This window comes from Acinetobacter rudis, assembly GCF_031157835.1.
GTDB lineage: Bacteria > Pseudomonadota > Gammaproteobacteria > Pseudomonadales > Moraxellaceae > Acinetobacter > Acinetobacter rudis_A.
In genome coordinates this window covers 1-57,671 of record NZ_JAVIDR010000022.1, presented here as the reverse complement: position 1 = coordinate 57,671, position 57,671 = coordinate 1, and the positions used below count along the sequence as shown (strand labels likewise).

The 57,671-nt window shown below is 37.9% G+C and carries 51 protein-coding genes and 1 tRNA gene (1 of these 52 running past the window's edge); 34 read left to right on the top strand and 18 right to left on the bottom strand.

Annotated elements, in window-relative coordinates; all coding sequences use genetic code 11:
• Nucleotides 1–224, top strand: the 3' portion of a protein-coding gene (gene trxC / locus RFH42_RS14790) for a thioredoxin TrxC (protein WP_308976564.1). 214 nt of this gene lie to the left of the window's left edge; only the last 224 of its 438 coding nucleotides appear in the window; its start codon lies beyond the left edge, outside the window; it ends in the stop codon at nt 222–224.
• A 19-nt stretch (nt 225–243) separates the two neighbouring features.
• On the top strand, nt 244–648 hold the full coding sequence (locus RFH42_RS14785; RefSeq protein ID WP_374990782.1) for an acyl-CoA thioesterase: 405 nt from the start codon (nt 244–246) through the stop codon (nt 646–648).
• Between the two features lie 51 nt (nt 649–699).
• Here the strand turns inward: RFH42_RS14785 and RFH42_RS14780 are convergent, their stop codons facing one another.
• Nucleotides 700–1,194 (bottom strand): DUF4442 domain-containing protein, encoded by a 495-nt coding sequence (locus RFH42_RS14780; RefSeq protein WP_308976561.1) that lies wholly within the window; start codon nt 1,192–1,194, stop codon nt 700–702.
• Nucleotides 1,195–1,230: 36 nt separating this feature from the next.
• Nucleotides 1,231–1,719 (bottom strand): YajQ family cyclic di-GMP-binding protein, encoded by a 489-nt coding sequence (locus tag RFH42_RS14775; protein WP_308976559.1) that lies wholly within the window; start codon nt 1,717–1,719, stop codon nt 1,231–1,233.
• Nucleotides 1,720–1,811: 92 nt separating this feature from the next.
• On the opposite strand from RFH42_RS14775, the gene RFH42_RS14770 reads away from it, so the two are divergent.
• Complete coding sequence (locus RFH42_RS14770; protein WP_308976557.1) at nt 1,812–2,126, top strand: rhodanese-like domain-containing protein; 315 nt, start codon at nt 1,812–1,814, stop codon at nt 2,124–2,126.
• A 190-nt stretch (nt 2,127–2,316) separates the two neighbouring features.
• Here the strand turns inward: RFH42_RS14770 and queA are convergent, their stop codons facing one another.
• Nucleotides 2,317–3,348 (bottom strand): tRNA preQ1(34) S-adenosylmethionine ribosyltransferase-isomerase QueA, encoded by a 1,032-nt coding sequence (gene queA / locus RFH42_RS14765; protein ID WP_308976556.1) that lies wholly within the window; start codon nt 3,346–3,348, stop codon nt 2,317–2,319.
• Nucleotides 3,349–3,531: 183 nt separating this feature from the next.
• Here queA and RFH42_RS14760 point away from each other — a divergent pair.
• Nucleotides 3,532–3,618: transfer RNA gene (locus RFH42_RS14760), tRNA-Leu, on the top strand.
• 87 nt (nt 3,619–3,705) lie between these two features.
• On the opposite strand, the gene RFH42_RS14755 is transcribed toward RFH42_RS14760, so the two are convergent.
• On the bottom strand, nt 3,706–4,500 hold the full coding sequence (locus tag RFH42_RS14755; protein ID WP_308976553.1) for an aminoglycoside adenylyltransferase domain-containing protein: 795 nt from the start codon (nt 4,498–4,500) through the stop codon (nt 3,706–3,708).
• Between the two features lie 144 nt (nt 4,501–4,644).
• On the opposite strand from RFH42_RS14755, the gene RFH42_RS14750 reads away from it, so the two are divergent.
• On the top strand, nt 4,645–5,106 hold the full coding sequence (locus RFH42_RS14750; protein ID WP_308976552.1) for a hypothetical protein: 462 nt from the start codon (nt 4,645–4,647) through the stop codon (nt 5,104–5,106).
• Nucleotides 5,107–5,155: 49 nt separating this feature from the next.
• Here the strand turns inward: RFH42_RS14750 and RFH42_RS14745 are convergent, their stop codons facing one another.
• Nucleotides 5,156–7,393 carry an NADP-dependent isocitrate dehydrogenase gene (locus RFH42_RS14745; RefSeq protein WP_308976551.1) on the bottom strand — a complete coding sequence of 746 codons (2,238 nt, stop codon included), beginning with the start codon at nt 7,391–7,393 and terminating at the stop codon, nt 5,156–5,158.
• Nucleotides 7,394–7,914: 521 nt separating this feature from the next.
• The gene (paaZ, locus tag RFH42_RS14740; RefSeq protein ID WP_308976550.1) at nt 7,915–10,029 is read right to left on the bottom strand and encodes a phenylacetic acid degradation bifunctional protein PaaZ; all 2,115 of its coding nucleotides are present in this window, start codon (nt 10,027–10,029) and stop codon (nt 7,915–7,917) included.
• 266 nt (nt 10,030–10,295) lie between these two features.
• On the opposite strand from paaZ, the gene paaA reads away from it, so the two are divergent.
• From paaA to RFH42_RS14675, 13 genes are all read left to right on the top strand, one after another.
• Nucleotides 10,296–11,231 (top strand): 1,2-phenylacetyl-CoA epoxidase subunit PaaA, encoded by a 936-nt coding sequence (gene paaA, locus RFH42_RS14735; RefSeq protein WP_308976549.1) that lies wholly within the window; start codon nt 10,296–10,298, stop codon nt 11,229–11,231.
• Nucleotides 11,232–11,261: 30 nt separating this feature from the next.
• Nucleotides 11,262–11,552 (top strand): 1,2-phenylacetyl-CoA epoxidase subunit PaaB, encoded by a 291-nt coding sequence (gene paaB, locus RFH42_RS14730; RefSeq protein WP_308976548.1) that lies wholly within the window; start codon nt 11,262–11,264, stop codon nt 11,550–11,552.
• Between the two features lie 15 nt (nt 11,553–11,567).
• Nucleotides 11,568–12,323 carry a 1,2-phenylacetyl-CoA epoxidase subunit PaaC gene (paaC, locus tag RFH42_RS14725; protein WP_308976546.1) on the top strand — a complete coding sequence of 252 codons (756 nt, stop codon included), beginning with the start codon at nt 11,568–11,570 and terminating at the stop codon, nt 12,321–12,323.
• Nucleotides 12,324–12,340: 17 nt separating this feature from the next.
• Entirely contained in the window at nt 12,341–12,841 is a 501-nt protein-coding gene (gene paaD, locus RFH42_RS14720) for a 1,2-phenylacetyl-CoA epoxidase subunit PaaD (protein WP_308976545.1), read from the top strand.
• Nucleotides 12,842–12,864: 23 nt separating this feature from the next.
• Nucleotides 12,865–13,926 carry a 1,2-phenylacetyl-CoA epoxidase subunit PaaE gene (paaE, locus tag RFH42_RS14715; protein WP_308976544.1) on the top strand — a complete coding sequence of 354 codons (1,062 nt, stop codon included), beginning with the start codon at nt 12,865–12,867 and terminating at the stop codon, nt 13,924–13,926.
• 11 nt (nt 13,927–13,937) lie between these two features.
• On the top strand, nt 13,938–14,711 hold the full coding sequence (locus RFH42_RS14710; protein ID WP_308976543.1) for an enoyl-CoA hydratase-related protein: 774 nt from the start codon (nt 13,938–13,940) through the stop codon (nt 14,709–14,711).
• Nucleotides 14,711–15,502 carry a 2-(1,2-epoxy-1,2-dihydrophenyl)acetyl-CoA isomerase PaaG gene (gene paaG / locus RFH42_RS14705; protein WP_308976541.1) on the top strand — a complete coding sequence of 264 codons (792 nt, stop codon included), beginning with the start codon at nt 14,711–14,713 and terminating at the stop codon, nt 15,500–15,502. The genes RFH42_RS14710 and paaG overlap by 1 nt, the downstream gene beginning before the upstream one ends.
• A 15-nt stretch (nt 15,503–15,517) precedes the next feature.
• A complete protein-coding gene (locus RFH42_RS14700; protein ID WP_308976570.1) occupies nt 15,518–17,032 on the top strand; it encodes a 3-hydroxyacyl-CoA dehydrogenase in 1,515 nt (504 codons plus the stop codon).
• 21 nt (nt 17,033–17,053) lie between these two features.
• Entirely contained in the window at nt 17,054–18,265 is a 1,212-nt protein-coding gene (gene pcaF, locus RFH42_RS14695; protein WP_308976540.1) for a 3-oxoadipyl-CoA thiolase, read from the top strand.
• Between the two features lie 70 nt (nt 18,266–18,335).
• Nucleotides 18,336–19,625 carry a phenylacetate--CoA ligase PaaK gene (gene paaK / locus RFH42_RS14690; protein ID WP_308976569.1) on the top strand — a complete coding sequence of 430 codons (1,290 nt, stop codon included), beginning with the start codon at nt 18,336–18,338 and terminating at the stop codon, nt 19,623–19,625.
• A 47-nt stretch (nt 19,626–19,672) separates the two neighbouring features.
• Nucleotides 19,673–20,623 (top strand): PaaX family transcriptional regulator, encoded by a 951-nt coding sequence (locus RFH42_RS14685; protein ID WP_308976538.1) that lies wholly within the window; start codon nt 19,673–19,675, stop codon nt 20,621–20,623.
• 2 nt (nt 20,624–20,625) lie between these two features.
• Nucleotides 20,626–21,228, top strand: coding sequence for a gamma carbonic anhydrase family protein (locus RFH42_RS14680; protein WP_308976537.1), 603 nt, complete (start codon nt 20,626–20,628; stop codon nt 21,226–21,228).
• A gap of 97 nt (nt 21,229–21,325) precedes the next feature.
• Nucleotides 21,326–22,120, top strand: coding sequence for a thioesterase family protein (locus RFH42_RS14675; protein WP_308976536.1), 795 nt, complete (start codon nt 21,326–21,328; stop codon nt 22,118–22,120).
• Nucleotides 22,121–22,170: 50 nt separating this feature from the next.
• Here RFH42_RS14675 and RFH42_RS14670 read toward each other — a convergent pair whose 3' ends face one another.
• The gene (locus tag RFH42_RS14670) at nt 22,171–23,544 is read right to left on the bottom strand and encodes an MFS transporter (protein ID WP_308976534.1); all 1,374 of its coding nucleotides are present in this window, start codon (nt 23,542–23,544) and stop codon (nt 22,171–22,173) included.
• Nucleotides 23,545–23,935: 391 nt separating this feature from the next.
• On the opposite strand from RFH42_RS14670, the gene RFH42_RS14665 reads away from it, so the two are divergent.
• The 8 genes from RFH42_RS14665 (at nt 23,936) to RFH42_RS14630 (ending at nt 35,460) form a co-directional block, all read left to right on the top strand.
• Complete coding sequence (locus RFH42_RS14665) at nt 23,936–24,235, top strand: DUF1330 domain-containing protein (protein WP_308976533.1); 300 nt, start codon at nt 23,936–23,938, stop codon at nt 24,233–24,235.
• A 107-nt stretch (nt 24,236–24,342) separates the two neighbouring features.
• Complete coding sequence (locus tag RFH42_RS14660) at nt 24,343–25,032, top strand: response regulator transcription factor (RefSeq protein WP_308976531.1); 690 nt, start codon at nt 24,343–24,345, stop codon at nt 25,030–25,032.
• 122 nt (nt 25,033–25,154) lie between these two features.
• Nucleotides 25,155–27,446, top strand: coding sequence for a primary-amine oxidase (tynA, locus tag RFH42_RS14655; protein ID WP_308976530.1), 2,292 nt, complete (start codon nt 25,155–25,157; stop codon nt 27,444–27,446).
• Between the two features lie 82 nt (nt 27,447–27,528).
• The gene (locus RFH42_RS14650; RefSeq protein ID WP_308976528.1) at nt 27,529–28,938 is read left to right on the top strand and encodes an aldehyde dehydrogenase family protein; all 1,410 of its coding nucleotides are present in this window, start codon (nt 27,529–27,531) and stop codon (nt 28,936–28,938) included.
• A gap of 231 nt (nt 28,939–29,169) precedes the next feature.
• A complete protein-coding gene (gene glnE, locus RFH42_RS14645; RefSeq protein ID WP_308976527.1) occupies nt 29,170–31,920 on the top strand; it encodes a bifunctional [glutamate--ammonia ligase]-adenylyl-L-tyrosine phosphorylase/[glutamate--ammonia-ligase] adenylyltransferase in 2,751 nt (916 codons plus the stop codon).
• A gap of 25 nt (nt 31,921–31,945) precedes the next feature.
• Nucleotides 31,946–32,872 (top strand): branched-chain amino acid transaminase, encoded by a 927-nt coding sequence (locus RFH42_RS14640; RefSeq protein WP_308976526.1) that lies wholly within the window; start codon nt 31,946–31,948, stop codon nt 32,870–32,872.
• A 100-nt stretch (nt 32,873–32,972) separates the two neighbouring features.
• A complete protein-coding gene (locus tag RFH42_RS14635; protein ID WP_308976525.1) occupies nt 32,973–33,863 on the top strand; it encodes a mitochondrial fission ELM1 family protein in 891 nt (296 codons plus the stop codon).
• Between the two features lie 127 nt (nt 33,864–33,990).
• A complete protein-coding gene (locus tag RFH42_RS14630; protein ID WP_308976523.1) occupies nt 33,991–35,460 on the top strand; it encodes a sulfatase-like hydrolase/transferase in 1,470 nt (489 codons plus the stop codon).
• A 91-nt stretch (nt 35,461–35,551) separates the two neighbouring features.
• On the opposite strand, the gene RFH42_RS14625 is transcribed toward RFH42_RS14630, so the two are convergent.
• Nucleotides 35,552–37,156, bottom strand: coding sequence for a sulfatase-like hydrolase/transferase (locus RFH42_RS14625; protein WP_308976521.1), 1,605 nt, complete (start codon nt 37,154–37,156; stop codon nt 35,552–35,554).
• A 227-nt stretch (nt 37,157–37,383) separates the two neighbouring features.
• Between RFH42_RS14625 and RFH42_RS14620 the strand changes: the two genes are divergently transcribed.
• The 4 genes from RFH42_RS14620 to RFH42_RS14605 are packed head-to-tail and all read left to right on the top strand — an operon-like array spanning nt 37,384 to nt 41,281.
• Nucleotides 37,384–38,193, top strand: a complete 810-nt coding sequence (locus RFH42_RS14620; protein WP_308976568.1) for a polysaccharide deacetylase family protein — start codon at nt 37,384–37,386, stop codon at nt 38,191–38,193.
• Between the two features lies 1 nt (nt 38,194).
• Nucleotides 38,195–39,187, top strand: coding sequence for a glycosyltransferase (locus RFH42_RS14615; protein WP_308976519.1), 993 nt, complete (start codon nt 38,195–38,197; stop codon nt 39,185–39,187).
• Nucleotides 39,180–40,208, top strand: a complete 1,029-nt coding sequence (locus tag RFH42_RS14610) for an ELM1/GtrOC1 family putative glycosyltransferase (protein WP_308976518.1) — start codon at nt 39,180–39,182, stop codon at nt 40,206–40,208. Before RFH42_RS14615 ends, RFH42_RS14610 begins: the two co-directional genes overlap by 8 nt.
• Nucleotides 40,205–41,281, top strand: a complete 1,077-nt coding sequence (locus tag RFH42_RS14605) for a glycosyltransferase family 4 protein (RefSeq protein ID WP_308976517.1) — start codon at nt 40,205–40,207, stop codon at nt 41,279–41,281. Before RFH42_RS14610 ends, RFH42_RS14605 begins: the two co-directional genes overlap by 4 nt.
• A 104-nt stretch (nt 41,282–41,385) precedes the next feature.
• On the opposite strand, the gene RFH42_RS14600 is transcribed toward RFH42_RS14605, so the two are convergent.
• The 4 genes from RFH42_RS14600 to RFH42_RS14585 form a co-directional block, all read right to left on the bottom strand.
• On the bottom strand, nt 41,386–42,228 hold the full coding sequence (locus RFH42_RS14600; RefSeq protein ID WP_308976515.1) for a glycosyltransferase family 25 protein: 843 nt from the start codon (nt 42,226–42,228) through the stop codon (nt 41,386–41,388).
• Entirely contained in the window at nt 42,221–43,270 is a 1,050-nt protein-coding gene (locus RFH42_RS14595) for a glycosyltransferase (RefSeq protein WP_308976513.1), read from the bottom strand. The genes RFH42_RS14600 and RFH42_RS14595 overlap by 8 nt, the downstream gene beginning before the upstream one ends.
• A gap of 481 nt (nt 43,271–43,751) precedes the next feature.
• Nucleotides 43,752–44,648 carry a glucosamine inositolphosphorylceramide transferase family protein gene (locus RFH42_RS14590; RefSeq protein ID WP_308976511.1) on the bottom strand — a complete coding sequence of 299 codons (897 nt, stop codon included), beginning with the start codon at nt 44,646–44,648 and terminating at the stop codon, nt 43,752–43,754.
• 90 nt (nt 44,649–44,738) lie between these two features.
• A complete protein-coding gene (locus RFH42_RS14585) occupies nt 44,739–45,896 on the bottom strand; it encodes a glycosyltransferase family 61 protein (RefSeq protein WP_308976510.1) in 1,158 nt (385 codons plus the stop codon).
• A gap of 481 nt (nt 45,897–46,377) precedes the next feature.
• Here RFH42_RS14585 and RFH42_RS14580 point away from each other — a divergent pair, with 481 nt between their 5' ends.
• Entirely contained in the window at nt 46,378–47,151 is a 774-nt protein-coding gene (locus RFH42_RS14580) for a glycosyltransferase family 25 protein (protein WP_308976508.1), read from the top strand.
• Nucleotides 47,152–47,163: 12 nt separating this feature from the next.
• Here RFH42_RS14580 and RFH42_RS14575 read toward each other — a convergent pair whose 3' ends face one another.
• The 4 genes from RFH42_RS14575 to RFH42_RS14560 all read right to left on the bottom strand — a co-directional run bounded on the left by RFH42_RS14575 (nt 47,164) and on the right by RFH42_RS14560 (nt 51,100).
• Nucleotides 47,164–47,946, bottom strand: a complete 783-nt coding sequence (locus RFH42_RS14575; RefSeq protein ID WP_308976507.1) for a glycosyltransferase family 25 protein — start codon at nt 47,944–47,946, stop codon at nt 47,164–47,166.
• A 25-nt stretch (nt 47,947–47,971) separates the two neighbouring features.
• Nucleotides 47,972–48,193 (bottom strand): hypothetical protein, encoded by a 222-nt coding sequence (locus RFH42_RS14570; protein ID WP_308976505.1) that lies wholly within the window; start codon nt 48,191–48,193, stop codon nt 47,972–47,974.
• A 145-nt stretch (nt 48,194–48,338) separates the two neighbouring features.
• Complete coding sequence (aspS, locus tag RFH42_RS14565; protein ID WP_308976504.1) at nt 48,339–50,117, bottom strand: aspartate--tRNA ligase; 1,779 nt, start codon at nt 50,115–50,117, stop codon at nt 48,339–48,341.
• Nucleotides 50,118–50,305: 188 nt separating this feature from the next.
• A complete protein-coding gene (locus tag RFH42_RS14560) occupies nt 50,306–51,100 on the bottom strand; it encodes a DUF4184 family protein (RefSeq protein ID WP_308976502.1) in 795 nt (264 codons plus the stop codon).
• Nucleotides 51,101–51,256: 156 nt separating this feature from the next.
• On the opposite strand from RFH42_RS14560, the gene RFH42_RS14555 reads away from it, so the two are divergent.
• The 3 genes from RFH42_RS14555 to RFH42_RS14545 all read left to right on the top strand — a co-directional run bounded on the left by RFH42_RS14555 (nt 51,257) and on the right by RFH42_RS14545 (nt 56,283).
• Nucleotides 51,257–52,570, top strand: a complete 1,314-nt coding sequence (locus RFH42_RS14555) for an O-antigen ligase family protein (RefSeq protein WP_308976501.1) — start codon at nt 51,257–51,259, stop codon at nt 52,568–52,570.
• A gap of 97 nt (nt 52,571–52,667) precedes the next feature.
• Nucleotides 52,668–54,743, top strand: a complete 2,076-nt coding sequence (gene znuD, locus RFH42_RS14550) for a zinc piracy TonB-dependent receptor ZnuD (RefSeq protein WP_308976499.1) — start codon at nt 52,668–52,670, stop codon at nt 54,741–54,743.
• Between the two features lie 79 nt (nt 54,744–54,822).
• On the top strand, nt 54,823–56,283 hold the full coding sequence (locus RFH42_RS14545; protein ID WP_308976498.1) for a phospholipase D family protein: 1,461 nt from the start codon (nt 54,823–54,825) through the stop codon (nt 56,281–56,283).
• Between the two features lie 121 nt (nt 56,284–56,404).
• Here RFH42_RS14545 and RFH42_RS14540 read toward each other — a convergent pair whose 3' ends face one another.
• Entirely contained in the window at nt 56,405–56,851 is a 447-nt protein-coding gene (locus tag RFH42_RS14540; protein ID WP_308976497.1) for a hypothetical protein, read from the bottom strand.
• 76 nt (nt 56,852–56,927) lie between these two features.
• On the bottom strand, nt 56,928–57,422 hold the full coding sequence (locus RFH42_RS14535) for a phosphate-starvation-inducible protein PsiE (protein ID WP_308976496.1): 495 nt from the start codon (nt 57,420–57,422) through the stop codon (nt 56,928–56,930).
• Nucleotides 57,423–57,671 lie beyond the last annotated feature (249 nt).

Here is a 57,671-nt window from a genome sequence, read left to right as displayed (position 1 = left end):
CACCGCATTTTGAGGCAGTGGCAAAGGGTTATCCTAATGTAATTTTTGCCAAAATTGATACTGAGAACAATCCTCGCCTCAGTCAGGCTTTTAATATTCGTAGTATTCCAACTTTAGTTCTTATGAACAAAACAACCGAGGTTGCTCGTGTCAGTGGCGCTTTGCGATCTCAACAGTTAAAACAATGGCTAGATCAACAGCTAGCAGCAAACACGTGGAGTTAATGTGTCAGATTCTCATCTAATGCCAGAAGGAACTTTATCGCTTCAAACCATCGCTATGCCAGCAGACACCAACTGGAGTGGTGATGTTTTTGGTGGATGGATTGTGTCGCAAATGGATTTGGCAGGAGCAATTCACGCAGAGCGTTTTAGTCAAGGACGCTGTGCAACGATTTCGATTAATCAGATGAATTTTTTAGTTCCAGTTAAAGTCGGAAATGTGGTGAGTTGTTATACAAAAATTTTGCATGTGGGGAATACCTCAATTCAGATGCAAATTGAAGTATGGGAAAGTCATGATCGCTCACGCGCCCCAATTCAAGTCACAGAAGGGGTGTTTACTTTTGTTGCTGTAGATAGTAATGGTTCGAAACGCCCAATACCTGCTGAGGTTAAGCAGCAATTTTTAGAAGCACAAGCTGTCTAAATGAAAAACCCCAAAAATTATTTTTGGGGTTTTTGTTTTAATGAGTAGAGATTATTTTTTACGCTTTGGTAACCAAGCCCAAAGCATTTGACATTGAATGGGTTCATTACCAGCATCGTCTATAACGGTAACCGGTATGAGAAGTTCACCTTTTTCATTGTCTAAAATAAATTGTTGCTGCTCTGAACTTAAGTTTGCTGTGGCGGTGAGTCCACCATTGGCAACCTTTAAGTAATCAACATGTAAGGATTTAATTAATAAGATTCGTTCATCGGGAACATGTAACCCAGTCAAAAAGCCTGTTGCAGTTTCTGCTAAAAGTGCCATAGCCGCAGCATGTACGCCTTTAATATGGTTTTGCATATTACGCTGATTTTCAATGCGAACTTTAACATGATCTGCATCTACTTCTAGATAGCGAATGTTGGCGGTACCGACCATTGGAACAACTCGACCAAAAGCTTTACTCCACAGCGTGCTGCGAATACCTTTTGGGAATTTTGAGGTTGCTTTAACCAATTTGGACAAACGATTGGACTGTGTCATAGAGATGATTCCCATCAATGAGCGAAATCTAAGTGATTAATCTTTAAAGTTGTTGAATTGTAGGGGAACACCAAACTGTTGCTCTTTCAAAAATGCCATGATTTGTTGCAAAGTATCACGCTTTTTATCTGTGACTCGAATTTTATCACCCTGAATAGAAGACTGCACTTTAACACCGCTTTCTTTAATGGCTTTATTAATTTTTTTTGCAGTATCTGAGTCAAGACCATCTTTAAGTTTGATGACTTGTACTACATTTTTGCCCGAGGCAGTCATTTTTTGTGGATCAAGAGCTTGAATATCTACTTTACGTTTAAAAAAGTGGTTTTCAAGCATGCTATAGACTTGTTCACATTGGAAATCGCTTTCGGTACTGATTTTGATTTCTTTAGCTTTTTCATTAAGTTCAATAGAAACATCTTGACCACGGAAATCAAAACGGGTCGCAATCTCTTTTTGTGTGTTTTGAACGGCATGATTTACTTCAAAAACTTCTAATTCAGATACAATATCGAAAGATGGCATGGTTTAGACCTTTACAAATGGAAAGAATATCTGAGATGCTAAGGGCGGTTTCTTCTTTTGCCAAGTGTTTGTTTACATCAAAGGAGTATGTAATGATCCGTAAACAAGAAATTACCACATTTGAGTTCCCAGAAAATGCTGTTATTTGGGATGTTCGTGATGTAAAAGCTTTTTCTGAAGGACATATTCAGGGGGCTGTTAATCAGCCGATTGATCATCTTGATGAGGAATGTCTAACTCAAGTGTCATCGGATCAGACGATTTATATTTTATGTGGTGGTGGTAGTAAAGCACCACGCGCAGCTGAAAAATTAGAAAGTTTGGATAGTTCAAGAGATTATGTTGTATTAATGGGGGGGACTCGTGCTGCCCGTGATGCAGGCTTAACTCTGATTGAAGGTGCTTAGGTATTTCTACCCTTCCAAACAAATGAAGCGAACAGGTTGTTCGCTTCATGTTAAATAAGAAAATAAACAAGAATAAAAGCCAATTAGACCAGATTACAATGAAACTTCATTTTTAAGTACTGAGCTTTGATAAACAATTCACTTAATCAATAATGTGCATTTTGCTCTAAATAGCCGTTTACTGCGTATTTTAGGCTCGATCAACCAACATGGCATCACCATAGCTAAAGAAACGATATCGTTGCTCTACGGCGTGCTTATAAGCATTGAGCACATGGTTTTGACTGGTAAGTGCAGAAACTAACATGAGTAAAGTAGATTCAGGCAAGTGAAAGTTGGTAATTAGGCGGTCAACCACACAAAATTGATAACCAGGATAGATAAAGATTTGTGTATCACCAGTCCATGCGCCAATTTTGCCATGACAGGCTTGAGCCGCACTTTCAAGCGCACGGGTGGCTGTGGTGCCTACAGCAATGATTTTGTTACCACGATTTTGCGCTGCTTTAATTTTTTCCACTGTATCTTCAGTAACTTCACACCATTCACTATGCATGATGTGGTTTTCAATATCTGTAGTACGTACAGGAAGGAATGTGCCAGCACCAACATGTAAAGTGACAAATGCTGTTTCTACACCTTTTTCAGCAAGTGCTTGTAGTAAGGCTTGGTCAAAGTGCAAACTTGCAGTGGGAGCTGCAACACTGGCTAGTTTTTCTGGATTATTAAAAACAGTTTGATAGCGAACAGTATCAATTTCTTCAGCTTCACGATTAAAGTAGGGTGGAATGGGTAACTGCCCATATTGATCGAGTACCTGTAAAATAGGCTGCGAAAACTCAACAATAAATAAATTTTCATGACGACCCATTACGGTAACTGGTACTTGGTCTGGGCCAATAAATAATTCTGCGCCTGCTTTAGGTGAGTTACTTGCTTTAATATGGCAATGGGCTGTTGTTTGATTAAAAATACGTTCAACCAGTAGTTCAACGGAGCCACCTGTAGCACGCTTCCCCTTAAGACGAGCTTTCATGACCTTAGTGTCGTTGAGGATGAGCAGATCGCCTGCTGTAAATTGCTCCAAAATGTCTACAAAATGTAAATCCTGATACGTACCATCAGCAGCTAAATGGAGTAAACGTGAAGCGCTACGATTGTCTAGAGGATAACGAGCAATTAATTCATCAGGGAGATCGAAACGAAAATCAGAGAGTTGCATGAGCAGGAAGGAACATCAATAAAATAAGTGCCAGTATAAGCTTTTTTATGTATTTTCGCCTATTTTGCTGCTTTGTTAAACAAAGAAAAATTTTTTGCTTTAAAAATATTCAATTGTAAAAACTTGTCGTTGACAAGGAAATAATTTCCGCTATCATACGCTACATAACGAAGCACACACCTTCCCGAGGTGGTGAAATTGGTAGACGCGGCGGACTCAAAATCCGCTGTCAGAGATGACGTGTCGGTTCGAGTCCGACCCTCGGGACCATATTAAGAATCATGAGATTCTGTAAACAACCCCAAGCATATTAAGTCTTGGGGTTTTTTATTGCCTAAATTTTAAGTTTGGAAAAAATTATACGCCCTCAAACAGTAGGGGATGTATATGCTGTTGTAGAGCAATGACAATTTTCTCTAGTTCAGGATGTAGCTTAGACCAGTTTTGTTCATCTCCTTGTGCTGTGTATTCATTGATCATGAGCTGTAACAAGGCTTGATTGTCTTGATCTAAAAACTGTAAACACCACATTGCAGCAATATCTTTAGCGGCAATGGTTTTTTTGTTGAGTGTATAGGCTATACGGCATAGTGCTAAGATTTGATTGCGCTCATCTTGATCATCTTTCCAGTGTGCAATGATATGCGGATAGATATCTCGTATAGCATCTTTGATCTGTTTATGATTGATACTGGGAAGCCAAAGGTTGAGATTTGGCCCAAGAATAGCGACATGGTGTAATTGCGCTTGTTTAAGTAAGATACTGAGGTCTGGGTCGTATTGACTACTTAATTGTGCGCCATTAAGTAGCTCATCTCTTAACCATTCTCCATATTGAAGTTGATATTGGTAAGGTGGATGAAGTGTGGTGATACTTTCTTTGTCGAGTATCGTAACTTCTAAAGCGCGAGCTGAAGCGTGACCGATTGGAACGGAGATTTGTAAAAGGTCTTTTGCTATTCGTTCTCGTTCAATGGTTGTTATTGAGCGTTCAATAATGACTAAAATATCGAGATCACTTTTGTGCTTTAAGCCGCCACAAACATATGAACCATATAAGTAAATCGCATAGAGTTGCTCTTGGAATACTTGCTGTAAGAGTTGTTTAACAGATTCAACTTGATACTTTTCATCATACTTTAAGTATTGCATACAGATACTCATGTAATAAACGGATCGGCCAAAGTATATCTTCATTACTAAGTAATCGCTTATGATAAAAATTAAATATGCTGGTTAAATAACATATTATATTTACATGATTTTTATAAAAATGTGGGGAAGGGTGCTGAAGCAATGAAATCCATTATCTTGTTCTTTGGCTTGCTGATGAGCGGCTATCTATTTGCACAACCAGCAGTAAAATTTGATCATACTGGCATACAAAAAGGTGCTTATACAGAGACTTGTTATCATAATCCTTGCTCGGTAGCTCGGGTGCAGTCTTTTAAGCAACTTAAACAGACTCACACGCAGTCAAATATTGAACTGACTTTAATTGGTGGATCTAAAGCTTGGGAGAGCCAAAAGATTGACTGGAACAAACAGCCACATAAGGTACAGGTGTTTTGTTCAATTACTCATCCGATGGTGCAGGTGGGGCGTCAAAAGACTTTACTGCCAATTAATGATGGGTTTGGTGTGCCAGGTGCACTGATGGTTGATGCGGAATTGTATTTACAAGCCTGCCATAATTTTCATAGTTCGGTACAGAAAGCAGCTGAAATATATGGGTATGATGTCAAAGATGAAGAATAAAAAAACGGTGCCTAAGCACCGTTTTTTATCAATTTTATACTAAAACAAATTAAGCTTTAGCTGCTGCAAGTGCTGCATTAAATGTTGCACTTGGACGCATTACGGCACTGATTTTGTCTTGGTCAGCAAGATAGTAACCACCGATATCGGCAGGTTTTCCTTGTACTTGAGCAAGTTCAGCAACGATTTTGTCTTCGTCTGCATCTAATTCTTTAGCAAGTTTAGCGAATTGTGCTTTAAGTTCAGCATCTTGGTCTTGCGCTGCAAGTTCTTCAGCCCAGTATTTAGCTAGGTAAAAGTGGCTGCCACGGTTATCAAGTTCACCAGTACGACGAGAAGGTGATTTGTCGTTGTCTAGAAGTTTACCTGTTGCTGCATCAAGTGTAGTTGCAAGTAACTTCGCACGTGGGTTGTTTTCTTTGATGCCAAGCTCTTCTAAAGAAACTGCAAGTGCAAGGAATTCACCTAAAGAGTCCCAACGTAAGTGGTTTTCTTCAACAAGTTGCTGTACGTGTTTAGGCGCAGAACCACCAGCACCAGTTTCGTACATGCCACCACCTGCCATTAATGGCACGATAGAAAGCATTTTTGCAGAAGTACCTAATTCCATGATTGGGAACAAGTCAGTGAGGTAGTCACGTAAAATGTTACCTGTCACTGAAATAGTGTCTAGACCACGAGCAACACGTTCTAGCGTGTAACGCATTGCACGAACTTGTGACATGATTTGAATGTCAAGGCCAGTTGTATCGTGCTCTTTGAGGTATTCTTGAACTTTCTTGATCAATTCATTTTCGTGTGGACGGTATGGGTCAAGCCAGAAGATTGCAGGCATGCCTGAATTACGTGCACGAGTAACAGCAAGTTTTACCCAGTCACGAATTGGTGCATCTTTCACCTGACACATACGCCAGATATCGCCTTCTTCAACTGGTTGAGTCATTAATACTTCACCAGTATCGATATCAGTGATGTTTGCTTGACCAGCTTCAGTAATTTCGAAAGTTTTGTCGTGTGAACCGTATTCTTCAGCTTTTTGAGCCATTAGACCAACGTTTGGTACTGTACCCATTGTACGTGGGTCAAAGTTACCATTCCATTTACAGAAGTTGATCATTTCTTGGTAAATACGTGCGAAAGTAGATTCTGGCATAACTGCTTTACAGTCATATTGTTTGCCATCGGCACCCCACATTTTACCACCACCACGAATCATCGCAGGCATAGATGCATCAACAATAATGTCGTTTGGTGAATGGAAGTTGGTAATGCCTTTAGCAGAGTCAACCATTGCAAGCGCTGGACGATGTTCTTGACAAGCGTGAAGGTCACGGATGATTTCGTCACGTTGTGATTCTGGTAAAGTTGCGATTTTTTCGTATAACACAGACATACCGTTATTTACGTTAATGCCGAGTTCATCGAAAAGTTTACCGTGTTTTTCAAAAGCGTCTTTATAGTAGATTTTTACACAGTGACCAAAAACGATTGGATGTGAAACTTTCATCATGGTCGCTTTAACGTGTAAAGAGAACAAGATACCTGCTTCACGACAATCATCAAGTTCTTTTTCATAGAAGTCGCATAGTGCTTTCTTGCTCATGAACATAGAATCGATGATTTCACCATCAAGCAATGCAACCTTAGGTTTAAGTACAATGCTCTCACCACTATTGGTGATTAATTCCATTTTTACATTACGCGCACGGTCAAGTGTCATTGACTTTTCGCCGTGATAGAAATCACCATGATCCATGTGAGAAACGTGAGTTTGTGACCACTGTTTCCATTCGCTCATAGAATGAGGATGTTTCTTAGCGTAATTTTTTACTGCAGTTGGTGCACGACGATCAGAGTTTCCTTCACGAAGTACTGGGTTAACTGCTGAACCTAAGCATTTGCCATAACGTGCCTTGATGGCAGCTTCTTCATCAGTTGTTGGATTTTCTGGGTAGTTCGGAATTGCAAAACCTTTTGCTTGCAGTTCTTTAATACATGCAGTTAACTGACCAACAGAAGCGCTGATGTTTGGAAGTTTAATAATATTGGTATCTGGATCTTGTGTAAGGCGACCAAGCTCAGCGAGGTTGTTCGGTACCTTTTGCTCATCGCTGAGGCAGTCCGCGAATTCAGCGAGCACGCGAGAGGCTACTGAGATGTCAGTTTTGACGATCTCTACGCCAGCCGGCTGAGTAAAGGTCTCGATGATAGGCAGTAGCGAGTATGTCGCTAACAATGGCGCCTCGTCGGTCAGTGTGTAAATGATTGTTGACTTTCCACCAGCCATATATAGCCCCTTGCTTGTGATTGAATTTTTTGAGGTTGAGGTGGTAACTCAAACCTCTGCGTACTGGTTTGCTTTAGCAAAACATTGGAAGTATCGGCCTTCATTGCATCACAGTCAATGATATATCTTTCCTTATTACTATTTGGCGAAAAATAAAGCAAAATTGTCATTTTTTTTACCTTTATATTGGTTTTAAAATCTCGTTATTTTTTAATTTGATATTGGTCTTTAATGACTATATAGCCCTGCATTGGGGAAAATTACGGGGTTGAAAATGATGGTTTTTTAATCATATAAATCGGTATTTTTTAGTAATTTAAATCGCACTTTTATTTGTACTAAATGGCAGTAAAAAACACCATTTTTATTCGATTTATCCTCTAAATTATGGGTATATTTTATTGCTTGAATTGATAACAAAGTGTTGTCAGTTTTGCATTATTATTTTTAGCTACTGTTTAATAAGTTAAATGGATATTGCAAAAGGCAGCCCATGCTTTGATGTGCTGCCTTGATGTGGTTTATTGTTCGGTTGCACGTTCAACTAAGGTTAAGATGTCGTAAGTTGCAACGAGTTCATTGCGTTGGTTTTTGACTTTTATGTCCCAAACGACAACTCCATGCGGTGCTTGGCTTGGGTCCTTTTGCGGTTTTGGTGTTTTTTGCTTACAAGTGAGTTCAACTTGAATTGAGTCACCAATTTTGACAGGCTCAACAAAGCGTAGGTTGTCCATACCATAATTTGCAATAACTGGACCTTTCGGGGCATCTACAAATAAACCAGCCGCTGCTGAAACAATAAAGTAGCCATGTGCAACGCGTTCGCCAAAGAATGTTTCTGCTGCTGCAATCTTATCGGTGTGAGCATAAAAATGATCTCCACTCAAACAAGCAAAATTGACTACATCTGCTTCAGTGACTGTGCGCCGTGCAGTAAGTAAGCGTTCTCCAATAACCAGTTCGTCAAAACTCTTTTTAAATGGATGAACACGATCTTCATTGATGTGTGCGCCTACAGTCCAAGCATGAGTGACTTGAGTTAAGGTGTTTGGGGAGCCTTGTATTGCAGTACGTTGCATATAGTGTTTGACCGCACGAATGCCACCGAGTTCTTCACCACCTCCAGCACGACCAGGGCCACCATGTACTAAGTGAGGTAGAGGAGAGCCATGACCGGTGCTTTCTTTGGCAGATTCTTGATCTAAAATATGTAAACGGCCATGCCAAGCAGCAATTTTTGCTACGATATTTTCAATATTGGCATCATTGTCTTTAACGATGGAGGCAACCAGACTGCCTTCACCACGTGCAACTAAGTCTCCAAGCTCATCAATAGAATGATAAGGCATTAGGGTGCAGACTGGACCAAAAGCCTCTGTGTTATGGACATATTGAGCTTGTGCTGGTTTGTGACAGACTAATAATGTTGGTGGATAAAATGCACCTTGTTCAGGATGGGCTGCGTTGAACTCAAAGTTTGCTTGGTGACCACCAAAAATAATGTCTGCATCTTGAGCGAGTTGTTCGACCTTCTCGGTCACATCGTGTTTTTGTTTGAGGCTGGCCAATGCACCCATACTGGTGTTTTCTCGTGTAGGGTCACCAGTAATCACTTTGCTGAGTTTAGCGATCAGTTTTTCTTGAACCTGCGACAATAATTGTTGTGGAACAAAGGCACGACGAATAGCTGTACATTTTTGTCCTGCTTTTGTGGTCATTTCACGTAATACTTCACGCACAAATAAATCAACAGTGGCCTCAGAGGAGTCAGGGGCTAAAATTGCACTGTTGACAGAGTCTGCTTCCATGCTAAAGGGAATCGAGTTTTTGTTGAGGTTGGGGTGCTGGCGCAATTGTTGGCCCGTATGGGCTGAGCCAGTAAAAGTGACACAATCTTGAGGACCGAGATAATCGAATAAATCAGCTGTTTGACCACAGATGAGTTGTAATGCGCCATTAGGCAAAAGTTCACTTTCAACAATGGCTTGTACTACAGCTTGAGTCAGTTGAGCACCATCTGTTGCTGGTTTGACTACACACGGGACTCCTGCCAACAGCGTGGGTGCAATTTTTTCTAACATGCCCCAGATTGGGAAGTTAAAAGCATTGATGTGTACTGCAACGCCAGCTTTAGGAGACAAAATATGTTTGGCGCCAAAGCTATTGTGTTTGGAAAGTTGAATCCAGCTGTCTTCAGTGATAATTTTTTCATCGCTGAGTTCGCGACGTACCATACTAGAATAAGCAAATAAGGTTTGAATACCACCCTCAATATCAATCCAGGCATCCTTTCGTGTTGCACCCGTTGCTGTTGCTAGTGCGTAAAAGTGTTCCTTTTTCTCTAATAATATTTGTGCAATTTGTTTTAAGGCATTGGCACGTTGATGAAAAGTCCATTGTGCAATAGCTGAACCTTGTTGTTTGCCATAAGTGAGAACTTTTTGCATGTCTATGCCTTGGCTTGATACAAGGTAAATCTCTTCACCACTTACGGCATGATAAACCGATCTAAAGTCTGTATTGGCCTTATGCCAAGTACCATAAACATAAGATGGAAGGATGGTCATTGCTGATGATGAATCTTGTTGCTGAGGTTGTAACTGAGAAGATCCATTTTCGTGAGTATGCTCAAGCATAATCAGGCTCCATTTGTGATTCAGAAAAAAATTATTATGATAAATAGTGATACATATAATCTATAAAAAAATCAATAATGTCTATCTGTAAATTAATTTATCAAACTTCATTCTTGTTTTTTTAATTAAAATAATCATAATTAACAATAGTTTAATTTATGTTTTTGCTTTGTTTATTTTATGATACGTAAAAATTAGTTGACATTTAAATTTGTGTATCGAAAAATAAAGAAAGTGCTTGGATATCAAAATAAGGGAGTGGTGGTATGGAAAGCCAGTTTGAAAAATTTAATGACAGCATTGCTAATGAAATCACGATAGAAGCTAAAGATCAGATGCCAGATGGCTATCGTAAGACATTGATTCGTCAAATTGGTCAACATGGCCATTCGGAAATTATCGGGATGTTACCTGAAGGGAACTGGATTACCCGTGCACCTACTTTGCGTCGTAAAGCAGTGTTATTGGCTAAAGTGCAAGATGAGGCAGGACATGGCCTATATTTATACAGTGCAGCAGAAACTTTGGGTGCCGACCGTGATGACATGATGGATAAGTTAATTGCAGGCAAGATGAAGTATTCATCCATTTTTAATTATCCAACCCTGACATGGGCAGATGTTGCTGCAATTGGTTGGTTGGTTGATGGGGCTGCAATTGTAAACCAAGTAGCACTTTGCCGAACGTCTTATGGTCCTTATGCACGCGCCATGGTTCGTATTTGTAAAGAGGAAAGTTTTCATCAGCGTCAAGGGTTTGAAGCCATGATGGCTTTAGCCAAAGGTACAGCAGAGCAAAAGCAAATGGCTCAAGATGCTGTAAACCGCTATTGGTGGCCAGCATTGATGATGTTTGGTCCAAGTGATGATAATTCACCTAACAGTGCACAGAGCATGGCTTGGAAAATTAAGCGCTTTAGTAATGATGAGTTACGTCAAAAATTTGTTGATAACACTGTCCCTCAAATGCAAATGATTGGCCTTGAAGTGCCTGACCCTGATTTACGTTTTAATCAAGATACTGGACATTATGAGTTTGGTGAAATCAATTGGACTGAGTTTTTTGATGTGATTGAAGGCCGTGGCCCATGTAATCATGAACGTATTTCTGCGCGTAAAAAAGCTTGGGAAGGTGGTCGATGGGTACGTGAAGCTGCAGCTGTTTATGCCAAGAAACAACAAGCACAAATGAAAGTTGCCTAATTAGGATGAACTGAGTAAGAGGAATAGATTATGGAAGATAAAAACAATTGGTCACTTTATGAAGTGTTTGTACGTAGTAAACAAGGTTTAAGTCATCGACATGTAGGAAGTCTGCGTGCACCAGATGATGAAATCGCCTTACAAAATGCACGTGATGTTTACACCCGTCGTAACGAAGGTGTGAGCATATGGGTGATTAAGTCAGAGTTAATTACTTCATCACAACCAGATGAAAAACCAGAATTTTTTGATCCATCTATGGATAAGGTTTATCGACATCCTACTTTTTATACCATCCCTGATGGTATTGAGCACATGTAAGCAAAGGAGTTGATGATGAGTGATTTAGTCTTATCCAAATTTGTATTACACATTGCGGATAGCCAATTGATTTTGGCACAGCGTTTAGCTGAGTGGTGTGGTCATGCCCCTGAATTAGAAATTGACATTGCATTGGCGAATATTGGTTTGGATTTGTTAGGGCAAGCACGAAACTTTTTAACTTTAGCTGGTGAGTTGGAAGGTCAAGGACGTGATGAAGATCAACTGGCGTATTTTCGTGGTGAACGAGAGTATTTAAATCTCCTCTTGGTTGAACAACCAAATGGTGATTTTGCTCAAACTATTGTTCGTCAGTGGTTAATGGATCAATACCATTTAGTGTTGATGACTGGGTTAGCACAAAGCACACATGCAGCTTTGGCTGCTTTAGCAACCAAGGCATTAAAAGAAATTAAATATCATGTACGTTTTTCAACTTCTTGGATGGAACGTCTTAGCTTAAGCACCGATGAAGCAAAACAACGTGTACAGCATGGTTTAGATGAGCTTTGGCGTTTCAGTGCTGAATTGTTTGAGTTAAACGCAGAAGAACAGCAGTTAGTATCCACTGGTGTTATTCAAGATGCTGCGCAAGATTTTGCTAAATGGGAGCAGCATGTACAGTCTGAACTACAGCGTTTTGAGTTGACTTTGCCAGTGACTGCAGCATTTCGCCGTGGTGCTAAACAAGGAATGCATACGGAAAATCTTGGGTTTATTTTGGCAGAAATGCAGTATTTACAGAGGACTTACCCAAACATGGTTTGGTAATGACAAGGAGCTGTGTCATGCAAACAATTGATCATTGTGTTGAGCGATGTTGGAAAATTCTAGAACAAGTTGCTGATCCAGAGATTCCTGTGTTGTCGATTTTGGATCTTGGTATGGTTCGAGGCATTGAGCTCAATCCAAAAGATGAAATCGTGGTGCGGTTAACACCAACTTATAGTGGCTGTCCTGCAGTAGATTTACTCAAAACACAAATTGTTGAGGCATTGGCTGCTGAAGGCATGACACCGGTTCAAGTGCTTGTTGATTTGTCAGAGGCATGGACTACAGATTGGATGTCGGAATCAGGTAAGAAAAAACTACAAGCATATGGTATTGCACCTCCACAGGGTGAAGCGCAGCACTGTGGTACGCACGTAGCATTGACCGATGGCGTGCCGTGTCCACATTGCCTGAGTCAAGATACTCGTATATTGAGTGAATTTAGTTCCACAGCATGTAAAGCACTATACCATTGCCAAAGCTGTCTAGAGCCATTTGATTATTTTAAATGTATTTAAATTAATGGATAAGGAAATCAACCATGAGCCATTTTATTCCGTTAAAAGTTAAAAATATTGCGGCACAAACACCACAAGCAATTTGTATATCATTTGAAGTTGCGCCTGAATTACAAGCACAGTTTGAGTTTCAACCAGGACAACATTTAACGATCCGCCATCAAACTGATGCAGGTGAAATTCGCCGTTGTTATTCAATTTGCAGTTATGCTCCACAAGAAGATATCAGCATTGCTGTAAAAAAACTGGATCAAGGTCAGTTTTCGAGTTGGGCAAATAGTATGCTCAAAGTGGGTGATGTGCTTGAAGTGATGCCTCCGCAAGGTGTGTTCTTTAAAAAAGCAGCGCAAGTGGGGGGTAAAAACTATTTAGGTGTGGCAGCAGGCAGTGGTATTACGCCAATTTTATCTATTTTAAAAGCAGTGCTTCATGAGCAAGAGGACGCTAAATTTACATTACTCTATGGTAATCGCTCATGGAAACAAACCATGTTCTCAGAACAGATCATGGATTTAAAAGATCAGTTCAAAGAACGTTTTCAATTGATCAACATCTTTTCTCGTGAAATGAATGATAGCGAGTTGATGAATGGTCGCATTGATCAGGACAAACTCAAACAGTTACTTGAGCATCAAGTCCTTGACGCTGATTTTGAGCATTGTTTTGCCTGTGGTCCAGAGGAAATGATGCAAGCAGTTGAGTCTGTTTTGCCTGAATATGGCATTGATGCCAGCAAAATTCATACTGAACGCTTTAATACTGGAAGTACGAAAAAGCGCAGTACAGAATCTGATCTAAATCGTCAACTTGAAAAAGTGAGTATTGTGCTCGACGGCCGTGAATTAATGGTTGATGTTGAGGCAGAAGATGACAGCATTTTAGATGCAGCATTGCGTGCTGGCGCTGATTTACCTTACGCCTGTAAAGGTGGAGTGTGTGCAACGTGTCGTTGTAAGGTACTTGAAGGTGAAGTGGATATGGCAATTAACTATAGTTTGGAAGCTGATGAAGTTGCAAAAGGCTATGTGTTGAGTTGTCAGGCTTTACCGAAAAGCTCGAATGTTCGTATTAGTTTTGACGATTAATAGGCTCAGCCATGGAAATGCTCATACAAGCAACACAGCCTAGTGCTGGAGTCGTTTTATTAACCTTGAATCGTCCAGAAAAACGTAATGCTTTGAACAATGCGACCTTGCAGTGTTTAGGTGAACAATTACAGCAAGCACAGGCGAATCCACAAATTAAAGCAGTGGTATTAACAGGTAATCTACAGTGCTTTGCAGCAGGTGCAGATTTGGCTGAGTTGGCACAAATGGATGCTGTTGCTTTGCGGGCAGATATTCGCCCTCAGTTGTGGCAGGTGATTGATCAGTTTAGTAAGCCATTGATTGTTGCTGTAAATGGTTATGCGCTAGGTGCAGGATTTGAGCTGGTTCTTCATGCCGATATTGTTATTTGCGGTGAAAATGCACAGTTTGCCTTACCAGAGATTAATTTAGGCATGTTACCTGGTGCCGGTGGGACACAGCGCTTAGGTCGCTTAGTTGGACAACAACTCACAATGCGTTGGGCCATGACTGGTGAAATGATCTCGGCTCAACAGGCTTTACAACATGGGATTTGTTGTCAAATCACACCAACGGCATTGACAGTGCAATATGCCATAGAGCTGGCTGAGAGCATTGCTCAAAAGGCGCCTCTTGCCATTGGGGTGATTAAGCAGTCTGTAAAAAGTATTGCTGAAACCAGTTTGTCACAAGGTTTAAAACTAGAACGCCAAAATTTTGTCTGGCTCGCTGCAACACAAGATCGTCATGAAGGCATAACGGCTTTTTTTGAGAAAAGAAAAGCAAATTTTAAAGGTGTGTAATGGATTATCAAAGCATATTGGTTGATGTAAAACAGGCCGTGGGTTATTTACGTCTTAATCGCCCCAAACAACTCAACAGTTTTAACGTACAAATGCATCAAGAGGTCGCACAAGTATTAAAAGCATGGAGTAAAGATCCTGAAATACGTTGTGTTGTGATCAGTGGTGAAGGGCGTGGTTTTTGTGCTGGTCAAGACTTGGGGGATCGTGTTGTAGATCCTCATGCTGATGCACCTGATCTTGGCGTGTCGATTGAAAAATTTTACAACCCGTTGATTCAAACAATTGTCAATATGCCAAAACCAGTGATTTGTGCGGTTAATGGTGTTGCTGCTGGTGCAGGTGCCAATATTGCCTTGGCCTGTGACATTGTTATTGCTGCTCAATCGGCAAATTTTGTACAAGCATTTTGTCGTTTAGGTTTGGTTCCCGATTCTGGTGGAACGTGGTTTTTACCACGAGCAGTTGGGCATGCGCGCGCTATGGGGTTGGCTCTATTGGGCGATAAGCTTTCTGCCGAAAAGGCCAAAGAGATTGGCATGATCTGGGATGTCGTGGAAGACACACAGCTGCAAGAGAAGGTACAGCAGTTGGCGGAGCATTTGGCGAAGCAACCGACCTTTGGTTTGTCTTTGATTAAAAAAGCATTACATCAGTCAAGCGATCATAGTTTACAAGAACAACTGACTCTAGAACGTGATCTACAACGTATTGCGGGTCGCTCTGATGACTATCGTGAAGGCGTACAAGCCTTTATGCAAAAACGTGAGCCGAAATTTAAAGGGCAGTAAGGCGTAAAGAAAAGGATAGCTAAAATGGATTTAACTCAGGCCAAAATTGCAGTGATCGGATCTGGCACAATGGGCATTGGTATTGCTCAATTGGCTATGCTCAATGGTCATCAGACTTTTATTTATGATTTAGATACTGACAAACTTAAAGTCGCAGTTGCAGGATTACGAACCACTATAGATAAGTTGGTGGCTAAGAATAAAATCAGTACACAAGATGCAACTCAAGCTTTTGCTCGTTTACATGTGGTTGAAGATATTCAGTCTTTAGAAACCGCTGATCTGGTTATTGAAGCGATTGTTGAAAAACTTGAGCCTAAACAAGCCCTGTTTCAACAACTCGCAACCATCTGTTCTGCAACAACGATTTTGGCAAGTAATACGTCATCAATTTCAGTCACGGCAATTGCAGCCCATGTGCCTCAACCTGAGCGCGTGGTTGGTTTACATTTTTTCAATCCAGCACCAGTAATGAAATTGGTTGAGATTGTGCAGGGGCTTAAAACACCAGCACAGCTGTGTCAAAGCTTGAAGACATTGATGTTAAAGTGGGGCAAAGTACCTGTGCTCACCAAGTCTACTCCTGGTTTTATTGTTAACCGTATTGCACGACCATTTTATGCCGAAGGGTTTCGTGCTTTGCAAGAACAAGTCACTCAATTTGATTGTTTGGATTATGCCATTAAAGAATGTGGTGGCTTTGCAATGGGGCCTTGTGAATTAACCGATTTGATTGGCCAAGATGTTAACTTTTCAGTGACAGAAAGTGTGTATCGGGCTTTTTTTGCTGAACCTCGTTATAGACCAAGTTTGGTACAAAAAGAATTGGTTGATGCTGGCTGCTTTGGACGTAAAAGTGGTCAGGGTTTTTATGATTATAGTGGCAATAAGACTACCCAGTTAAGCCTTGAGCCTGTTGAATTACAGCAGTTTGAGCAAACTGTTCAGCTCTATGGTCACTGGCGCAATATGCCAACATGGATCGCACGAATACAACAGCGTTATAAGCAGTCTATACACGTTGCAACTCAGGATTATTTACAGATTGGGGCGATTCGCTTGCAACTGAGCCAAGGTGAGTCGGCTGATTTAAGCTATGGCAATGAAAAAGTGGTGTTGATGGATTGGCATGCAGATTTTAATCGGGCCAAGAGTGTAGTACTGAGCCATACCCATGCTTGTGATGCAGATGATCGTAGAGTCGTGGACGCTTTTTTTGCAAGTTTAAATTTATCTGTACTTTGGATTAAAGACCATCCAGGTATGCTAACACTCAGAACAATTGCTCTTCTGATTAATGAAGCCTGTGAAGCAGCACTACATGGTATTGCAAGTTGTGAGGATATTGATCGCGCTATGCGTTATGGGGTTAATTATCCTCAAGGTCCATTTGAGTGGATGGCACAAATAGGAGCGCAATATATTTTAGATTGTCTTGAGCATTTGTATCAGATTTATGCTGAAGAAAAATATCGCCCAAGTTTGTATTTAAAACAATATGTTGCTCAGCAACGCACCGCATGTGCTTAAACAAGCAAAGGAATGATGAACATGGAACAAGTCTATATTTGTGATGCAATCCGTACGCCAATTGGCCGCTATGCTGGTGCATTAAGTACTGTACGCGCTGATGATTTGGCTGCATTGCCTATAGCACATTTAAAGAATAAATATCCAAATTTACCTTGGGCTGAGCTTGATGAGGTGATTTTAGGTTGTGCCAATCAAGCAGGGGAAGATAACCGAAATGTTGCTCGTATGGCTGTTTTGTTGGCAGGTTTACCTGAGCATGTCCCAGCACTTACAGTAAACCGGTTATGTGCCTCAGGTTTGGATGCTGTTGGGTTAGCTGCACGTGCAATTAAAGCTGGTGAGGCGCAGTTTATGTTGGCTGGTGGGGTTGAGTCGATGAGCCGTGCTCCATTTGTACAATCTAAACCAACAACAGCTTTTAGTCGCACACCAGAAATTTTTGATACGACTATTGGTTGGCGCTTTATCAATAAAAAGCTTAAAGCAGCTTATGGTGTGGATAGCATGCCAGAAACCGCTGAAAATGTAGCTGAGAAGTATCAAATCAATCGTATAGACCAAGATTTATTTGCCTTTAACAGCCAACAAAAAACAGCTAAAGCGCAGCAAGATGGTATTTTCAATATTGAAATTTTGCCTGTAACACTGGTAGATGCAAAGAAAAGAACAATTGTTTTTTCGCAAGATGAGCATCCTCGTGCAGATACTGATTTAGAGAGTTTAGCTCGATTAAAAACACCATTTCGTGTTGATGGCGGTACAGTAACTGCTGGAAATGCTTCCGGTGTAAATGATGGCGCTGCTTGTATGTTATTGGCAAGCCGAACTTTTGCAGAGCAACATGGCCTTCCTGTGTTGGCCAAAGTGGTGGCAATAGCCAGTGCAGGTGTGGAACCTAAATATATGGGTATAGGCCCTGTGCCTGCAGTGCTTAAGCTTTTAAAGCAAACGGGCTTAAGCCTCGAGCAAATGGATGTCATTGAACTCAATGAAGCTTTTGCTTCACAGTCTTTAGCGGTAATCCGTGAATTAGGGCTAAAAGACGATGATGCACGTATTAATCCAAATGGTGGTGCAATTGCTTTAGGACATCCACTTGGAATGAGCGGTAGTCGCTTGGTTATAACGGCTGCACATGAGCTACAGCGTCGTCAGGGGCGTTATGCGCTGTGTACGATGTGTGTAGGTGTGGGTCAAGGTGTCGCACTTATTTTGGAACGTGCAATGTAAAAATAAAAAGGCCATGAGAAGGGCATATAGACTTATGGCCTATATGGATATGAAAGAATGGAGAGTCGCAATGGAACTACAAGACATGGAACAAGTGGAAAAAATCTCGGTTGATGAGCTGCGTGCATTGCAATTACGTCGTTTAAAAAAGACCTTGCAGCATGCTTATGAAAATAGTCCTGTGTATAAGCAAAAATTTGATGAAGCTGGTGTGCATCCTGATGATTTTCAGTGTTTGGCCGATTTAGCAAAGTTCCCATTTACCACCAAAAAAGATTTACGTGATAACTATCCATTTGGCATGTTTGCTGTACCTAAAGAGAAGATTGTGCGTGTACATGCATCATCGGGTACAACAGGCCAACCGACAGTTGTTGGTTATACTCAAAAAGATATTGATACATGGGCAGATATTGTTGCTCGTTGCCTCAAGGGAGCAGGTTTAAGCGCTAAAGACACCATTCAAGTTTCGTATGGATACGGCTTGTTCACTGGTGGTTTAGGTGCTCACTATGGTGTAGAGCGTTTGGGTGCGACAGTAATTCCAATGTCTGGTGGGCAGACAGACCGTCAAGTACAGCTCATTAAAGACTTTGAACCAACAGCATTGATGGTTACACCATCATATTGCGTTAACATCATTGAAAATCTTGAGAAAAACTTCGGCACTGCTAAGAATACTAGCTTAAAAGTCGGTATTTTTGGGGCTGAACCTTGGACTAAAGAATTACGTCAAGAAATTGAAGAGCGTTTAAATATTCGTGCACTTGATATCTATGGTTTATCTGAGATTATGGGGCCTGGTGTTGCCATGCAATGTATTGGTGAGGGAGATGGCTTGACCATATGGGAAGATCATTTCTATCCAGAAATTATTCATCCTGAGACTGGGGAAGTACTTGCTGATGGTGAAGAGGGAGAGTTGGTTTTTACCACAATCACCAAAGAAGGTTTACCAATGATTCGTTATCGTACACGTGATCTTACTCGATTATATGCTGGTGAAAATTGTGCAATGCGTCGTATGAGTAAGATTGTTGGACGTAGTGATGATATGTTGATTATTCGTGGCGTGAATGTTTTTCCAACTCAAATTGAAGAGCAGATTTTAAAAGTTGATCAATTGATTCCAAATTATGAAATTCATGTTTGTAAAAAAGGTCATATGGATTCTTTGCATATTCGTACTGAAATGATGCAATATAATGACTTATCAGCACAAACAAGGATGCAACAGTTACAAAGGAATATTAAAATAATGATTGGTATTTCGGTAACTGTGGAAATTGTTCCGGAGAACACTTTGCCTCGCTCAGAAGGTAAAGCAAAACGAGTATTTGATCTGCGTAAAACAGCCTAATGGATGGGCGTTTTACTGCTTAAGATCTTGAGATGGGTGAGAAAGACATGGGTTCTAAGTTACAACAAGTGATTGATTCACTCATCGAGAACGAACCATTAAGCGGAACATCAATTATTACTACTATCTTTGGTGATTCTATTTTGCATCGTGGCGGTTGTATTAGTCTAGCCAGCCTCATTCAGTTGATGGCTGACTTTGGATTTAATGATCGCGCCGTGCGTACAGCAGTTTTTCGCTCAGTAAAAGGGGGCTGGCTAGACTCTGAGAAAGTGGGGCGTACCAGCTTTTATCGAATTACAGGTCCAAGCCGTACGCGTTACCTTCATGCCGAACAACGTATTTACAATGCAAAAATGTGTGAATGGGATCATCATTGGGATCTTGTTTTAATGTCCTCATTAGATGGTGAAAATAAGGTTCTGTTAAAAAAAGAGTTAGAGTGGTTGGGATTTTCTAATATTTCAACCAATCTTATGGCTTATCCTGGTTGTGATCGAATGCAACTGCAAAAATTGCTGGTTGATCTAGATATGCATGATCAGGTTGTCGTATTTCAAGCACAGACTTTGGCGTTATTTAATAACTCTGAGGATGTTGTGCTACGCATGCTACATAGCAATTGGCCAATTGAAGAAATTAAGCAGCGTTATAGCGTTTTTTTAGACCAATTTCGTGAAATTTCAAATTTGCTTGAAACCGAATCGGAAGATATAAGCCCACAACAAGCTTTTCAAATTCGTATTTTGCTGATCCATCTGTATCGTCGTATTTTACTGAAAGATCCATCTTTACCCTTAGAATTATTACCAACAGATTGGCCAGCAGTAAATGCACGTAATTTAGCTTTAAATATTTATAAGCGTATTTTTGAATTGGCGGATGAATATTTTCTCTCTATTGCGCGTACCGCAGAAGGGGAAATGCCGTTACCTAGTGGACAGTTTTATCGCCGTTTTGCTGGATTAACTGCGAATCATATGGAGATGATGAATTAATTATGCCGTGTTATGCCATAGATGGAGTAATCCCTGTTGTTAGTCCAGATGCTTTTGTGCATCCTACTGCTGTTTTGATTGGTGATGTTATTGTGGAGTCGGGAGCATATATTGGTCCCTTTGCTGCATTAAGAGCCGATTTTGGACGTATTCATATTCGTTCCAATGCAAATGTACAAGATAATTGTACTATTCATGGTTTTCCTCAAAGTATTACCTTAGTAGAAGAAATGGGACATATTGGTCATGGTGCTATTTTACATGGCTGCCATATTGGTCGAAATGTCTTAGTTGGCATGAACAGTGTAATTTTGGATTATGTTGAAATTGGTGAAAATAGTATTATTGGTGCCAATAGCTTGGTTAAAACCAAAGATATTATTCCTGCCAATGTCCTTGCAATGGGGAGCCCTGCCAAGGTTGTACGTGAATTGTCAGAAGCTGAAAAAGTATGGAAGAGCAAGGGTACTGAGCAATATATTAATTTAACTTCACGTTGTTTAAATACCCTCCAAGAAGTTAAACCTTTAACTAAAGAACATGCTACACGTCGAAGTTATCTTGATTTTGATGTGCAATACAAAATCAAAGCAGATTCTATTTAAACTCAATAATGACCGTAGCGGCCACTAACATTTATGTCAGTGGCCGCAGCTGTTATGATCATTTTGACGTTTTTGATTTATAAAAGGATTTATTCATATGTCTTCATACTATCAACTGCTTTCTCGTCAACATACTGAATATGGTCAAGTAAGCCAATACCGCTGTACCGAATTGGTACAGGGAGCATGGAACCCACATGAACAGCATATGGCGGCAGCTTCTGGTGTAATGTGTGCTGAACTTGAACAATTTCAGCCACGCCCAGAAATGCGTATTGGACGGATTAGTTTTGATATTTTAGGTTTAATTCCTGCAACAGATTTTGAGATTAATACCCGAGTAATTCGCGCTGGGCGTACCATAGAGTTGGTTGAGGCAACGATGAGTGCGCAGGGTAAGGACTGCATCATAGCCCGTGTTTGGCGCATGATGACACAAGATTCAACAGCAGTAATGGGTATTGAAGATGCTGTACAGCAACGTCCAACTCATTTGCCTGTGCAAAATATTTTAGGTAATTGGGATGGTAAGTTTATTCAAACAGTTAAATCTCAGGTTGAGCCAAGCACGCATCGTGCAGGTAAAGGAATTGTTTGGTTAAATACCGATGTTGACATGGTTGAGGGGCAGGCCACTTCTGATTTTGTACATCTGATGGGTATGTTGGACACAGCCAATGGTATTGTGCCTCGTCTACCTGATTTGTCTTGGGCATTTCCTAATTTAGATTTGCAAATTCACTTGTTGCGTATGCCCCGTGGACGTTGGTTGGGATTAGAAACTCAGCAACAATATGGTGATGATGGTATTGGCTTAACCAGTTCAGTGTTACATGATGACTTTGGTGTATTTGGTCGAAGTGAACAAATCCTCACTTTAAGAAAAATGTAGTACCGTGATTTGGTGATGAAGCCCTCAGTGCATGAGGGCTTTTTTTGTGCTTATTTCCATACAAATGGTGATTGCTTTTGTTGTTCTTCAGCCTCTAAACCAAGCGCAATACCTGTTCTGTCTTTCATTAGACAGATTGCAGTTAAAGCAAATATTGCCATGGCGGTGAGATAGACACTTACGGAAATAACATCACCACTGGTACTGATGAGCCATGCCGCAATGAGTGGTGCAAAAGCGCCACCAATAATTGAACCTAGCGCATAAGTGATAGAAATACCTGAGAAGCGAATTGAGGCTGGGAACAACTCGGCATAGAACACTGCCTGTACCCCATAAGTCATGCCAATACCCATAGAAAGTAGTGCAAGTCCCAGCATAATATAGAGATAGCTTCCAGTATTAATTAATGGAAACAAAGCAATAGCACTGAGAATCTGTATACATGAACCTAAGATATAAATGGGTTTACGACCAAACTTGTCAGACAAAGAAGCTGAAAACCAAGTGAAGAAAGTCCAAATAATGGCTGAGACACTGACTAAAGCTAAAATCACAGGTCGTTCAAGGTTTAATCCGGCTGGATTGGTGGTATAGCTTTGAATAAAACCACCCGCAGTCATATAACCCAGCGCTGTTGTTCCAGCAACTAATAATGCTGAACAAAATACAGCAGCTTTATAGTTTTTAAATAACTCACGAATAGGTTTGGGCGCTGCACCTTGGTTTTTAATTTCTTCAAATACAGGGCTTTCATCAACAGAGCGGCGAATCCAGTAGCCTAGGCCAAATAGGAAGATACTCAAAATAAAAGGGACACGCCAGCCCCATTGCATAAAGGCTTCACCAGGTGAAATATAGCCTGTCATGATGACAAGTACTAAAGAAGCCAGCAATAAACCTAGTGGCACACCTAATTGTGGAAAAGCACTGAATAATCCTCTTTTATTTTTGGGTGAATGCTCTACTGCCATGAGCACGGCACCACCCCATTCTCCACCTGCTGAAATTCCCTGCAGAATACGTAACAAGATGAGGAAGATTGGTGCTGCGATACCAATTTGATCATAAGTTGGTAGTAAACCAATGACCGTTGTTGCAACCCCCATCATAATGAGGGTGACGGCGAGAACGGTTTTTCGACCAATTTTGTCGCCAAAATAACCTGCAATAAAAGCACCGAAAGGGCGAAAAACGAAACTAATACCCACTGAAGCAAATACCAAGAGTGTTGCAAAGAGTGGTCCAGCAGGTTTGAAAAATAATTGGTTAAAGACGAGACCTGCAACAGCTGCATAAATAAAATAATCGTACCATTCGATAGTTGTACCAACGATGGTTGCAAGGGCAATTTTTTGCGTATGTTTACGACAAGGTGAGACGAGATCCTGTGATAACACAGTACCTGTTTGAGCATTTTCCATTTCAAACATCCTGTAAGAAATTTATAACGAAAACAGCAACTGCAAAATTTGAGTTGCGTTTTTTATCAGTAAAATTGTTGATTTATCAAACAAAAATAGTATGTGGGATAAAATAATAAAAAGATACTAAAATTTTATAAAAAAAATAATTTCGTATCTTTTTAAATGAGTTTAATTTTTCGCTTTATAATTAATCATATAAAATACAATAAATTATGAAAAAAGTATTTCTGTAAATCTATTAAAATCACTTTTATTTGATATGTATGTTGTTTTAAAAAACTAAATTATGTGTCATTTTGTTTATTGTTGGGTGGGCGATAAGGAATTGAGCTCAGTTTTAGCTATCTTTGGGAAATTATTTAATACAGTGATGAAGGAGTAAGAGTAAATGTCAGCTTATGTGATTTTTATTTGTAAGCAGTTAAAGTCTAAAGAGCATTTTAATCAATACAACCGTTTAGCACGAGAAGCGAGCAAAGGCTTTGATATTAAAGTGAGATCATTTTATGGACAGGTAGAAGCGCTAGAAAATATAGCGGCTGAAGGTGTCGCTATTTTAGAGTTTGTAGACTTAGCACAAGCACAAGCATGGTATCAAAGTGAGGCGTATCAAGAGGCAAAAAAACAGCGTGATTTAGCTGGAGATTATATTGTGTTAATAACTGAAGGTTTGAATATACCAAGTTAATTAAAGCAAGAGACTCAAAAAATATATAGAATTTAGAGACAAAACAACAAGGGTGTTGTTGTGTTTAGGGCAAAACAGCTACTGAACATAAGTGAAAAGGATGAATCATGGACTTTCAAACCTGGTCAGGTTTTGTTGATCGTTTTACAGCAGCTTTGCGTCAAAATATGTATATTGATGCTTTTTTTAGCTACAAAATTGAGCACAATCTTGAGACAAGCGAACATTACTTTTGTAATTTATCTACTTGTTTAGTCGATCAATATTTATCTCAGATGCAGATACACGATCCACTGGCAATGCTAAATCATAAAGATCCTTCACAGCATATGAAAGTGCTTTCTCATCAAGACATTCCACAACAATATATGCAGTTTATTGAGAAACATCAGTTTGGCGATAACATTGAGCTTTATTTTAATGATCAGCAGACACCAGTTCGCGGTATAAGCTTGATACGTAATGCAGCACAAGGACCATTTCTGGCAGAAGATTTACAGGTATTAGAACGCTTTTATCAGCTTGCAGACTTTTGTATGCAGCAAAATTTTAGATCTACTTTTCAATCAAACAAGGGTTTAAATCCTATAAAATTACAGTCGTTTAAACTGACAAAAAAACAACTACAAGTTCTAGAGTTGTTGAGTCAAGGTAAAGACAATCAGCAAATTGCCATGCAATTGTTTATCAGTCTGTCGACAGTAAAAACTCATATACAACATATTTTTCAAAAACTTGCAGTGAATAACAGAGCACAACTATTATCTAAACTGTTGCTGTTACAAACAGCTTTATAATGGTGGAGTAGAAACTCATTGCTCAGTTAAAAATATTGAAAAATCGTACCTGAGTACGATATTTATTTATATGTAAATTAACTAACTTAGATAGCAATTGAAGTGCTAGATAAGGTTTAACAATGAAGTTAAATACAATAATGCAGGGAATGAAACTTAATACGCAACTTAAAGCATGTTTGTTGAGTCTTCCGATGGTATTGGCTGGGCAACAGGCTTTGGCACATGGGCAGGTAGCCGAAATGCTTCCACTACAACAAGCTATGCAAAATGTGGGTGCAGCTGTTGAGCATGACCCATATTCAGGCGTGTACACCATTAGTAAAAACTCAACTTATGTTAAGGTCAAAGCAAATACGTCATCAATTTTGGTGAACGGTCAAGAACTAAACATTAGCGTACCTGTCGTTGAGAAAAATGGCCAAGCTTATGCTTCTACAACCTTGGCGAACGAAATATTTCAGTCTGGTTTAGATCAAACTTTTATTGCTGAAACGGTAGCGCATCCGCTTAACAGTCTTTCTGCAGAGGAAATTAGTCAAGCAAGAGCAGTGGTCGCAGCGGATCACCGTGCTCCTAAAATTTTGCGTTTTAGTCGTTTAGCATTGAAAGCACCAAATAAATATCAAGTTTGGAGTGATGTGCTATCAAATACAGCTTCAAAACAAGCTCGTGAAGTCAATTTTTCTTTATTGCAGGGTAATCAGATTATTGAAGGAGTAGTGAATCTAAAGAGTAAAAAGGTAACAGCGTGGAAGGTGATTAAAGATACACATGGCATGGTGTTGCTAGATGATTTTGATTTAGTGCAAAAAGTAATTAAAGAAAGTCCTGAGTTTGCTGCTGCATTGAAAAAACGTGGTATCCATGATGTTCAACAAGTGGTCGCAACACCCTTAACTGTCGGTTACTTTGGTGGTGAAGATGGATTAAATAAAGAGTTTAATTATCTAAAAATTGTGTCATATCTTGATGTTGGAGATGGAAATTATTGGGCACATCCAATTGAAAACCTAGTTGCGGTTGTTGATTTAGATCAAAAAAAAGTGGTTAAAGTTGAGGATGGCGATTTGGTTCCTATTCCTATGGCGGCCCGTCCTTATGATGGTCGTGATCGACAGGCTTCTACAACTAAACCATTACGTATTACAGAACCCGAAGGTAAAAACTTTCAAGTCTCTGGCCAATATGTCCACTGGAACAATTGGTGTTTTCATGTTGCATTAGATTCAAGGGTAGGGCTGCAATTATCAACCGTTTCATATAAAGATAAAGGGGTGAAACGCAAGATCATGTATTCAGGGAACCTTGGAGGTATGATTGTACCTTATGGTGATCCAGATCTAGGTTGGTACTTTAAATCTTATTTAGATTCTGGTGATTATGGCATGGGGACACTGACGGCTTCACTTGATCGTGGAACAGATGTTCCTGAAAATGCAGTGATGTTTGATGCTGTTATTGCTGATTATCAGGGTAATCCAATGACCATACCGCGTGCTTTTGCGATTTTTGAACGCTATGCCAACCCTGATTACAAACATCAGGAAATGGGGCAAGCCAATGTGAGTGTAGCACGTCGTGAATTAGTCGTGCGTTGGGTGAGTACCATTGGCAACTATGATTATATTTTTGATTGGGTTTTAGCGGAAAATGGAACCATTGGGATTAATGCAGGGGCATCGGGTATTGAGGCTGTTAAAGGTGTAAAGGCCAAGACGATGCATGATAGTACTGCCAAAGCAGATACGCGTTATGGAACACTCATCGACCATAATATTGTTGGAACAACACATCAACACATCTATAACTTCCGCCTTGACCTTGATGTAGATGGTGAAAAAAATAGCTTCACTCATATGAATCCAGTAGTACAAGCAAATCATAAAGGGGTGCGTAAGAGTGCAATGGAAATTGAAATGTCAACGGTCGCAACTGAACAAGCTGCCAGTGAAAAATTTGATCCAAGTACGATCCGTTTGATTAGTAATTATAATGTAGAAAATGCGATGGGTAATCCTGTGTCGTATCAATTGATCCCATTTGCAGGAGGAACACATCCTATTGCCAAAGGTGCAAATTTTTCTACAGATGAGTGGTTGTTTAAACGTCTTAATTTTATGGACAAACAAATTTGGGTAACAAAGTACAATCCAAATGAACTGTATCCTGATGGGGATTATCCAAATCGTTCGACACATGATACGGGATTGGGCCAATTTACTGCCAATAACAATAATATTGAAAATCAAGATCTGGTTGTTTGGCTAACCACAGGAACAACGCATGTCGCTCGCTCAGAAGAGTGGCCGATGATGCCAACAGAATGGGTTAATGTTTTACTTAAACCTTGGAATTTTTTTGATCAAACACCAAGTTTAAAACAAAACCAGTCTGATAAAACACAGCATTAATATGCACTAAAACCCTCAGCGATAATGCTCAGGGTTTTAAAGTTAGAAGCGAATGAATAAATGATGAATGAGGGAATTTATCATGTTAAATCAAATGATTTATAACGGAAAAAATCAGCAAGGACAGGGTGAAGCAATCGCAGTGTTAGATCCTGCCTCATTGCAAGTCATTACAACTTTTCATAGTGCAACTGTAGTACAGGTGGATGCTGCGGTTGCCACTGCACAACAGGCTTTTTTACAGTGGCAAAACTATAGTGATCAACAGGTTAAACAATGTTTAACCGCAATTTCAGCAGATATTTTATCATCACGTGATGAACTTGCTCGTTTGATTTGTTTAGAGCAAGGTAAGCCATTAGCGGTTGCACAGCTTGAAGTTGATATGGCGGTATATTGGCTGAATGTAACGAATGCTTTAGAGATCCCTGTTCTTCGGCAACAGGATGAGCATGGTAAGGTGATGCAGACTTATCATCGCCCAGTTGGTGTGGTGGCATCTATCACACCATGGAATTGGCCTTTAATGATTGCAGTATGGCATATCATTCCAGCGTTGAAGGCGAAAAATTGTGTCATTAATAAACCTTCTGAATATACACCACTGAGCAGTATTTTATTGGTGGAGATTATTAATCGTCATCTTCCAGCAGGGGTATGTAATATTGTCTTGGGGGAAGGAGATGTAGGGGCGGCGCTGACCCAGCATCATGGCATAAATAAAGTCACCTTTACTGGTTCAACCGTGGTTGGGCAGCAGATTTTGTCACATTCAGCGCAGGATTTAACACCGGTGATTTTAGAATTGGGTGGTAATGATGCGGCAATTGTATTGGATGATGTTGATGTTGCTACGATTGCTGAGAAAATTTTCAATGCGGCATTTTTTAATGCAGGTCAAACATGTGCTTGTATTAAGCGACTCTATGTCCATGTAGATGTGTATGATGCAATGGTAGAAGCACTGGTTGAGTTAGCCGATCAACAAGTGTTAGGTCATGGTTTGGAGCCTACAACAACCATGGGGCCGATACAAAATATTAAACATTATCATAAAGTAAAAACGATGCTTGCTGCAGCTTTGGAAGAGGGGGCTGTGATTGCCAATAAATCTATCGCGACTGTACCTGAGGAAGGGTATTTTATTGCACCTTTAATATTAACCAATGTGAAAGAACAAAGTGATATTTTTGCTTCTGAGCAATTTGCACCTATTTTACCTGTAGTTAAATTTAGTGATATTGATGAAGTCATTCAGCAGAGCAATGCAACAGACTATGCTTTGGGGGCTTCAATTTGGACTCAAGATCTTAATCGAGCTTCACATTTGGCCAAACAAATGCAGGCTGGAACAGTATGGGTAAATAGCCATGCAGATGTATCACCACATGCTGCTTTTTCTGGATGGAAAATGTCTGGTTTAGGCTCTTCATTTGCACTAGATGGCTTATTGCAATTCACCCAAAAGCAAGTAATTCATGGGTTAAGCTAAGGATTTGATGATTAATCTATAGCATTCATTAAGTTCAGGGCTGGTACAAGGTACCAGCCTTTTTTGTTATTTATCTAGAACGAGGCTTGGGATGGAGTTGTTTTGTTGAAAATATGATGATGTAAATTACACCCAGCCTAGTTTGTTGATAAAAAGTTACTCTAGCTCTTTTAAAAGATATGATGCTCCTGTTATAACAAATCAATTGGATAAAGAGTTGATCATATTGTGATGAATGCTGCGCAGTTACAAAAAACTTTAACCGCAAGTGAATATGCGGAACGTGTACTCAGATTACATCAGGCGGAGATTGAACAAGATTATTTACTTGATCAATTTTTGAAGCCTTTGTCTACTGCGCAAATTTATCAATATGTTGAAGCTAGTGTGGCTGAGATTAGCGATGAAAAGCAGTGGATGCAGATCATGAGGATCTTGCGTGCCCGCTTGATGTTTCGCTGGATTTGGCAAGATGCAAATCAGCTTACTGATGTTGTGGGATTAACTCGTGAGCTATCAGATTTTGCCGATGCCTGTATTTGTGCTGCAAAAGCCTTTGCCAAGATTCCTTTAGTCGCTAAACATGGTGAACCCTATAGTTTTAATGGGAAATTGCAAGATTTAATTGTGGTTGCTATGGGGAAATTGGGAGCACAGGAGCTTAATCTTTCTAGTGACATTGATTTAATTTTTGCCTTTGATGAGCAAGGCGAAACCAATGGGCGTAAGTGCATTGATGTGCAGCAGTTCTGTATTTTGTGGGGACAAAAGCTGATTTATTTGTTAGACCATATTAGTGCTGAAGGTTTTGTATTCCGCGTAGATATGCGTCTAAGACCTTGGGGAGATGGTTCTGCACTCGCAATCAGTCATGCCGCATTAGAAAAATATTTGAGTCAGCATGGCCGTGAGTGGGAGCGTTATGCCTGGATCAAAGCACGTATAGTCACTGGCGGTGCTGAAGGTGAAGACTTACTACGTATGACTCGACCGTTCGTATTTCGGAAATACGTGGATTACACCGCATTCGAAGCGATGCGTGAAATGAAGTCAATGATTGAGAGAGAGGTCAATCGACGTAATATTACAGATGACATTAAACTGGGTGCTGGCGGAATTCGTGAAGTTGAGTTTATTGTTCAGGTATTTCAACTGATTTACGGTGGTTCTAAGTTGGAATTACAAGATCGTCAGTGTTTGGTTAGTCTGGCGCATTTGGGTGAAGTTGGATTACTTGATCAGCAGGCGGTACTTGATTTAGAAGATGCTTATCTGTTTTTAAGACGTGTTGAGCATGCGATACAAGCACTGAATGATCAGCAAACTCAATCTTTGCCAGTTGATGACGAACATCGTCAGCGCATGATTGCCACTTTAGGGTTTGTGAGTTGGGATGATTTTTTACAGGTATTAAATAATAAACGAACCAAAGTCGTTTTTCAGTTTGAACACCTTATTAAGGAAAAAGGAATTGAATCACCTACTGAAAATTTTAGTCAGTTAGAGAAACAACTTGATCCATTACTCGATGAACGTGCAAAAAATTTGGTCCATGAGTTTTGGAATGGACATGCGATTAAGAAATTACCTGCTAAAGCAGTGAATCGCCTGACTGAGTTTTGGCCTCATTTGGTGCAGGCTGTTTTACAATCGGATAGTCCTCAAACTGCACTAATTCGCTTAATGCCTTTGGTTGAATCTATCATGCGACGTAGCGTTTATTTGGTCATGTTGATTGAGAGCAAAGGCGCATTACAACGTTTAGTGAAAATGGCAACAGTGAGTCCTTGGATTTGTGAGGAATTAACACAATACCCAGTATTGTTAGATGAATTCTTAACAATGGATTTTGAGCTACCTAAGCGGCAAGATTTGGAAGATTCTTTACGTCAGCAGTTACTTCGAATTGAGCTTGAACAAATTGAAGATCTTATGCGTGTGTTACGTTTATTTAAAAAATCGAATGTATTAGCGGTTGCTGCAAGTGATGTATTGGCAGAAAGCCCCTTGATGAAGGTGTCTGACGCATTAACAGATATTGCAGAGGTTTCTGTGATTGCGACTTTAAATTTAGCGTATCGAACAGTGGCAAAACGACATGGATATCCACTGAATGTACAAGGTGTTCGTTGTAGCTTAGAAGATTTGGCTTTTGCTGTCATTGGTTATGGCAAAGTAGGTGGAATAGAACTTGGTTATGGCTCTGATTTAGATCTTGTCTTTATCCATTATATGGATGAGCAAGCAGACACAGATGGCCCTAAACCCATTAGTGGTTTTGAGTTTGCCATGCGAGTTGCACAGAAGTTTATTTCATTTATGACTACACAAACATTAGATGGCCGAGTATATGAAGTTGACACACGGTTACGTCCGTCTGGTGAGGCTGGATTATTGGTTACCAGCTTAAAAGCATTTGAGCAATATCAACTCAAAAATGCATGGATGTGGGAACATCAGGCTTTAGTGCGTGCACGTTCTATCGCTGGTGATGTGCTATTAAGAGCGCAATTTGAACGTTTACGCCGTGAAATATTAACGATACCACGTGATGAAAATAAAGTGCGTCAAGAAGTGCTGAATATGCGTGAAAAAATGAAAGATCATCTAGGTTCTTCTAATGAGCAAAAAAAACATGGAATTTTTCACCTAAAACAAGATGCGGGTGGTATCGTTGACATTGAATTTATGGCACAGTATGTAGTGCTAGCATGGAGTGGGACGAAACCAGATCTCGCCCATTATCCAGACAATGTAAGAATCCTCGAAGATGCAGCAAAAGCCGATTGCTTATCCAGTGACGACGTTTCTGCTTTGATTCAGGCTTATCTCAGTGAACGAGCCGAGAGCCACCGCTTAGCCCTTGCAAATCAATCCATGCAAGTGAGCGCTGCGGACTGGCACGATACCCGTGAGATCGTTTGCAAGTTATGGCAAAGATTAATTGATCCTACAGCGACTTTCGCAGTGGGTCGTGAATAATTATGTTAAATTTGGAGAGTGTGCCATGAACTTGGCTGATCGTGATGGTTTTATTTGGCAAGACGGACAATTGGTTGATTGGCGTGAAGCAAAAATTCATGTATTAACACATACTTTACACTATAGTATGGGTGTGTTTGAGGGTGTGCGTGCTTATGAAACACCAAATGGAACAGCTATTTTCCGCCTACAAGATCATACTAAGCGTTTATTAAACTCAGCCAAAATTTATCAAATGAAAGTCCCATTTGATCAAGCAACCTTAGAACAAGCACAGTTAGAAGTGGTACGTGAAAATAAACTATCATCTTGCTATTTGCGCCCAATTATTTTTATTGGTTCAGAAAAATTAGGTATTGCTGCTACAGATAATACTATTCACGCTGTTGTTGCTGCGTGGAGTTGGGGCGCGTATTTGGGTGATGAAGCAATGTCGAAAGGTATTCGCGTTAAAACATCATCATTTACTCACCACCACCCGAATGTGACAATGTGCAAAGCAAAAGCTGCTGGTAACTATACAGTTTCTATTCTTGCTCATCAGGAAGTTGCTCAATCAGGTTATGATGAAGCAATGTTAATGGACCCACAAGGTTTTGTATGCCAAGGTTCTGGTGAAAATGTATTCTTGGTAAAAGATGGTGCATTACACACACCTGATTTGGCTGGTGGTGCTTTAGATGGTATTACACGTCAAACTATTATTACGCTTGCAAAAGATATGGGTATTGATGTTGTAGAGCGCCGTATCACACGTGATGAATTCTATATTGCTGATGAAGCATTCTTTACGGGTACTGCTGCTGAAGTTACACCAATTCGTGAATATGATGATCGTGAAATTGGTTGTGGTTCACGTGGTCCAATTACTGAGAAAATTCAAAAAGCTTTCTTTGATGCAGTACAAGGTAAAGACCCTAAATATGCACATTGGTTGACTTATGTAAAATAAGCCAACTTAGTAGGTAACATGATAAAAAAGGCGAAACTTTGTGTTCGCCTTTTTTAATATTATTCTGTTTTTTTGTATTAAAAAGACCAAAGGAAATCAGATGAATATTCTTTATGTCAGTGATGCTAAGGCTGGGCATCGTGCTCAAGCACTTGGACTTTGGCAAGCTATGCAAAGAGCTTATGACGGTGAAATTACTTTTCAAGAAATTAATATTAATAAAATCCCGCTCTTTCCTTTATTACTCAGTTGCTTGAGTAAACGGTATACTGAAATAAATATAGTGCCTGATTATATATTTAGTGTTGGGAGTCATACACAGTTACGTACGTTATTGCTTGGGCGAGTTTATCCACGTGCAAAAACAGTGGTTTTGATGAAACCCAATTATCCATTTTCTTGTTTCGATCATGTTATTGTGCCTGAACATGATGCTGTTGGACAAAGAGAGAATGTTATTGAAACACTGGGGGCATTAAACCCAATAGTGAATCAACTACAACATAAATCTCAACGCATTTTAATTGCATTGGGAGGGAGTTCAAAACGGCATGTATGGCAAACCGATTCGATTTTGGCTGCATTACAACAGATCACACTGGCCAATCCAAATGCACAAATTATATTAACCACATCTAGACGTACACCAGAAAGCTTTCTTACTTTACTTAAACAACAGTCTTATGTGGCTCAGATACAGATTTTTCCAGTTGAAGATACTGAGCAAGGTTGGATTTTTCAACAAATGCAACAGGCAGAAGCTGTTTGGGTGACGGAAGATAGTGTATCCATGGTATTTGAAGCACTAACGGCAGGTTGTAGAGTAGGAGTCATTCCACTGCAACGTTTAAAGCAAGATCGTATTACTCGATCTATTGACAGTTTGGTTGATAAACAATGGTTGGGGAAGACATTTTCCTTAAATGATTTACCTCAAGCACAAAGTATTAATGAAGCGGATAGGGTAGCTCGTTCATTATTAATAAAATAATTTTGATCTCAAAATCTGGGTGTTGGTTACAAAAAACACATTAAATTGAAAGCATTGTATAAGGTTGATGCTTGTAAACCGTTTTATTTATTGTAGGATTGTCGCTTTATTTTAATAAATTTTTGTCATGCAACAATGTATAAAATATGGTTTGCCACTGTTGGTTGCAGTCGGTTTAATTATTGGTTTAGGTTTCTGGGAATTTTTATTTAAGTTTAGTGATTTTTTAATTTTTTTAATCATTGTCTTATTTAGTACTTGTTTCTTGATTTTAATAAAATGTAGTGAATGGCGCTGGGCAAAACATATTGGATTTATACTATCAACTTTGATTTGCTTGTATATTGCAACTGGAACAGGTTTTCTACAAGGACGTATGTCTATAGGCATTATTGCTTCTATATACCAAACAAATCATAACGAAGCTTTGGAGTTTCTTTCAGTTGTTCAGTATAAATATATAGTCTATGCCTTGGTTGTATTGGGATTATCTGCGTATTTTTTTTATAAAATGCCAAGACTATATAATTTAAGATTCCCGCGTTATATTGCAATAATATTGATTGTACTCAATGTGTTTAATCTATTTTTTGTACAGACTGCTCGAGCTATTATTAAATATAAAAAAGAAGAAGCAATACTCTATGCGGGACAAGAAATCAAACCTGATTGGAAAATTAACAAAGTAAATTATCCTTATGATAATCAAATCATTATTATTGGGGAAAGTGTCCAAAGAAATTATTTGTCATTATATGGGTATCCTGAAAAAACAACTCCATTTTTAGATCGTATGCCCGTAACTGTTGTGGATGATTATATTTCTACTTCTGCAAATACAGCGACCAGTTTGCCAAGAACATTAGCTTATATGGATCAAGATCGACATATTCAATCTGCGATGAATGTGGTTACACTTGCTAATCAGGCTGGCTACAATACGATTTGGATTTCTAATCAAGGTTTTGTAGGTAAGAATGATACGAATATTTCACAAATAGCGATTCACGCGAAGCATCAATTTTTCTTAAAAAGTGGTAACTATATGTCAGAAGATATTGATGATGACCATATGTTAACTATTTTGTCGAATCAATTGAAAAAGTATAAGGGACAAAAAAATATTATTTTTATTCATATGATGGGCTCTCATCCTGATGCATGTGAGCGTTTGTTTAATAGTCCACGCCTATATCCGAAGAAGACAGAGGCAATGAATTGTTATTTATCAAGTATTAATAAGTTGGATCATTTTATTGAGAAGGCCTATAAGCAATTAGAAAAGACAAAACGCAGCTTTAATATAACGTATTTTTCAGATCATGGTATGACAGTGAGTGATTCAGGTATTTACGTAGATAACGATCATAAAGCAAATTATCAGGTTCCATTTTTTATCTTAAGCAGTGATGCACATACGAAAAAACATATTGATAAGCGTATAAGTGCTTTTCAGTATTTGGATATTTATGCTGGGCTCATTGGTGTGGAAACACCATTGTTAAAACCAGAGAGCCAATTAGAAAACTTAGAGAACAATACTGATGTTACTGTGTTTGATTGGGAAAACTATGTTCCTTATCTTAATTTAAGGTAGTGTTTTTATAGAGAATAAACGCCATTAAGGCATGATTTTTAATGACATGAAAAAGGGGGATATCCCCCCTTTTTATTTTGTTGTAAGTTTCTTATTTCTTACAAAAGGCTTTCTGGGCGATGTCATGGTCAAATTTTTTATAACCGTGAGCATCGTCATAAGGTAGAGAAATATTAACGAAGTAGTCTTTAACTTCATTCGGGTTGTGAATGTTCCAACCAATGCTTGAAGCAACGAACTTACCAAGTTCATAATTACCTAGAAGGCATTCGTTTGAAAGGGCTGGATCTTGTAATAGCTTTTCAGCACCATTTAGTGCGTATAAGAATATAGGCACTCCTGCAGTTTGCAGAATAGGCGCACCATGTCCCCATAAATTATCATATCCAAATAACTCACTATGATCTGAAGTATAGACAATAATGGTGGGTTTATTGGTTATTTTCTCTGTTGTTTGGATTAATGATTTAATGAAATCATCTTGGAAATGCATAGAGTTGTCATAGGTATCAACAAGTTTTTCTTTTTCAGATTGACCTGTTTTATAGATATCATATGATGCAGGATAGTTATCAACATAGGCAAAATGATTGTTACGCTGATGTAAAACAACAAAGAATGGTTTAGAAAAATCATGTTGTGTAGACATGTTTTCAAGAAATTTGATTAATCTAAAATCTGTTAAAGTATCTTGAGGAATAATCTTGGAGTTCACATCATGAAACTCATCTACATCTGTAGCATTGACCAATGAAGCTAAAACACCTGATTTTTGATTTGATAGATAATAAGTAGCATATTGGTTTTGTTTGGCTAAATGAAATAAGTTTGTTTTTAATGAGAGTAATTGTTTCGAGTTATCAGGCTCTTGAATAACATTCAATGTTAGGGGTACACCAATCCGAGTAGAAAATCCACGTGATACACCATGAAAATACTTAAACTGATCTGGATGTTGTTCCGCAAGAGATTTTAAATAAGGTGTCGTATCTCTAGGGTATCCGTATAAGGACATATGTTCAAAGTTTGCACTTTCACCCATGATGAAAATAACATTCACAGCCGAATTATTTTTACTTAACGTATAAGCAGGATACTCTTTACCTTGGGCATTATTTTTTTTCACTAACCCACCAAGATAATGGGTATATACGCCAATACTATTTCTCACTACGCTGTAATGTAAGCTTACTTCAAATTTTTTGTGATTGAATACAGGAATAAAAAAAGCAATGATAAATAATAAAGACAATACTGTATTAACAATACTGACCTTATTATTTAGGCGTATAGGCATTTTAAAAATAATATAGAGCGAGTAAATGTAAAGCGCTAGATACCACAACAATGGTTTTATAAAAATAGCGATCCCTGATATTAGCCCCTTGCTGGTATCTTCAATTTCTGTGAAGAACATAGCAATATCATAAGGCATGAGATATCGCCCGAAATATTGATTAAACACGACGTTTATACCCGTACCTAAAACAATAAGGCTGCTTAGAACCACAGCTATCGTTTTATACTTTGAAAAACGCGCAACTAACAACACAATAAAAACAAGTAGATAGGTCGTAACGTAACTTGAGAAGGAAAGCTGCAATGAATCATTGGTGCTAAAAACATACTCGCCAATTGCCATTAAAACGCTAATAATGAGTATATGTAGTACGCTAGCTACGGTTGGATTCTTCATTGGTCGTGATTATCACAAAAGTGTAAAAATGCAGCATTCTCCAATAAATTTTTATTTTAAGCAACTCTGCCAAAAGTTAGATCTTTGCAAGTTCTTTACAGTTAAAAAATAATAATTGCTTTATAACATTGCGCCACCATGAAGAGCAGTATTGTTTGGGTGCAATACTTTAAAAGAGTTGATGTGTGTGGCAACATAGCCAAATAACTCTATATTTGGTTGCAACAGTGATTTATATTCTGCTTATTCTTTTTTTATTCTTCATTGGATTCAGCTATAAATATGCTTGGTGGAAAGCGAGCGTAGATTGGAATCAACCTAGAGTTTTGATGTATCACATGGTGCGTGAACACATAGCAGCAGCAAAGTTTAACAAATTAAGAGTTAAACCTTCAGAATTTGAAAAGCAGATTCGCTGGATGAAGCAACAAGGATTCCATTTTGTTACAATGCAGCAGTTACAGGATCAATGGGGGCAACACCCTGAAAAAACGGTTGCGATTACTTTTGATGATGGATATCTAGATAATTTAGAACAAGCATTTCCAATTTTAGAAAAATATAATGTTCCTGCTACCATTTATGTTGTTGTTGATCGACATGAACGGGATTGGTCTACATATAAAAAAGCACATCATAATAGTGGTGAGTTGATGCGTGAAGCCAAGTTATCTGATCAGCAAGTCCAGTTTTTAGCTCAAACAGGTCTGATTGAAATTGGCTCACACACGATGACCCATGCAAATCTAGCTCAATTAAATGATGAACAATGTTTGGCTGAATTAGTACAGTCTAAACAAGCATTAGAGCAGATGACCAAGCAGACCATCAATAGTTTTGCCTATCCATTTGGTATTTACTCTGAACGTGATGTTTTGATGGCTAAACAAGCAGGCTATAGTAATGCTGTGACTACAATAGAAGGAATCGATGAAGCCCATGCTGATTTGATGCAATTGAAACGTATTAAAATCAGTGGGAAAGACTCATTGTTTGCAGTTAAATGTCGCCTACGTCTAGGCCAAAGAGGGTTATAAAATGCATATTTGTATGGTTATGGCCGGTGATGAGGAAGGTGGACTAGAAAAACATGTTGTTGAATTAGCGAATGCATTAGTTAGAGCTGGGCAAAAAGTAACATTAATAGCCCATCAAAAATATGCAACACGGGTGCATGGGGTCATATTTAAGGCTGTAGATTTAAGTAAAAGTCGGAATAATCCTATATTGCTTTGGCAACTTTATAAGACGATCAAGTCAACTCAGGCAGATTTATTACATGTCCAAGCAAGTAAGGCCGCTGCAATGGTCTCGCCTTTATTAGCTTGGTTAAATATCCCTAGTGTTGTGACAGTTCACGGTTTGAAGAAAAATACCAAGGTATTTAAAAAATTCGATCGCATTATTAGTGTAAGCCAAAATGTTGCTCAATTATTTACAGATACCACACGTGTTCGTGTTGTTTTAAATGGAGTTCAACAGCCTGAAAAAGTTACAAGATTAGCTGTACAACAGCCACTACAAGCGATAGCTATTGGGCGTTTGGTTTCGGTAAAGGGTTTTGATGTATTAATTGAAGCTTGGCAAGGTATTAATGCTCAATTATGGATCGTGGGTGAAGGTCCTGAAAGAGAAGCTTTAGAGCAACAAATTCAACGCTTAAATTTGACTAAAACTGTGCAGTTATTGGGGCAACGTGACGACATTAATGCTTTACTACAGCAAGCTAGTTTTTTGGTGATTTCATCTAGAAAAGAAGGTGGACCATATACATTGGCCGAGGCTTTATTAATGCATTGTCCAGTGATTTCAACTGAAGTTGGAATGGTTGCTCAGATTTTACCTGAAAGGCTTATTTGCCCAGTAGACGATGTACTTGCCTTAAGACAACTTATTCAGCAAAGCGTAGCAAACTATCCAGATTTACAACAGTGTTCACAGCCATTATACCGCTTGGCTCAGGATCAATTGACTTTAGAGGCAATGACTGCGAATACACTTAAGGTTTATCGAGAAATATCAAATGACTGAAATAATGAAAAGTACCAAAGTAGTCTGGGTAATTAGTGATGGAGTACCAGGGCATTATAATCAGTCTAAAGGTGTGTTATTTGCTTTAGCCCAACGATACCACTTAGATGTCCATTGGATTGAGCTCAAGCTGAGTAAGCCTTTTTTACGCCGTCCTTTGGCTTGGTTGCTTAATAAGAGTATTCCTGATCTTTCCAAATTGTCTCATTTTTATCATGGTGATATTTTGGTAGAAACGAAGCCTGATGTAGTGATTGGTGCAGGTGGGAATTCTGCTTATGCTGTGGCATGGATTGCTCGGGCTTATCAAGCTAAAAATATTTTTTGTGGGTCATTGAGACATTTAAAGGCCGATTTGTTTGATGCAATTTTGGTACTTGAACAAAATATGCCCCCACCATTTATTAGTCTAAAAGTTTCTCCTGTTGCTTTGGATCAAACTGTATTATCTACACAAGCCGAACTATGGCGCCATGAACATCCTCATGTTGATCAGAAATTGTGGTCTATGCTGATTGGTGGGGATGGGGCTGGTGCACAATATACTGATGAAGATTGGATTAATCTTGCCAAACAAATGAATCTAGTCGCAAGACAGCAGGGAATTAAGTGGCTTCTGAGTACATCTAGGCGTACTGGAGCTACAGCTGAAAAGTGTTTACAACAGTATTTAAATTTTGAGTATATAGCAGATGTTGTCTGGTGGAGTGAGGCTCCAAAAGCAGTACTACACCAATTCCTTGCAGTAAGTGAGCGTGTCTATTGTGGCGCAGACTCTATGTCAATGATTATGGAAAGTTTGACTGCTATGCGTCCTTTGGTGGTTTATTATCCTGCACACTTTCAACCTGATGAAAAATTTAATCAAGTTCTTAGCCGATTACAAGACGATCGCTATATAAATATTCGATCTTTAACACAGTTATCACATACTGATGCGGAAGACTTGACATTAAAAGCGATAGAATATTCGCCAAGTTTACAATTATCTCAATATTTTGAGGATAGGTTATTCTCTTGAAAACTTTAAAAATCATTAACACTGTTTATGGTGATGCAACTGGTGGTCGTTGGCAGGCTGTTTTAGATATCGCAAATACTCTAAAAGGCTATGGGCATAATGTAGTGTTATTACGTGGTAAGGAAAATGCGCATTTAAACAGTGGTGAATGGCCAATAGATGTTATAGCCAATACGGGTTTCTATAGCATTTCAGCTGCGCTAAAGATACGTCAGTATATTCATGAACAACAACCAGATGTGATTATTGCACATAGTGGTAAAGCTGTATGGTTATTTAAAAATGCCATGATAGGGATGAAGAAAAAAATACCTATTATTGCTGTTAATCATAGTCATAATGTGAAGCGCACGATTCGTGCAGATGCTTTTTTGCATATTACGCCGTATGTTCAATCGCTTGTACAAGCTTTGCAAACTGAGTCAGATCGGGTCAATAAACCACATAAGGTAATCTCTAACTTAACATACCTACCTAAAGTTGAAGCTAATCCTCAGCATTTAAAAAAACCTGTAAATATTGCAATGTTGACACGGATGGTACCGAATAAAGGGGTACATATCTTGATCGAAGCTTTGGCGCTGTTAAAAAAGAGAGGAGTTGCTTTCACTGCTATTTTAGCGGGGCAAGGAGAACAGCTTGAAAATTATAAGGCCTTGGCAAATCAGTTAGGTTTAACTGAACAAGTACAATTTCCTGGTTGGATTGGGGGAGATGAAAAAATTGCAATTATACAAAATGCAGATATTATCGCTTTACCCTCAATTACCGAAATTCAAGGGATTGGCATATTAGATGCTTTTGCATGGGGCAAAACGCTTATTACAACGGATGATATTGGAATCCAGCAAACGGCTAAACATAAGATTAATGCTTGGTGCGCAAAAGCTGGTGATGCAGAAAGTTTAGCGGATGGTTTTGAATATTTAATTTCTCACCCAGATGAAGCCTTTCAGATGGCTGTACAAGGCAAAAAAGAAGCTTTGGAAAAGTATTGTTTTGAACAAATTGCAAAACAGCATCAAGCTTTAGTATCTGAAGTATATTGTTATTATCAAGAGCATCCACTTTAAGAGCAGTATAAATAATCTGCGAGTGTGAATTGTAATCGCTTAAAAGGGACCGATTTATATCGGTCTCTTTTTTATGAGGAGAATAAATGGTGATAGTAAATTAATCATTGATCAATGCGATAGCCATCTTCACCAGCTTGTTTGAAAAATTGACTTAAAGAAGTGCATCGTTTAAACACCACGAGAAGTTTTAATCTTGCCACTAGATCTTGCATAATTTTGGGTAAATTTTTCTTGAGGCGATCAATCGTGGTTGATGGTTTTACATCTACTCGATTACTACCAATAGTACTATCTTCTTCACCACCTTGCTCAAAGCAAAAATAATGCATTACTTTAAAGCGATCTTTAAGTAGATATTGCCAGTCATCAACAAAAGTGGGTTTTGCTATAAGTTTATATAAAAAATCTGTAGCAGCTGCTTTGTTTAGACTATAAGCACAAGCTGTGCTGTATAAATAAGAAGGCCCTAACATGTTAAAATACAGTTGGTTATCTGAAGCATAACCATGAATTCTTGTTCTTGATTTTAGCGCATGTCCACCCAAAAATATAAAGTCTTCTTTGGAGTTTTGAATATCGAGTAATTTTTCATTGAGCCTATTTTTATTTAGATAAACATCATCTTCAATAATAATGACACGTTGGTATTGATCGTAGTCCCCATTGATTAAACGTTGCCAAACAAATAAATGACTTAATAAGCAGCCAATTTCACCAGTCACTAGAGGACGTTGACATAATCCAGCTTGTTCTCTAGCGATGTTGATAAAAGATAAATATTCAGGGGCAAGATCTTTGCCATATATTCCATCAAAAAACTTAAAGTCGATAGATAGTTCAGGACAGAGCTGCTCTAACTGCTGTATCTCGTCCGTAATATTATTTCGGCGTGCGACGGATTGTTTTAATGATATACAAATAATTAATAAAGATGCTTTAGACATATTGGATTCTTTGTCCTTTGTGATAAACCTCTTGTTGCCATACAGAGTTTAAAGGATATTGATACAAAAGGTTAATCCACTGTTGTAGTACATTTTTTGCTTCAAAGCGTTGATGTGCTAATTGATAGCCTTTTTGAGCTATTTCAATAGCATGTTCTGGATGTTTATGAAAGTATGTGAGCTTTTTAATAACATCATCAATATGATCGAAATAAACAACACAATCATTTGGGAAAAGTAATTCTAAACCTGGTGTTTTAGCTGTAAAAACAAGACTTCCCATACCTGTTAATTGTGCGAGACGATCACTACTATACATATAAATATCATTATATTTTGAATAGTTAATACTCATCAGGCTTTGTTGCACTGCTGTTTGATAATGATGTCCAAATAACGGTGGATGTCCTAAGCATGCCCCGAGCTTAAATTTTAGTGCAGGGAGTTGTTCAACTAATGATTGAATAAACTGTTCACGTTCGGGATATTTAGAGTTAGAGCCACAGAAAATAACATCGTATTGATAATTGTTCCAATCACAACGAGGGTGTTCAATCGACGCAAGGCTAATATTGGGTGTAAATGCACATATAGGTTGCGGAAGATTTGAAGAAAGTTGCTTTAAGCATTCACCAGCTGTAGTCGCAAAAATTGCATCAACCTGTGATTGCATTGCTTTAAAGTGTTCTAGACGATGAGGTTCATTAATCGGATCGACAAACCACATTGCAATTTTACATGGATGAATTGCTTTGATTTTTTCAAGTAAGTCTATAGGGAGTTGGATATGTCCAATTAAAATTAAATCAAAGTGTATGTTTTCGCATAACTCAAGTAATTGTTGATGTGTTTTTTTATGTGATAATGAGGTGGTATTAAAAATATTACTTTTACGTACCATATATTTATAGTCAAAACCATGAACATAATGTCCAAGCTCGATTAGACCGTGCTGAATTTTGGTATCAGTATTATAGAACATACTACCATTATGTTCAGTTTTAAAATTCGCTATATGTAAGATCTTTAATTTATCAGACATTTACTATCTCAATGTTGTGATGATTGCTCAATCATTTTTTATCCTTAGGATGAGGTACGTTAGCAAAAAAAGTAGTAATACAAAAGAGTTAAATATTGTTGTTATTGTTTAAGTGTTTAAAATTAAATTAATTTTGTTATTAATTTCTTGCCAAAATAAAACGATTAAAATGATTTTGTTGTTCAGTTGTGGTCAAGTTGGTATTGTAAAGTAAGGTCTAATCAGAAAAGTAAATCAAACGTTGATAATGAGATTTTAAATAATAGGTGAAGTGGGGATGCTGTAAAATAAGTAAGTTTTGTGATTTTTAAATTGTTATTTGATGTTTTTAGGTCAAAACCGTATTTCTTTATTTATATGTTGGTACCTTTATTTGTGATCAGAGAAGAGAAGAATGTAAGAAATAGTGAATTAAAATTATCTTGCAGAACAATGCTTATATAGAGATTAGCCTTGCAAGATAATTTTATTAAAAGATAGATTAGTTATTAGTTGGTGTTTTAGCTGTTAGACGTATTGCATCCATGACTACAAAATCTTCATGTACATCAATTGTGTGGCATCCATCATCCATCTCGTGCCAGTTTGCATGAATATCTTCAATCAGGTGCTCACTATAATCAGTTGGGCTGAGTTGAGTAATATGATGGAGTTGAATCTGTCCACCATAACGTTTTAACGAATCTTGACTTGGTCTGATTAATTTACCCTGACTGTAAAAAGGCTTACCAGCCATGCGATATTGTACTCTGCCTTTACATACTGGATTTTTAGGATGCTCTTTCCAGTCTGGATTTAAGATGTCTTTAGTATAAAAAAGATCAAGACGATCGCCAAACTTCTTACAATTACGACGTGTTGAAGTAAATAAGTACCACATTCCCTCATGGTAAAAAGGCGTAGTGTCCGCTGCAGCAATATTTTCCATCAAATTTGAATGTTTTTCCCATTTATATGGAAAATCAGTAGCTTTCCATAATTCAATGGTTTTATTTACACATGTTTCTGGAATCATGTACCAAGCTTGTCCAACTTGAAATACACATGGGTAGGAAAGATGGTAATCAAGTTGCATTACAGGTTGTGGTTGGCTGTAGTGCCCATCTTTAAAAACTTCAAGGACAGATAAGAAGCCAACGGGATGTAGGTCATCCACTTCTTCAAAAAAAATAAAATGACGATCTTGGTGTTTTGCATAGAAACAGTCTGCAAAAGTGAATTTTTTTGGTGAATGAATTTCGTGCAGGTTTTTGAGTTGTTCTAAATTTGAAAATTGTTGATTCAACCAGCCAAAACGAATATACCAATGAGAGTCAAATTTTTTCTCTAGTCTACTCTGTTGAAATTTATACCACTTTTTTAAAATTACACGTTTCATATGGCAAATAATAATCTCTTAATACTGACTGTATTCTACACCAATAAGAATAGCTAAAATGGGAAAGTGCGTTAAATATAAAGAATACATTTAGTTTTGATTTAACATGTCCGCATATAGTTGGCTGATATGGTCTAATTTTACGTTGTAGTTACTATGAGCATTTAGTGGGTCTTGTGGATGAGCTAAAATGAATTGCATATCACATTGTACAATATGAGCCAATGTTGAAAATACAGAGAATTCTGAAATTTGTATTGGAAGCCAACTGAGGGCTTGTGTCGCTGTTTGGCAAAAAATAAGATTTGACCATGCAGCACCTGTTGGACCGATAATAAATTTTGCATGGTTAAATAATAATACTTGCTCTAAAAAACAATAATCCTCTAAATAGACGGCAGTAAAGCCTTGTTGTAAAAAATAGGCTAATATTTCATCTTGATTATATGTACGAACTGATTCTGGTTTTCTAGCTAAGAAAATTTTTTCAGGATATGTTCTATTTTTAACTATTTTATTGGCCTGTCCTAAACACACATCGCGTACTTTATTAATCAGTTGAGGACAAACATATGAAAACTCATGTGATGATAATTTAATCTGTGAGTTATAAACGAAATTGTTCCGATGATTAATATAGAATAGATTATTAACAATAGATATCTCATTTTTATTTCTGTAGATCACCTCTATAGAGAGCTGTTGTTGTTTTAAAAATAATTTTAATATTTCTTGAAATGAGGGGAGCTGTTGAATAGTGTGATCTAGAATTAAATATTTGATTTTATATTTTTTTAAGAGATTCGGTGTAATCAATAATAGTTTGGGCGCAACTTCAATAAGCCAATGATAATAGTTAGTTACCCCATTACCACCTAGATATAAGGTATTGTAATGAGCATCTTGCTTGTTAGACCTAAACTGGTTTTTAATCATTGCATGGGTTTGATTATGAAATCGTAAGTAACCAGTAGCATAATTACAATAAGCCAAATTCGCTCCAGTAACTCGCTCCATCATGAGATCATGCTGGGGCCCATAAATAAAATGGCTTGAACGAGGATGAATATAAGCATTTTTAAAAAGATAAAGATTTGTCTCAAGCTTTTGAGTAGAAATTATATTGTTTTGATGGTTGATACATGGCGCTACAGAAATAACATCATCATTTTTGAATAATGTTTCTAATTTATGAGACTCAAGCTGATCTATCCAATAGATGGTTTTAATTTCACCCTGTTTAAACAATCGTAATACTGAACGGATGACAGGTGAAACCTGTAGGTTTTTTTCTAATAGATAGCGTTTAATTAAGCGATTCATCGTAAAAGGAAAATTCTAAATAGCCATTTAAAATAAAGACTTCTGCATTGTTGGTCAAATAATTTACATTTTTATTGAGAAAATTGAGTTATATATCACTTTCTATTAAAGAGTAGTTTGCGTAATGTCGTTTTAAGAATCTTGCTGAAGACCTATAAAAAATAAGCCAAAATGATCTTTTGATCAAAAAACGAGTTGAATGAATTGAATATAAAAGATGCGGGCTATATCTATTGTAACTATCTTAAATTTATAAATTTTTATAAATAATAAACATTATCTTGTTTTCATTTCTGTATTGATATGAGAATCAAAAGACGCAAAGAAAATGCCTGATTTATTGATTTATAAATGATGTAATTCTAGAGTACAATGAACATGTTTAAAATAATTTATAGCCAATCTAATGAAGAAATATTTAATAAGTATTGAGGATGTTGATAGTCCGCGCTTATACAATTTTTTTGGACAAACAACTTTTAAGGGTGAAATTGAAAATTTTAAAAAATTTGGTGTAATTGGTAAGCAACTGAATGTAGAAGAATATTTTAAATTGGCTGTTGCTGGCCAGTTAAAAGCACTTACACCTGGAGAGCTCGGTTGTACATTGTCTCATCTTGCAGCACTTCGTGATTTTCTTCAGTCAGAAGATGAGTATGCTATTGTTTTTGAAGATGATGTAATTGAGCGTTTTCCTATTGATTTAGCTCAATTAAATGACTTAGTAACATCTTTGGCACTTAAACCCTGTTTTTTTCTAAGTTTGGGTGGTATTCAATTTAAAATTTGTGATCGAGTACGAGGTCGGTATATAGATACAACACTAATAGGGGAAAAAATCTTAGAAGTTGATTCAGATTTTTTAGAAAACTTAGCTTATGCCTATGCTTATATAGTCGATCGAAAAATGGCTGAGTTGTTGCTTGATTATCATCAAACACCCAAGATATATGATCACTGGCAGGAGTTAACTAACTATACTCAGCCATTTAGTTTTTATGCATGCTATTTATTTGATCATCCTATTATTGCAAATGCAAAGCACTTAAGTTATCTCGAAAGCGAACGGCTGGCATGCGGAGCTTATGCTCAGAAAAAATCTTCTTATTTCCGCTATTGGAGACGGAAACTGAAAAAAATCTTTTTAAATAAATTTAATGGTGTAAGAGTGCCACTATAAAATATTTTTATTTTAGCTATTTGGATAACGTTGAGTTTTTCGTCGCAACATTTTTTTATGTATACGAAAAAATTTAAGCTGCAAATATTTTTTCAGTAAAATGTAGAAAGAGTTTGGAAATTCAGCTGGTTTAATAATTTGCAGGCGTTCATTTTCAATTGAGCTTTGAGTGTTATTTACAAAGTTAAGTTCGGGGTGCTCTAGTATATCGGTAAAGTAGAAGTTGATTTCAGGTTGTTGCTGAAGAAAGAGCTGCCATGCATCAGCATGTTGGATTACTTTGTGAAACTCAATATATGCTTGTGCCGCTTTTTTATCCATCACATAGCCCATTGCATAAAATGCTTTATCACTAAAAAATGGGTGTAGTTTTAATATTGGTTTATTGGCATATTTCTGTTTGAGTAGATTACCTCGGGCTTTTTGACAAATATGCAGTTTGATACCACCTAAACTGAGAATAAAGCCTTCTCCTAGAAATTCTAACTCTTGATCAAAATCTACTTCTGTTTTAAAAATTACGTCATCTTCAAATACATAAGCATATTTTGCTTCAGATGTTAAAAAGTCTTGTAAAGCCTCTAAGTGTGAGAGGGTGCAGCCAAGTTCGGCTGGTGTTAATGGAATGGGGTGATTCGCAACTGCTAGTTCAAAATATTGTTTGGTAGAGAGTTCTAAGCCTTTAACACCAACAAGTCTAAAGTCTTCGATTTGAAAATTGTTCTTGCTAAAGAAAGTATCAAAACGGGTTTCACCAGGTTTTTGAATTGTGACAAGATACTTTCTATGAGACATGAATAAAAATCCAAATTGAAGTGAATTAAGTTTGATCCGATTGGTTGCCTTTCAGTACCATATAAATGAAGGCACCAAAAATTAAAAATGCACCACCAAAACTACTTACACAAAAAAATAAAATGCGTTGATATGTGGTTAAATTAAATAATTCTTGATCAACAATGTAACGCATAAACCCCCATTGAATGATTGCAAAAGCAATAAGAACAATTGTATGACGACGTACATCAGAACGCATAGCCATAATTAAATTCCAGTAACAAGAAGGGCGTTTATTATGCCATTTGTATTGGTATAGAACAATCTTCAGTTAATTTGTCTAATTTCTTTCTTTTGAAAAAAAGAAGCTCGCTAATAAGCGAGCTTCTTTTCAAGTAAAGCTATTAAAATTAAGCTTCAACTTTTGCTTTTTCACGTAAACGAATACCAAGATCACGTAGTTGATTGGCTTCAACTGGTGCAGGTGCTTGAGTCAATGGACATTCAGCTGTTTTAGTTTTCGGGAATGCAATTACATCACGAATAGATGAAGCGCCTGTCATAAGCATAACTAGACGATCTAAACCAAATGCCAAACCACCATGAGGAGGAGCACCATATTTTAGTGCATTGAGTAAGAAGCTAAATTTCTCTTCAGCTTCTTCATCACTAATACCAAGTGCTTCAAAAATGGCTTTTTGCATTTCAAGTGTATAAATACGAAGCGAACCACCACCAATTTCAGTACCGTTCAATACCATATCGTAAGCGACTGATAGTGCTTCACCTGGGTTGTTTTTCACATCTTCAACACTTGATTTTGGAAGTGTAAATGGGTGGTGAACCGAAGTCCATTTACCTTCATCCACTTCTTCAAACATTGGGAAGTCAACAACCCAAAGTGGTGCCCATTCACAAGTTGCCATATTCATATCATGACCAATTTTGACACGAAGTGCGCCCATTGCATCATTTACAACTTTAGCTTTATCTGCACCAAAGAAAACGATGTCACCATTTTGAGCACCTACACGTGCCAATAGTTCCATTACGATTGGTTCAATAAATTTGACGATCGGTGATTGTAAGCCTTCAATGCCTTTTTCAAGTTCATTAACTTTAATGTAAGCAAGACCTTTGGCACCGTAGATACCTACGAATTTGGTGTATTCATCAATTTGACTACGTGGTAGTGATGCAGCTCCAGGTACACGTAGTGCAGCAATACGACCTTTAGGATCTTTAGCAGGACCTGCAAAAACCTTAAATTCTACTTCTTGCATTAAATCAGCAACATCTACTAATTTTAATGGAATACGTAAGTCCGGTTTATCTGATGCATAGTCACGCATTGCTTCGCTATATGGCATGCGTTGGAACTTATCAAATTGAATACCAAGTAATTCATTGAAAAGTTTAACGGTCATACCTTCCATCAAATCCATGATTTCATCATCATTTAGGAATGATGTTTCAATGTCGATTTGAGTAAATTCTGGTTGACGGTCAGCACGTAAGTCTTCATCACGGAAGCATTTTGCAATTTGGTAGTAACGATCAATACCACCAACCATAAGCAATTGTTTAAACAATTGTGGTGATTGTGGTAAAGCATAGAAACTACCATTTGAAACACGACTTGGAACTAAATAGTCACGTGCACCTTCTGGGGTTGCACGAGTCAAGATAGGTGTTTCAACATCAAGGAAACCGTGGTCATCAAGATAATTACGGATTAAATTAGTAACTTTTGAACGGAAACGTAAACGATCCAACATTTCTGGACGACGAATATCTAAGAAACGATATTTTAAACGTACATCTTCAGAAATATTTACAGTGTCATCATTAAGTGGGAATGGCGGTGTTTCAGAGCTGGCAAGAACTTCAATTTCTTTACCCAGTACTTCGATTTGGCCACTAGTCATGTTGGCATTTTCAGTACCAGCATAGCGGCGACGAACGCGGCCAGTAACTTTTAGAACAAATTCTGAACGTGCTTTATCAGCAGTAGAGAATGCTTCAGGAGTATCAGGATCGATAACAACCTGAACTAAACCATCACGGTCTCGCATGTCGAGGAAGATTACACCGCCATGATCGCGGCGACGGTGTACCCAACCGCATAATGTCACTGTTTGGTCAATTTGGGCTTCTGTTAATGAGCCACAGTAATGTGTTCGCATCATGGCGTGTTAAGTCCACTTCTATTAGAGTCAATTAAATTAGATATAACGTAACCGATTTTAAAGGGTTACCGATAGAAAACACTCAATTATGCCTCTTTGAAGGAGTAGTCACAAGAACTAGATATAAAAACAGCGATATTTCACCTGAAACAAGGGTTTTGTTTTTAGGTCTTGTAGCCCCAAAAGAGTCATTTTGACTCCTTAATGAGTAAACAGTTTGAATTGTATGCTGTGTATTTTTGAATATACTGAAAGATCAAGCAGCCTAAACTAAAAATAAGTAGAAAGTAGCGAAAAAAATAATTTAACGAGCGACCTAAATAATAATAAGGGTCAGTATGTATTAAATTGGGTAATACGCTAGATGCAAAAGATAAATAACCGAGCACACCACTCATAATACTCAAGCTAAAAAGTCCCCACATAAAATATTTAATCCAATGTGGTCGTATTTTAGGTGCATGATGACGTTTAAAATATAGATAGGTCATCCAAAGCAATATAGGTAAGCTAATAATTGAAAAAGCAATTTGTAGTATTAAGTGCATAGGCCAGTTGTGTGAACCCCACTGAATCTGCTGGGCTAAAAAATCATGAAAAGCAAAGGTACGATAATCTAGATGGGTTATGCCATCCCATAGCAAGTGAGTTGCGGCACCACAAATGACTGCAATTGCAGTTAAGGCAATAAAGTGAATAATTTGTTTTTTTGTATGAAATTTTAATGGGTGGGAAAGATTAAATAAAATGTAAAGTACTGGACGATACAACATGTACCATATCAGACAAAGCAATGATCCAAAAAACAAGTTGTAGCTGAAAAGACTAGACCAGTGATGGGTTAAAGCCATATCACTAGAGGTAAATAAACGGTATAGATCTGGTGTCATACTCCCCATTGCTAACGCTGCTAAGGGCAATTTCTTATGCGTTACATGATATATAGGAGGGGCGAGTACCATGTGAGAGAGCGTAAATGGCATGAGATCGTATACTTTTCTATCGAACTTAAACTAGTTTAACAATAGATATCACTGAGCTTTTACATGTTTTGTAAAATTGGGTTTTGAATATATTTAAATTTTTATTTAACTCATTTACACTGCGCCCATTGATATTAATAAAAAATTGGTGTTTTTGTGTTTGCTTCGATAAAACGTTTAGATAATGTAAATATCGATAAAAAGAGTATGATTTTTTCACTTTTTATTATCTACTTTATTTTTTCATTTATTTTTAATGAAGATATAAATGTTAAGTTATTTTCTATTTTATTAACTTTAAGTTTTATTTTTATTTTTGTAAAAAATAAAAAAGTTGAAGTTTTTATGCCTTTGCTTATTGTATCTTCAATTGGATTTTTTACCGTTGCTTTAGGATATTATATTTTTGATCGATTAGATTTAATTCCCAAGGGTGGTCCGTTATCAACATATCGGCGTATGGTTGGTCTCTATGTTTTATTAATTCCATTGGCCTTTTTGCCAACGGTTTTGGATCATATTCATTATAAAGTTAATTATCTCTTTAAAGTTGTCTGTTTGGGAGTCCTTTTTTTAGGGTTGTATATTTTTTATTATAATCTTAAATTTAACTTTCATCGCGGTGAGTTAACCATTTTTTTTAATCCTATTGCTAGTTATGATATTAGCTTTATTGCTGTATCCCTTTTATCTCTTTTTTATGGTTTTTATAATAAGTCTAAGTATTCATATTTTATTATTATTCTCAGTCTATTTTCCCTATTTAATTTGATTCTTCATGGTTCTAGAGGTGCTTGGGTTGCACTACCCATTATTTTTTTAGTGTTAATTTATAGTTATTTTAGAACGGAAAAGAAAAAAATTGCCCTTATGTTAGGATCAGTTTTTATATTTATGTTAATTAATTTGCTCAATACAAACTCACCTATAATGAGTCGTATAGGACATTTTCAATCGGATCAACAAAATATTATTCAAAATAAATATGAAAATAGTACAGGTATCAGAATTTTACTTTGGAAAAATGCAATAGAAATGTTTGAACAAGCACCAGTAATGGGGGTGAGTTTATATGGTGTCGAAGCGGAAAATTGTCGTCGAGCAGAAGTCTCTAAAATTCCTGAATGTTATCAACATGCACATAATATATTTTTAAATGAATTAGCAGCGAATGGTATTATAGGATTTGTCGGTTTATTAATAAGTTTATTTTTGCCATTATTTTACTTTATCTTTACGTTCATTAGAACGCATCATGAACAATTAAAATTTCTTGGATTAGCTGGTTTTGCATTTGTCTTACAGTATATTCTGAGTGGTTTGACAGAATATTATCTTTTTTTTAGAAACCCTACTTTTATTTATTATTTTATTGTTGCTATGCTGATGAGTTTTATTTATTTGCAGCAACGAAATTTAAGCAATTTCTGTTGCATGGTGGATAAAAATCATTCAATGGCTTCCAAATGATTGTACATTAGTTTACAGAGGGCATCTTTTTAGATGCTCTCTTTTCAAAGCTTAAATGTTATGTTATAACGTTTTGAAAATATATCGGGACACCTACATGAACCTATCCAAAAGCCTCCTTACATTATCGATTTTGAGTTGCAATAGCAGTCTTTGGGCGGTAGAAGAACAACAAACCCGAGTGCAATTAGAAACCATTATTCTGACGGCAGATGCCGATCAAAAAAAGGCTGTTGCAAAACTTCAGCAAGATCAACTTGCTCAAGCACCGAGTACGTTGGGTGATGCTTTACATGGGGTACCAGGAGTTGTGTCTGGACAGTTTGGTGCTGGTGCAAGTCGTCCTGTTATTCGTGGGCAAGAGGGCGCTCGTTTAAAAGTTACGACCAACGCCAGTGATACTATGGACGTTTCAACGTTATCTCCCGATCACGTCATTACTGTAGATCCGCAATTAGCTCAAAGTATTGAACTAATTCGTGGTCCTGAAGCTTTGTTGTATGGAGCAGGAACACCAGCTGGGGTTGTTAATGTTGTCGATAATAAAATTCTAACTCAGATGCCTGAAAAAGGTTATGAAGCACAAGCTGGCTTTCGTTACAACACGGGTAATGATGAAAAACTCACTCATGCGGGTGCAACAGTGGCTTTGGGGGAGCAGTTTGCTTTGCGTTTAGAAGGTTTGACGCGTCGAGCCAATAACTACATTGCCCCAGACTATTTAGCTGCTGAACCACATGGGGATCATGTTCATTATCATCCTGAGCGTAGAGTCGCTGATACTTTTGCAGACTCAGACCAATTTAATGTGGGCTTATCTTGGATTGGTGATCGAGGCTTTACAGGTCTAGCTTATAGTAAACGTAAAGACCAATATGGTTTACCTGGGCATAGTCATGAATATGAATCCTGTCATACACACGGTTTGAGTTTGTCTTGTGCTGAGCATGATCATGATGAGACTGGAGATGACCATGACCATGAGCACGATCATGGAGATCATGATCACGACCATGGGGGGCCTTGGATTGATATGGTGTCTGAGCGTTATGATTTTCGTTCAGAGTTGAACGATCCATTTGCAGGTTTTAAACGTTTAAAATTTCAAGCTAGTTATACAGATTATCGTCATGATGAGTTAGAAGAGCAAAGTATTACTACGCGGTTTAAAAGTAAAGCATATGATAGTCGTGTTGAACTGTTCCATTTGCCTATTGTAGGTTGGGAAGGAAGTATTGGTTTGCAAGGCAGTCAGCAAAAGCTAGATTTAACGGGTGAAGAGGCGATTATGGCGCCAAGTACCACACAAAAATATAGTCTATTTGCCTTTGAACAAAAGCAGCTCAATGATGCAGTAAAAGTTGAATTGGCTGGGCGAGTTGATCATCAAAAAATTGATATTGATTCAAAACAAAAAGATTATTCAGGTACAGCAGGATCAGCTTCTGCTGCAGCACATTGGCAATTTAAACCTGATTATCAACTTTCATTTAGCGCATCGCATCAACAACGTTTGCCTTTGGCACAAGAGCTATATTCAGATGGTAAACACTTTGCAACCAATACCTATGAAGTAGGTAATGAAGATTTGAAGAAGGAAGCATCAAATAATCTTGAGCTTGGTTTAAGTTATGATAATGATCGTCTAGATTATAAGCTTAATGTGTACCATCAATGGTTTGATGACTTTATTTATGCCAAAACATTGGATCATTATCATGATTTTCGCCTGATTAAATATAGTCAGGATAAAGCAAAGTTTTATGGTGCTGAAGCTGAAGTAAATTATCAATTCAGTCCACGATATAAGGCCGGTGTATTTGGCGATTATGTTCGAGGAAAGATTGAGAGTGACAACGCACCTCGTATACCAGCAGGCCGTCTAGGAACAAAAGTCAATGCACAATTTGATGAGCGTTGGAGTGGGAATGCTGAGTTTTATCATGTATTTCAGCAAGATAAAATTGCGGCATATGAATCGGAAACGCCAAGCTATAACATGCTTAACCTTGGTGTAGCTTATACTGGTCAGTATAAAATTGCACAAGAGTACCGTGTATTTTTAAATGCAAATAATCTGCTCGATGAGAAAGTCTATCAACATGCGTCATTCTTACCTAGCATTCCTCAAATGGGACGAAATTTCGTTATGGGTGTCGACTTTAAGTTCTAAAGCAGACTCTTCACGAAATATATATTGAAAATTAAAGTGATACCACCTAGTCTGAGCTGATTGGATTAGGTGGTTATCTATGCGTATTTTCAGAAAAATTCACAGCGAACTGAACTGGAGTAAGCGTCGCTATTTTGGAGTGATTTTAAGTGTTTTTGCGCTGACATATTTGTCTTCCGCAATTTACCACACTCATAAAGCTTTGCCTGAGGGCTTAAATTATAGTAGCCAACTCAAACCTACACCTGTGCAGTTTTTGGCAGATAAAACTTATATTGATGCACAAGGCCAACAACAATTACAACAACAAATTTTTGATCAAACACTTAAGTTGATTGAGCAAGCTCAAAGTACCATTGTGCTTGATATGTTCTTGTTTAACCCAAGCCATGGTGATTCCAAACAACAATTTCGCCCTTTAAGCCAAGAATTAACGGATGCTTTGGTTAACAAGCGTAAACAAAATCCTAATATTGAAATTAAGTTTATTACTGATCCAATTAATACTGTTTATGGTGGCACACAATCTGAACAGTATTTTCAATTACGCCGCGCTGGAATTGATGTCATAGAAACTGACCTTACACCGTTACGTGCATCAAATCCTGTTTGGTCTGGTCTTTGGTATTTATGTTGTCAGGGATTAAAAAATAATACTGAAACAGGTTGGCTAACTAATCCATTTGGTAATGAAAAGATTACTTTGCGGAGCTATTTGAACTTATTCAATTTTAAGGCAAATCATCGTAAGGTTATTGTTGTAGACACGACAGAAGGGTGGAAAGCGATTGTAAGCTCTGCAAACCCACATGATGGTAGTTCGCGTCATAGCAATGTGGCTTTGTTGGTGAGTGGTGCAACTGCTGTTGACGTATTACGTTCAGAGCGGCCTGTAGCTAAAATGTCTGGTGGCGATAGTCCAGTAGTAGTTTTTGGTGATTTGAAAGAACCAGTGCAAACTCAAGCTCAAGTACTCACAGAGGCTGCAATTTATAATGCTTTATTAGCACTTCTTGATGGTGCTAAAGCTGGAGAGCAACTCGACTTGGCAATGTTTTATTTATCTGAACGTAAAACAGTTGATGCTTTAATTGCGGCAAAACAACGTGGAGTGAAATTAAGGATATTGCTAGATCCAAATAAAGATGCCTTTGGACGTGAAAAAAATGGAATTCCAAATCGACAAGTTGCATCGGAGCTACATAAGGCTGGTGTTGATGTACGTTGGTGTAATACACAAGGCGAACAATGTCATAGCAAAATGATCATTAAATCGAATACAAAAGATAGTGAGTTAATCTTAGGTTCAGCAAACTTCACAGCACGTAATTTAAAAAATTATAATTTGGAAACAGATTTAAGAGTGCTTGGAAATCGTGATCAACAAGTATTCGTGGATGCAAGACAATATTTTGATCAAGCATGGTTTAATTTAGATGGGCGGAAAATGAGTGTGGATTATGCTCAGTATGCAGATGAATCTAAATTAAAGTACGGATTATATCGTTTCATGGAGTGGAGCGGTCTCTCGACCTTTTAAATATAACTCACCATATTTTTAATGGCTAAGACTCCACTGCCGAAAGGTCAGTTGGAGTCTTAGCCTATGTTATGAACATTATTTTTTATACGATGAACAAGATTTTTATTGGTTGTTTCGTTTAAAGATTTGGTGGAATCATTTTATCTAAATCTTTATCACTTATTTTCTCAAGTTCTTTTAGATCTGTTTTAATTTTCCATTGCTCAGGGTCATTGACCGGATTTGGTAAACGAGCCTCTAACCAGTCACAAATAATATCTGGCGTAAAATCTGGATGGTTACATTGGATGACCCATGCAAGAAAATCTTGTGCGACACCATTCATATAAGGTGGTGGAGAAACGGGTAAAAATTGAGTTGGCAAACGTTCATTTGTAGATAAATAGTTTAGTACATGTCCTAATTCTTGCACCGTTTGCCAAGCAAGTTCATGAGTTGTATCAATCTGAAACTTAAACCACCAAGCATGTTGGCCATCACTGCCGTAAGCATCAATGCGATCTGCTTGTACACTGGGTACCTGACTAAAAAATTGTTGTAGGCGCTCAAAATTCATTTCAGACACAATCATATGCTCAAAGGTAAGATGTCCTGAGTTTAACATATTATAGAATTAAGCTAGAGCCCAAATCTTTTCCACTTTAAGCAAGTTCATCATCTTGTGGGCGAGGTGTTTTATGTGTTGAAGAAGGGAGTTCATGATGTTTAGCACGAATGACGGAAGGGTAATGCCAAGATGCGAAACGCACAATTAAAATTGCCAGTGTTAAAATACAGATTGAACCAGTAATAATAATTAAGTCCATACTGGCTTTGTGTTCATGTTGTACATTTGAAATGAGTAACCGTGTTAGTGCAGTAATTGCGACATAAATAAGAAAACGAACAGGCATATGATTGGTTTTAAAATAAATCCCAACCATGGCGCCTAATTCTAAATAGATAAATAGCAATAAAATATCATCGATTGTTGCAAAGGGTTTTACTGTATAAATTTCAATAACAGTATGGACTGCAGACCAAGCAATCATACAGCCAATAATAAATAATGCGAGATAATGAAAGCTTTCGACTGCAGTATTACCAATACGATCAAGTAAGGCTTCGATTTTATGTGTGCTTGATGGTTTTTGCATAAGGAGATAATCCAATAAGAAAATAAGTTTGATTAAAACCTAAGCAAGTTTCATGCACATGAAGGCATGAGAAATAAAAAACGCCTGAATAAATCAGGCGTTTAGGAAGACTCGAAGCTGATACTTAAAGTCGTACTCTTTTATCCGATGGAGCGTAAAACCTCATCGTTCGGGGTGAGGATATAAGTGACTGGCGTAAGCCATATGACACATTTCGTCGCTTAACCTTATGCTATAAAGCTTTTGGTA

Bases quoted from the DNA above. Each gene is read 5' to 3' on its own strand.
- RFH42_RS14785 (WP_374990782.1), top strand. From the start codon at position 244: ATGCCAGAAGGAACTTTATCGCTTCAAACCATCGCTATGCCAGCAGAC.
- RFH42_RS14780 (WP_308976561.1), bottom strand. From the start codon at position 1,194: ATGACACAGTCCAATCGTTTGTCCAAATTGGTTAAAGCAACCTCAAAA.
- RFH42_RS14775 (WP_308976559.1), bottom strand. From the start codon at position 1,719: ATGCCATCTTTCGATATTGTATCTGAATTAGAAGTTTTTGAAGTAAAT.
- RFH42_RS14770 (WP_308976557.1), top strand. From the start codon at position 1,812: ATGATCCGTAAACAAGAAATTACCACATTTGAGTTCCCAGAAAATGCT.
- queA (WP_308976556.1), bottom strand. From the start codon at position 3,348: ATGCAACTCTCTGATTTTCGTTTCGATCTCCCTGATGAATTAATTGCT.
- RFH42_RS14755 (WP_308976553.1), bottom strand. From the start codon at position 4,500: ATGCAATACTTAAAGTATGATGAAAAGTATCAAGTTGAATCTGTTAAA.
- RFH42_RS14750 (WP_308976552.1), top strand. From the start codon at position 4,645: ATGAAATCCATTATCTTGTTCTTTGGCTTGCTGATGAGCGGCTATCTA.
- RFH42_RS14745 (WP_308976551.1), bottom strand. From the start codon at position 7,393: ATGGCTGGTGGAAAGTCAACAATCATTTACACACTGACCGACGAGGCG.
- paaZ (WP_308976550.1), bottom strand. From the start codon at position 10,029: ATGCTTGAGCATACTCACGAAAATGGATCTTCTCAGTTACAACCTCAG.
- paaA (WP_308976549.1), top strand. From the start codon at position 10,296: ATGGAAAGCCAGTTTGAAAAATTTAATGACAGCATTGCTAATGAAATC.
- paaB (WP_308976548.1), top strand. From the start codon at position 11,262: ATGGAAGATAAAAACAATTGGTCACTTTATGAAGTGTTTGTACGTAGT.
- paaC (WP_308976546.1), top strand. From the start codon at position 11,568: ATGAGTGATTTAGTCTTATCCAAATTTGTATTACACATTGCGGATAGC.
- paaD (WP_308976545.1), top strand. From the start codon at position 12,341: ATGCAAACAATTGATCATTGTGTTGAGCGATGTTGGAAAATTCTAGAA.
- paaE (WP_308976544.1), top strand. From the start codon at position 12,865: ATGAGCCATTTTATTCCGTTAAAAGTTAAAAATATTGCGGCACAAACA.
- RFH42_RS14710 (WP_308976543.1), top strand. From the start codon at position 13,938: ATGGAAATGCTCATACAAGCAACACAGCCTAGTGCTGGAGTCGTTTTA.
- paaG (WP_308976541.1), top strand. From the start codon at position 14,711: ATGGATTATCAAAGCATATTGGTTGATGTAAAACAGGCCGTGGGTTAT.
- pcaF (WP_308976540.1), top strand. From the start codon at position 17,054: ATGGAACAAGTCTATATTTGTGATGCAATCCGTACGCCAATTGGCCGC.
- paaK (WP_308976569.1), top strand. From the start codon at position 18,336: ATGGAACTACAAGACATGGAACAAGTGGAAAAAATCTCGGTTGATGAG.
- RFH42_RS14685 (WP_308976538.1), top strand. From the start codon at position 19,673: ATGGGTTCTAAGTTACAACAAGTGATTGATTCACTCATCGAGAACGAA.
- RFH42_RS14680 (WP_308976537.1), top strand. From the start codon at position 20,626: ATGCCGTGTTATGCCATAGATGGAGTAATCCCTGTTGTTAGTCCAGAT.
- RFH42_RS14675 (WP_308976536.1), top strand. From the start codon at position 21,326: ATGTCTTCATACTATCAACTGCTTTCTCGTCAACATACTGAATATGGT.
- RFH42_RS14670 (WP_308976534.1), bottom strand. From the start codon at position 23,544: ATGGAAAATGCTCAAACAGGTACTGTGTTATCACAGGATCTCGTCTCA.
- RFH42_RS14665 (WP_308976533.1), top strand. From the start codon at position 23,936: ATGTCAGCTTATGTGATTTTTATTTGTAAGCAGTTAAAGTCTAAAGAG.
- RFH42_RS14660 (WP_308976531.1), top strand. From the start codon at position 24,343: ATGGACTTTCAAACCTGGTCAGGTTTTGTTGATCGTTTTACAGCAGCT.
- tynA (WP_308976530.1), top strand. From the start codon at position 25,155: ATGAAGTTAAATACAATAATGCAGGGAATGAAACTTAATACGCAACTT.
- RFH42_RS14650 (WP_308976528.1), top strand. From the start codon at position 27,529: ATGTTAAATCAAATGATTTATAACGGAAAAAATCAGCAAGGACAGGGT.
- glnE (WP_308976527.1), top strand. From the start codon at position 29,170: ATGAATGCTGCGCAGTTACAAAAAACTTTAACCGCAAGTGAATATGCG.
- RFH42_RS14640 (WP_308976526.1), top strand. From the start codon at position 31,946: ATGAACTTGGCTGATCGTGATGGTTTTATTTGGCAAGACGGACAATTG.
- RFH42_RS14635 (WP_308976525.1), top strand. From the start codon at position 32,973: ATGAATATTCTTTATGTCAGTGATGCTAAGGCTGGGCATCGTGCTCAA.
- RFH42_RS14630 (WP_308976523.1), top strand. From the start codon at position 33,991: ATGCAACAATGTATAAAATATGGTTTGCCACTGTTGGTTGCAGTCGGT.
- RFH42_RS14625 (WP_308976521.1), bottom strand. From the start codon at position 37,156: ATGAAGAATCCAACCGTAGCTAGCGTACTACATATACTCATTATTAGC.
- RFH42_RS14615 (WP_308976519.1), top strand. From the start codon at position 38,195: ATGCATATTTGTATGGTTATGGCCGGTGATGAGGAAGGTGGACTAGAA.
- RFH42_RS14610 (WP_308976518.1), top strand. From the start codon at position 39,180: ATGACTGAAATAATGAAAAGTACCAAAGTAGTCTGGGTAATTAGTGAT.
- RFH42_RS14600 (WP_308976515.1), bottom strand. From the start codon at position 42,228: ATGTCTAAAGCATCTTTATTAATTATTTGTATATCATTAAAACAATCC.
- RFH42_RS14595 (WP_308976513.1), bottom strand. From the start codon at position 43,270: ATGTCTGATAAATTAAAGATCTTACATATAGCGAATTTTAAAACTGAA.
- RFH42_RS14590 (WP_308976511.1), bottom strand. From the start codon at position 44,648: ATGAAACGTGTAATTTTAAAAAAGTGGTATAAATTTCAACAGAGTAGA.
- RFH42_RS14580 (WP_308976508.1), top strand. From the start codon at position 46,378: ATGAAGAAATATTTAATAAGTATTGAGGATGTTGATAGTCCGCGCTTA.
- RFH42_RS14575 (WP_308976507.1), bottom strand. From the start codon at position 47,946: ATGTCTCATAGAAAGTATCTTGTCACAATTCAAAAACCTGGTGAAACC.
- RFH42_RS14570 (WP_308976505.1), bottom strand. From the start codon at position 48,193: ATGGCTATGCGTTCTGATGTACGTCGTCATACAATTGTTCTTATTGCT.
- aspS (WP_308976504.1), bottom strand. From the start codon at position 50,117: ATGATGCGAACACATTACTGTGGCTCATTAACAGAAGCCCAAATTGAC.
- RFH42_RS14560 (WP_308976502.1), bottom strand. From the start codon at position 51,100: ATGCCATTTACGCTCTCTCACATGGTACTCGCCCCTCCTATATATCAT.
- znuD (WP_308976499.1), top strand. From the start codon at position 52,668: ATGAACCTATCCAAAAGCCTCCTTACATTATCGATTTTGAGTTGCAAT.
- RFH42_RS14545 (WP_308976498.1), top strand. From the start codon at position 54,823: ATGCGTATTTTCAGAAAAATTCACAGCGAACTGAACTGGAGTAAGCGT.
- RFH42_RS14535 (WP_308976496.1), bottom strand. From the start codon at position 57,422: ATGCAAAAACCATCAAGCACACATAAAATCGAAGCCTTACTTGATCGT.